Annotated in this window: 70 protein-coding genes, 2 rRNA genes and 2 other annotated features (2 of these 74 only partly in view); all 72 genes read right to left on the bottom strand. The window is 39.4% G+C overall.

The genetic code is table 11. The annotated features are described in order from the left end of the window. Positions 1-983, bottom strand: the 5' portion of a protein-coding gene (locus NHG49_RS00850) for an Mrp/NBP35 family ATP-binding protein (protein WP_064475105.1). It extends 85 nt beyond the left edge of the window; 983 of the gene's 1068 nt are visible here — the first part of the coding sequence; its start codon is at positions 981-983; the stop codon falls past the left edge of the window. Between the two features lie 143 nt (positions 984-1126). Continuing rightward, positions 1127-1840 carry an N-acetylmuramoyl-L-alanine amidase CwlD gene (gene cwlD, locus NHG49_RS00845; RefSeq protein ID WP_000822446.1) on the bottom strand — a complete coding sequence of 238 codons (714 nt, stop codon included), beginning with the start codon at positions 1838-1840 and terminating at the stop codon, positions 1127-1129. Positions 1841-1906: 66 nt separating this feature from the next. Then, complete coding sequence (locus NHG49_RS00840) at positions 1907-2335, bottom strand: YbaK family protein (RefSeq protein WP_001101006.1); 429 nt, start codon at positions 2333-2335, stop codon at positions 1907-1909. Between the two features lie 161 nt (positions 2336-2496). Further along, positions 2497-2889 (bottom strand): 30S ribosomal protein S9, encoded by a 393-nt coding sequence (gene rpsI / locus NHG49_RS00835; RefSeq protein ID WP_000079986.1) that lies wholly within the window; start codon positions 2887-2889, stop codon positions 2497-2499. A gap of 21 nt (positions 2890-2910) precedes the next feature. Further along, on the bottom strand, positions 2911-3348 hold the full coding sequence (rplM, locus tag NHG49_RS00830; protein ID WP_001260795.1) for a 50S ribosomal protein L13: 438 nt from the start codon (positions 3346-3348) through the stop codon (positions 2911-2913). Between the two features lie 152 nt (positions 3349-3500). Beyond that, complete coding sequence (gene truA, locus NHG49_RS00825) at positions 3501-4244, bottom strand: tRNA pseudouridine(38-40) synthase TruA (protein ID WP_002096935.1); 744 nt, start codon at positions 4242-4244, stop codon at positions 3501-3503. A 14-nt stretch (positions 4245-4258) separates the two neighbouring features. Further along, complete coding sequence (locus NHG49_RS00820; protein ID WP_064475104.1) at positions 4259-5053, bottom strand: energy-coupling factor transporter transmembrane component T family protein; 795 nt, start codon at positions 5051-5053, stop codon at positions 4259-4261. Further along, on the bottom strand, positions 5041-5922 hold the full coding sequence (locus NHG49_RS00815; protein ID WP_000406519.1) for an energy-coupling factor ABC transporter ATP-binding protein: 882 nt from the start codon (positions 5920-5922) through the stop codon (positions 5041-5043). Before NHG49_RS00815 ends, NHG49_RS00820 begins: the two co-directional genes overlap by 13 nt. Continuing rightward, on the bottom strand, positions 5898-6740 hold the full coding sequence (locus NHG49_RS00810; RefSeq protein WP_064475103.1) for an energy-coupling factor ABC transporter ATP-binding protein: 843 nt from the start codon (positions 6738-6740) through the stop codon (positions 5898-5900). Before NHG49_RS00810 ends, NHG49_RS00815 begins: the two co-directional genes overlap by 25 nt. Positions 6741-6843: 103 nt before the next feature. Then, a complete protein-coding gene (rplQ, locus tag NHG49_RS00805) occupies positions 6844-7206 on the bottom strand; it encodes a 50S ribosomal protein L17 (protein ID WP_000331490.1) in 363 nt (120 codons plus the stop codon). 35 nt (positions 7207-7241) lie between these two features. Beyond that, positions 7242-8186, bottom strand: a complete 945-nt coding sequence (locus NHG49_RS00800; protein ID WP_000569644.1) for a DNA-directed RNA polymerase subunit alpha — start codon at positions 8184-8186, stop codon at positions 7242-7244. 180 nt (positions 8187-8366) lie between these two features. Next, positions 8367-8756 (bottom strand): 30S ribosomal protein S11, encoded by a 390-nt coding sequence (gene rpsK / locus NHG49_RS00795; RefSeq protein WP_000101797.1) that lies wholly within the window; start codon positions 8754-8756, stop codon positions 8367-8369. 24 nt (positions 8757-8780) lie between these two features. Further along, complete coding sequence (rpsM, locus tag NHG49_RS00790; protein ID WP_000090790.1) at positions 8781-9146, bottom strand: 30S ribosomal protein S13; 366 nt, start codon at positions 9144-9146, stop codon at positions 8781-8783. A gap of 21 nt (positions 9147-9167) precedes the next feature. Beyond that, entirely contained in the window at positions 9168-9281 is a 114-nt protein-coding gene (gene rpmJ / locus NHG49_RS00785) for a 50S ribosomal protein L36 (RefSeq protein ID WP_000868344.1), read from the bottom strand. Between the two features lie 35 nt (positions 9282-9316). Then, positions 9317-9535: a translation initiation factor IF-1 gene (infA, locus tag NHG49_RS00780; protein WP_001029884.1), complete on the bottom strand. Its 219-nt coding sequence runs from the start codon at positions 9533-9535 to the stop codon at positions 9317-9319. A 68-nt stretch (positions 9536-9603) separates the two neighbouring features. Continuing rightward, positions 9604-10350 (bottom strand): type I methionyl aminopeptidase, encoded by a 747-nt coding sequence (map, locus tag NHG49_RS00775; protein ID WP_000582542.1) that lies wholly within the window; start codon positions 10348-10350, stop codon positions 9604-9606. After that, positions 10350-11000 carry an adenylate kinase gene (locus tag NHG49_RS00770; protein WP_258125446.1) on the bottom strand — a complete coding sequence of 217 codons (651 nt, stop codon included), beginning with the start codon at positions 10998-11000 and terminating at the stop codon, positions 10350-10352. The genes map and NHG49_RS00770 overlap by 1 nt, the downstream gene beginning before the upstream one ends. A gap of 56 nt (positions 11001-11056) precedes the next feature. Then, a complete protein-coding gene (gene secY, locus NHG49_RS00765) occupies positions 11057-12358 on the bottom strand; it encodes a preprotein translocase subunit SecY (protein ID WP_000490119.1) in 1302 nt (433 codons plus the stop codon). Further along, on the bottom strand, positions 12358-12798 hold the full coding sequence (gene rplO, locus NHG49_RS00760) for a 50S ribosomal protein L15 (protein WP_000766083.1): 441 nt from the start codon (positions 12796-12798) through the stop codon (positions 12358-12360). The genes secY and rplO overlap by 1 nt, the downstream gene beginning before the upstream one ends. Before the next feature lie 33 nt (positions 12799-12831). After that, positions 12832-13014 (bottom strand): 50S ribosomal protein L30, encoded by a 183-nt coding sequence (gene rpmD, locus NHG49_RS00755; protein ID WP_001085231.1) that lies wholly within the window; start codon positions 13012-13014, stop codon positions 12832-12834. Positions 13015-13027: 13 nt separating this feature from the next. Further along, positions 13028-13528 carry a 30S ribosomal protein S5 gene (gene rpsE / locus NHG49_RS00750; RefSeq protein WP_000554646.1) on the bottom strand — a complete coding sequence of 167 codons (501 nt, stop codon included), beginning with the start codon at positions 13526-13528 and terminating at the stop codon, positions 13028-13030. Between the two features lie 21 nt (positions 13529-13549). Further along, a complete protein-coding gene (gene rplR / locus NHG49_RS00745) occupies positions 13550-13912 on the bottom strand; it encodes a 50S ribosomal protein L18 (protein ID WP_000628818.1) in 363 nt (120 codons plus the stop codon). Between the two features lie 31 nt (positions 13913-13943). After that, positions 13944-14483, bottom strand: a complete 540-nt coding sequence (gene rplF / locus NHG49_RS00740) for a 50S ribosomal protein L6 (RefSeq protein WP_064475101.1) — start codon at positions 14481-14483, stop codon at positions 13944-13946. A gap of 32 nt (positions 14484-14515) precedes the next feature. After that, a complete protein-coding gene (rpsH, locus tag NHG49_RS00735) occupies positions 14516-14914 on the bottom strand; it encodes a 30S ribosomal protein S8 (protein ID WP_000245511.1) in 399 nt (132 codons plus the stop codon). 29 nt (positions 14915-14943) lie between these two features. Next, positions 14944-15129 carry a 30S ribosomal protein S14 gene (rpsN, locus tag NHG49_RS00730; protein ID WP_001085700.1) on the bottom strand — a complete coding sequence of 62 codons (186 nt, stop codon included), beginning with the start codon at positions 15127-15129 and terminating at the stop codon, positions 14944-14946. 33 nt (positions 15130-15162) lie between these two features. Next, the gene (rplE, locus tag NHG49_RS00725) at positions 15163-15702 is read right to left on the bottom strand and encodes a 50S ribosomal protein L5 (RefSeq protein ID WP_001080829.1); all 540 of its coding nucleotides are present in this window, start codon (positions 15700-15702) and stop codon (positions 15163-15165) included. 26 nt (positions 15703-15728) lie between these two features. After that, positions 15729-16040, bottom strand: coding sequence for a 50S ribosomal protein L24 (rplX, locus tag NHG49_RS00720; protein WP_000558201.1), 312 nt, complete (start codon positions 16038-16040; stop codon positions 15729-15731). Positions 16041-16078: 38 nt separating this feature from the next. Further along, positions 16079-16447: a 50S ribosomal protein L14 gene (gene rplN / locus NHG49_RS00715; RefSeq protein ID WP_000615912.1), complete on the bottom strand. Its 369-nt coding sequence runs from the start codon at positions 16445-16447 to the stop codon at positions 16079-16081. 43 nt (positions 16448-16490) lie between these two features. Then, on the bottom strand, positions 16491-16754 hold the full coding sequence (rpsQ, locus tag NHG49_RS00710) for a 30S ribosomal protein S17 (RefSeq protein WP_000004106.1): 264 nt from the start codon (positions 16752-16754) through the stop codon (positions 16491-16493). A 20-nt stretch (positions 16755-16774) separates the two neighbouring features. Beyond that, on the bottom strand, positions 16775-16975 hold the full coding sequence (gene rpmC, locus NHG49_RS00705; protein WP_000855718.1) for a 50S ribosomal protein L29: 201 nt from the start codon (positions 16973-16975) through the stop codon (positions 16775-16777). Continuing rightward, positions 16965-17399 carry a 50S ribosomal protein L16 gene (rplP, locus tag NHG49_RS00700; RefSeq protein ID WP_000928969.1) on the bottom strand — a complete coding sequence of 145 codons (435 nt, stop codon included), beginning with the start codon at positions 17397-17399 and terminating at the stop codon, positions 16965-16967. Before rplP ends, rpmC begins: the two co-directional genes overlap by 11 nt. A gap of 1 nt (position 17400) precedes the next feature. After that, on the bottom strand, positions 17401-18060 hold the full coding sequence (gene rpsC / locus NHG49_RS00695) for a 30S ribosomal protein S3 (protein ID WP_000529958.1): 660 nt from the start codon (positions 18058-18060) through the stop codon (positions 17401-17403). 3 nt (positions 18061-18063) lie between these two features. Next, on the bottom strand, positions 18064-18405 hold the full coding sequence (gene rplV, locus NHG49_RS00690) for a 50S ribosomal protein L22 (RefSeq protein WP_001148024.1): 342 nt from the start codon (positions 18403-18405) through the stop codon (positions 18064-18066). Between the two features lie 17 nt (positions 18406-18422). After that, positions 18423-18701, bottom strand: a complete 279-nt coding sequence (rpsS, locus tag NHG49_RS00685) for a 30S ribosomal protein S19 (RefSeq protein ID WP_000124454.1) — start codon at positions 18699-18701, stop codon at positions 18423-18425. Positions 18702-18761: 60 nt separating this feature from the next. Next, on the bottom strand, positions 18762-19592 hold the full coding sequence (rplB, locus tag NHG49_RS00680; RefSeq protein ID WP_000511583.1) for a 50S ribosomal protein L2: 831 nt from the start codon (positions 19590-19592) through the stop codon (positions 18762-18764). 28 nt (positions 19593-19620) lie between these two features. Continuing rightward, a complete protein-coding gene (gene rplW / locus NHG49_RS00675; protein ID WP_001205558.1) occupies positions 19621-19911 on the bottom strand; it encodes a 50S ribosomal protein L23 in 291 nt (96 codons plus the stop codon). Then, a complete protein-coding gene (rplD, locus tag NHG49_RS00670) occupies positions 19911-20534 on the bottom strand; it encodes a 50S ribosomal protein L4 (protein ID WP_001127258.1) in 624 nt (207 codons plus the stop codon). The genes rplW and rplD overlap by 1 nt, the downstream gene beginning before the upstream one ends. Before the next feature lie 25 nt (positions 20535-20559). Further along, on the bottom strand, positions 20560-21192 hold the full coding sequence (gene rplC, locus NHG49_RS00665) for a 50S ribosomal protein L3 (RefSeq protein WP_000160209.1): 633 nt from the start codon (positions 21190-21192) through the stop codon (positions 20560-20562). Between the two features lie 34 nt (positions 21193-21226). Then, positions 21227-21535, bottom strand: a complete 309-nt coding sequence (gene rpsJ, locus NHG49_RS00660; RefSeq protein ID WP_001040595.1) for a 30S ribosomal protein S10 — start codon at positions 21533-21535, stop codon at positions 21227-21229. Positions 21536-21937: 402 nt separating this feature from the next. Further along, positions 21938-23128 carry an elongation factor Tu gene (tuf, locus tag NHG49_RS00655; protein WP_001029616.1) on the bottom strand — a complete coding sequence of 397 codons (1191 nt, stop codon included), beginning with the start codon at positions 23126-23128 and terminating at the stop codon, positions 21938-21940. Positions 23129-23245: 117 nt separating this feature from the next. Beyond that, entirely contained in the window at positions 23246-25324 is a 2079-nt protein-coding gene (gene fusA, locus NHG49_RS00650) for an elongation factor G (RefSeq protein WP_000196381.1), read from the bottom strand. 208 nt (positions 25325-25532) lie between these two features. Continuing rightward, complete coding sequence (gene rpsG, locus NHG49_RS00645; RefSeq protein WP_001137489.1) at positions 25533-26003, bottom strand: 30S ribosomal protein S7; 471 nt, start codon at positions 26001-26003, stop codon at positions 25533-25535. 29 nt (positions 26004-26032) lie between these two features. Next, positions 26033-26455, bottom strand: a complete 423-nt coding sequence (gene rpsL / locus NHG49_RS00640) for a 30S ribosomal protein S12 (RefSeq protein ID WP_001142341.1) — start codon at positions 26453-26455, stop codon at positions 26033-26035. A gap of 114 nt (positions 26456-26569) precedes the next feature. Continuing rightward, positions 26570-26818, bottom strand: coding sequence for a 50S ribosomal protein L7ae-like protein (locus NHG49_RS00635; RefSeq protein WP_000121828.1), 249 nt, complete (start codon positions 26816-26818; stop codon positions 26570-26572). Between the two features lie 113 nt (positions 26819-26931). Beyond that, positions 26932-30543: a DNA-directed RNA polymerase subunit beta' gene (gene rpoC / locus NHG49_RS00630; protein WP_000567948.1), complete on the bottom strand. Its 3612-nt coding sequence runs from the start codon at positions 30541-30543 to the stop codon at positions 26932-26934. Positions 30544-30580: 37 nt separating this feature from the next. Continuing rightward, positions 30581-34114, bottom strand: a complete 3534-nt coding sequence (rpoB, locus tag NHG49_RS00625; RefSeq protein ID WP_064475100.1) for a DNA-directed RNA polymerase subunit beta — start codon at positions 34112-34114, stop codon at positions 30581-30583. Positions 34115-34405: 291 nt separating this feature from the next. Continuing rightward, positions 34406-35005 (bottom strand): class I SAM-dependent methyltransferase, encoded by a 600-nt coding sequence (locus NHG49_RS00620; RefSeq protein WP_064475099.1) that lies wholly within the window; start codon positions 35003-35005, stop codon positions 34406-34408. 75 nt (positions 35006-35080) lie between these two features. Then, complete coding sequence (rplL, locus tag NHG49_RS00615) at positions 35081-35440, bottom strand: 50S ribosomal protein L7/L12 (protein ID WP_000159737.1); 360 nt, start codon at positions 35438-35440, stop codon at positions 35081-35083. A gap of 67 nt (positions 35441-35507) precedes the next feature. Beyond that, the gene (rplJ, locus tag NHG49_RS00610) at positions 35508-36008 is read right to left on the bottom strand and encodes a 50S ribosomal protein L10 (RefSeq protein WP_000048721.1); all 501 of its coding nucleotides are present in this window, start codon (positions 36006-36008) and stop codon (positions 35508-35510) included. A 39-nt stretch (positions 36009-36047) separates the two neighbouring features. Next, positions 36048-36191 (bottom strand) — a sequence feature (ribosomal protein L10 leader region). A 49-nt stretch (positions 36192-36240) separates the two neighbouring features. Continuing rightward, positions 36241-36933, bottom strand: coding sequence for a 50S ribosomal protein L1 (gene rplA / locus NHG49_RS00605; protein ID WP_002096939.1), 693 nt, complete (start codon positions 36931-36933; stop codon positions 36241-36243). Positions 36934-37109: 176 nt separating this feature from the next. Then, positions 37110-37535 (bottom strand): 50S ribosomal protein L11, encoded by a 426-nt coding sequence (gene rplK / locus NHG49_RS00600; RefSeq protein WP_001085872.1) that lies wholly within the window; start codon positions 37533-37535, stop codon positions 37110-37112. A 167-nt stretch (positions 37536-37702) separates the two neighbouring features. Next, on the bottom strand, positions 37703-38236 hold the full coding sequence (nusG, locus tag NHG49_RS00595; protein ID WP_000415794.1) for a transcription termination/antitermination protein NusG: 534 nt from the start codon (positions 38234-38236) through the stop codon (positions 37703-37705). A gap of 131 nt (positions 38237-38367) precedes the next feature. After that, the gene (gene secE / locus NHG49_RS00590) at positions 38368-38547 is read right to left on the bottom strand and encodes a preprotein translocase subunit SecE (protein ID WP_001241321.1); all 180 of its coding nucleotides are present in this window, start codon (positions 38545-38547) and stop codon (positions 38368-38370) included. A 32-nt stretch (positions 38548-38579) separates the two neighbouring features. Then, entirely contained in the window at positions 38580-38726 is a 147-nt protein-coding gene (gene rpmG / locus NHG49_RS00585) for a 50S ribosomal protein L33 (RefSeq protein WP_002070160.1), read from the bottom strand. Positions 38727-38854: 128 nt separating this feature from the next. After that, positions 38855-39514 (bottom strand): RNA polymerase factor sigma-70, encoded by a 660-nt coding sequence (locus tag NHG49_RS00580; RefSeq protein ID WP_000387198.1) that lies wholly within the window; start codon positions 39512-39514, stop codon positions 38855-38857. A 67-nt stretch (positions 39515-39581) separates the two neighbouring features. Then, entirely contained in the window at positions 39582-40094 is a 513-nt protein-coding gene (locus tag NHG49_RS00575) for an NYN domain-containing protein (protein WP_000997888.1), read from the bottom strand. Between the two features lie 3 nt (positions 40095-40097). Continuing rightward, positions 40098-40841 carry a 23S rRNA (guanosine(2251)-2'-O)-methyltransferase RlmB gene (rlmB, locus tag NHG49_RS00570; protein WP_000093757.1) on the bottom strand — a complete coding sequence of 248 codons (744 nt, stop codon included), beginning with the start codon at positions 40839-40841 and terminating at the stop codon, positions 40098-40100. Further along, the gene (locus NHG49_RS00565; RefSeq protein WP_087979119.1) at positions 40838-41245 is read right to left on the bottom strand and encodes a Mini-ribonuclease 3; all 408 of its coding nucleotides are present in this window, start codon (positions 41243-41245) and stop codon (positions 40838-40840) included. Before NHG49_RS00565 ends, rlmB begins: the two co-directional genes overlap by 4 nt. Positions 41246-41247: 2 nt before the next feature. Next, a complete protein-coding gene (gene cysS, locus NHG49_RS00560; RefSeq protein ID WP_064475097.1) occupies positions 41248-42645 on the bottom strand; it encodes a cysteine--tRNA ligase in 1398 nt (465 codons plus the stop codon). Beyond that, the gene (gene cysE, locus NHG49_RS00555; RefSeq protein WP_098103321.1) at positions 42626-43291 is read right to left on the bottom strand and encodes a serine O-acetyltransferase; all 666 of its coding nucleotides are present in this window, start codon (positions 43289-43291) and stop codon (positions 42626-42628) included. Before cysE ends, cysS begins: the two co-directional genes overlap by 20 nt. Before the next feature lie 147 nt (positions 43292-43438). After that, positions 43439-43685, bottom strand: a binding site (T-box leader). A gap of 47 nt (positions 43686-43732) precedes the next feature. Continuing rightward, on the bottom strand, positions 43733-45190 hold the full coding sequence (gene gltX, locus NHG49_RS00550) for a glutamate--tRNA ligase (protein ID WP_064475095.1): 1458 nt from the start codon (positions 45188-45190) through the stop codon (positions 43733-43735). An 89-nt stretch (positions 45191-45279) separates the two neighbouring features. Further along, the gene (ispF, locus tag NHG49_RS00545) at positions 45280-45756 is read right to left on the bottom strand and encodes a 2-C-methyl-D-erythritol 2,4-cyclodiphosphate synthase (RefSeq protein ID WP_000488386.1); all 477 of its coding nucleotides are present in this window, start codon (positions 45754-45756) and stop codon (positions 45280-45282) included. A gap of 115 nt (positions 45757-45871) precedes the next feature. Further along, positions 45872-46552: a 2-C-methyl-D-erythritol 4-phosphate cytidylyltransferase gene (gene ispD, locus NHG49_RS00540; RefSeq protein ID WP_064475094.1), complete on the bottom strand. Its 681-nt coding sequence runs from the start codon at positions 46550-46552 to the stop codon at positions 45872-45874. Between the two features lie 16 nt (positions 46553-46568). Beyond that, entirely contained in the window at positions 46569-47672 is a 1104-nt protein-coding gene (locus tag NHG49_RS00535; RefSeq protein WP_000919687.1) for a PIN/TRAM domain-containing protein, read from the bottom strand. 160 nt (positions 47673-47832) lie between these two features. Continuing rightward, the gene (gene disA / locus NHG49_RS00530; protein ID WP_000392165.1) at positions 47833-48906 is read right to left on the bottom strand and encodes a DNA integrity scanning diadenylate cyclase DisA; all 1074 of its coding nucleotides are present in this window, start codon (positions 48904-48906) and stop codon (positions 47833-47835) included. Positions 48907-48909: 3 nt separating this feature from the next. Next, entirely contained in the window at positions 48910-50286 is a 1377-nt protein-coding gene (gene radA / locus NHG49_RS00525) for a DNA repair protein RadA (protein ID WP_001085204.1), read from the bottom strand. Positions 50287-50382: 96 nt separating this feature from the next. Continuing rightward, entirely contained in the window at positions 50383-52818 is a 2436-nt protein-coding gene (gene clpC, locus NHG49_RS00520) for an ATP-dependent protease ATP-binding subunit ClpC (protein WP_000971181.1), read from the bottom strand. 22 nt (positions 52819-52840) lie between these two features. Beyond that, complete coding sequence (mcsB, locus tag NHG49_RS00515; RefSeq protein WP_061672638.1) at positions 52841-53905, bottom strand: protein-arginine kinase McsB; 1065 nt, start codon at positions 53903-53905, stop codon at positions 52841-52843. Positions 53906-53909: 4 nt separating this feature from the next. Next, on the bottom strand, positions 53910-54458 hold the full coding sequence (gene mcsA, locus NHG49_RS00510; RefSeq protein ID WP_258125439.1) for a protein-arginine kinase activator protein McsA: 549 nt from the start codon (positions 54456-54458) through the stop codon (positions 53910-53912). 169 nt (positions 54459-54627) lie between these two features. After that, entirely contained in the window at positions 54628-55089 is a 462-nt protein-coding gene (gene ctsR / locus NHG49_RS00505) for a transcriptional regulator CtsR (protein WP_001244556.1), read from the bottom strand. 207 nt (positions 55090-55296) lie between these two features. Continuing rightward, positions 55297-55412: ribosomal RNA gene (rrf, locus tag NHG49_RS00500) — 5S ribosomal RNA — on the bottom strand. A gap of 49 nt (positions 55413-55461) precedes the next feature. Further along, positions 55462-56585: ribosomal RNA gene (locus NHG49_RS00495) — 23S ribosomal RNA — on the bottom strand (it continues 1798 nt past the right edge of the window).

The following is a 56585-nucleotide window of genomic DNA, read 5'->3' as shown; positions in this document are numbered from 1 at the left end:
ACTGACGGCGCAAAGTCTTCTTTATTCCAATCAGGTTGTTGAAGCGGGATTCGGCCAAGTACTTCTGTTTGAAGTTCTGCAGCCAATTTATCTCCTCCACCTCTTCCAAACACATATTCTTTTTCACCAGTTGTTTTACTTTCAAAATACGCCATATTTTCAACAACGCCAAGAATGCTATGTTCTGTACGTAAAGCCATAGCTCCAGCACGCGCTGCTACAAATGCCGCTGTTGGATGTGGCGTTGTTACAATAATCTCTTTACAAGCCGGCAACATCGAATGCAAGTCTAGCGCAACATCACCTGTGCCCGGTGGTAAATCTAAAACTAAATAGTCTAAATCGCCCCATTCTACTTCTGTGAAGAAGTGATTTAACATTTTCCCAAGCATAGGTCCTCTCCAAATAACCGGTGCGTTATCCTCTACAAAGAATCCCATTGAGATTACCTTTACACCTAGACGCTCCACTGGAATAATTTTATCCCCTCTTACAACAGGACGTTTTTCTATCCCCATCATATCCGGTACGCTAAAACCATAAATATCGGCATCAATGATACCGACCTTTTTACCTAGACGAGCTAGAGCAATAGCAAGGTTAACAGAAACTGTTGATTTTCCGACTCCACCTTTTCCACTCGCTACTGCTAAAAATGTCGTTTTTGAATTTGGCGACAATAAAGATTCAGTTTGCTCTTCTTCCTGTTCCGGTGCAAACTGAGCTAATTCCTCTTCTGTAAATTCCGCAAAGCGAAGCCCTACTGTTGCTGCCCCTAGTTCTTTTACTAACTTTACAATTCCAGATTGCAATTGCATTTGTTCCGCTGTACCGGTTTTTACAATTGCAATTTTAACACTTACATGTTCCTTCTCAGGCTTGACTGTTACCTCTTTAATTGCCCCTGTTTCTTTTAACGTTTTATGTAAAAACGGATCTACAATCCCTTCTAACGCTTCCACTACTTGCTCTTTCGTTACCATAGTTAGCCCAGCCCCCTGTATGAAAAATAACGTAATGTTAATTAAATTTATCTCTCTTTATTTTTGAAATAAATGCGTTTACATTTCCAGTATAACATATTTTCGGAAAACTTCGTTAACGAGAGAAACTCAAAAAATCCTCCTTATTCTGGAGGATTTCCTTTTTCCGTGAAATAACGTAATATACCACGATATACTGCAGCCGCTACCTTTTGCTGATATTTCTCCGAATTTAACATATACCTTTCGTTTACATTCGATAAAAAGCCAGCTTCAATTAGAGCACCTGGTGTTTTCGCATACTTTAATAAATACACATGAGAAATTGTTTTAGCAGAACGATTCGTATTCTCTAAACTTGTTCTCAATTCAGCTTGTATAAATTTCGCAGCACGTTCATTTTCAACCGAAGAACGGTAGTAGAACGTTTGTGCGCCTTTCGATCCACTGCTAGTTAAAGCATTTAAATGAATGCTCGCAAAAAAGTCTACATCAGGTTTATTAATAATCTCTACACGCTTTTTTAAATCCTCTGCTTTACGTCTACTATATGATTTTGTATCTTTCTGAGCTAAATCATAATCTCCCTCACGTGTTAAAATAACTAGTGCACCTTGTTCTTGTAAATAATCTTGTACCTTCTTTGTAATCTCAAGCGTAATATCTTTTTCTATAATATCTTTTCCACCAACAGCCCCTCCGTCTGGCCCACCATGCCCAGCATCTAATACAATCACTTTCCCTGATAAGGGTAAATTCCAAGCTCGCCACGATTTTGTAATTTGAAATTCTTGTTTGACTAAAAAAAACAAAACAACCGCAGCGAGTGCAAAAGAGATAATTCGAATTCTCTTCATACCTTTCCTCCTCCAGCTAGTCCCTCTAATTACTTATATGGGACAAGAGGAAAGTTTATGCTTGTCTTAATGAAGCTTTAATCGATATCTTCTTTCACCTTTTTCATATCCTTCTTGCCACCATAAGCCAATAAACTGCTGACAAGATTCAAAAAGTAATTCCTCATCTTGTAACTTAATTTCCCGCATAGTCATGCTCGTTAAAAATTGGAATAATGTTTCCGTTAATTGTTGCTCTTCTTCTAAGGCTCTATATTTCACATCAAAGAATGATTCACCATAATAACCAAACTTACTGTATCTCGCTCCTAATAAATACGACTCTATCCCTAATTCAATACAGTAATCTTCATACTGACGATGAAGTTCCTGCATCTGAAAGGCATCCCTAATATTTGAACGTAATGTTTTTAATGATAATTCTCGCAGCATCTTCCGTTCATATTTCAACTGCTTTTCTTTTTGTTTTTCTTGTAAGCTGACAATGACATTCATAGTACTTATAAACCTCCCTAATACGTATTAGTCTAAACTTCTAAAGAAGAAGCATACGCGAGAGAATAGCACTAAAATATTCCAAACTACAAAATTACAAAAGAGGAATAAAACATAAAAAAACCCCAACCAAAATGGTTGGGGTTTGTAGTTCGCAAAAATTAACGTTTTGAGAACTGAGGTGCACGACGTGCGCCTTTAAGACCGTATTTTTTACGCTCTTTCATACGTGCGTCACGAGTTAATAGACCTGCACGTTTTAGTGTTAGACGGTATTCTGGATCAGCTTTTAATAAAGCGCGAGAAATACCGTGACGAATAGCACCAGCTTGACCAGTGTATCCACCACCATTTACGTTTACAAGTACATCGTAGTTACCTAAAGTTTCTGTTGCAACTAGAGGTTGTTTCACTACTTCACGTAATGCAGCAAATGGGATATAGTTTTCAAAATCACGACCGTTAATGATAACGCGTCCTTCGCCTGGAACTAGGCGTACGCGCGCTACTGAACTCTTACGACGTCCAGTGCCATAGTATTGAACCTGTGCCAAAGTAAGCCCTCCTTTAATTGATTATCCGCGAAGTTCGTAAACTTCTGGTTTTTGTGCTTGGTGTGGATGCTCTGCTCCAGCATACACGTTTAATTTCTTAGATACTTGACGTCCTAAACGTCCTTTTGGAAGCATCCCTTTAATTGCAAGCTCTAACATTTGTACAGGGTAGTTTGTACGCATTTCTAGAGCTGTTCTTTGCTTAAGTCCACCTGGGTGGTTAGTGTGACGGTAGTAAATTTTATCGTTTAATTTATTACCTGTTAAATGAATTTTCTCAGCGTTAATAATAATTACATGATCACCCGTGTCAACGTGTGGTGTAAATGTAGGTTTGTTTTTACCGCGTAAAATAGATGCTACTTCAGTAGATAGGCGACCTAAAGTTTGACCTTCAGCATCAACCACATACCATTTACGCTCAACTTCGTTAGCTTTTGCCATAAAAGTCGTACGCATGTGTTTCCCTCCTCGTTATCTTTTCCATAGAAAAAATCTATTGTTTATCTTAAACACGATTTCCTTCCGGGGCTAATCGTGGTTTTAGAAACAATACCATATGTTATGATATACTTTTGAGTTTCTAATGTCAAGCAAATGTTACACCAGGATTAGTTGTTATAGTTTACCTGCCATAAGTAAAGTCCATGACCTGGAGCCATCTTTCCAGCAAACTGACGATTTTGTTTCGCTAAAATCTCTGGAATGCTATCAGGATCAAGCTTTCCTTGCCCTACGCTCAGTAACGTACCAACAATAATTCTGACCATATTATATAAAAATCCATTACCTACAAAACGAAAAATTAATTCATCGCCTTGCTCAATTAACTCAATTTCATAAATCGTTCGCACTTTATCTTTTTTGTCAGTTTTTGCCGAACAAAAAGAAGTGAAATCATGCGTTCCAATAAAATAAGGAATCGCTTTTCTTATAGAGCTTATTTCGAGCGGATATGGATATTGATATACGTAATTTCTACGGAATACATCCGCAGTCTTTGATAATAATACACGATAACGATATTCTTTTCTCTCGACACCGTAACGCGCATGAAATTCTTCTGTTTTTTTCTCTACCTGTCTGATAACAATATCATCTGGCAACATTGTGTTTAATGCATTACTCCATTGCCACTCTTCAAGAGACAACGGTGTATCAAAGTGTATGACTTGTCCTTTGGCGTGAACGGTAGAATCCGTTCTGCCCGATGCCTGAACACGAACAAGTTCTCCTTTATGCAATTTCTGCAAAGCTTTCTCAATCTCTTGTTGAACAGTACGATGCTGCGGCTGAATTTGATAACCACAAAAATGCATGCCATCATATGCAACCGTACATTTTATTCTATCCATTTCTCTATTCTCCATTACGATCGCACCCATGCCAAAATACAAGCTAAACAAAGTAAGCTTATAATCGTTACTGTATCGCTTGTTTTCCAGCGTAGTTGCCTAAATTTAGTACGTCCTTCGCCATTTTGATACCCACGTGCTTCCATAGCAATCGCTAAGTCCTCAGCACGCTTAAAAGCACTGATAAATAGAGGAACGAGTAGTGAGATAATAGCTTTCATCCTATCTTTTATCGGTCCTCCTGCGAAATCAATACCACGTGAAGCTTGTGCCTTCATTATTTTACTCGTTTCATCCATTAATGTCGGAATAAAACGAAGAGAAATTGACATCATTAATGCGATTTCATGAACAGGAACTTTTATACGTTTCAACGGCTTTAATAACGTCTCCAAACCATCTGTAATCTCAATAGGTGTCGTCGTTAACGTTAATAATGTCGTCATTAAAATAATAACGAAGAATCGTATAGAAATGTATATCCCTTGCTCTAATCCTTTTTCATGTATCGAAAACCAACCAAGCTGGAATAGTACTTCCCCTTCTTTATTTGTAAAAATATGCAGGAAAAATGTAAAAAGAAAAATCCATAGAATTGGTTTTAAGCCCGAAAGTACATAACGAATCGGCACTTTTGCAAAAAATAAAGCAATGAGTGCATATAAAAATAAAAATCCATATGAAATCGCATTATTTGCTAAGAAAACAACAAATACATATAAAAAGACAATCAGCAGCTTCGTACGTGGGTCGAGTTGATGAATAAGAGACTTCCCTGGAATATATCTTCCAATAATCAACTGCTGCATGATTCATGACCACCTTTTCGTAACACCTGCACAACTTCATGAGTAAGATCCTCTAAAGATAAGGTAGCCTTTGGGATTGAAATGCCAAACTTCTCTTCAATTGCACGTTTATACTTTAAAGACATAGGAAGATCCACGCCAATTTTCTCTAGTTCATCAGCATGTGAAAATACTTCCTCTGCACTTCCTTGCAAAAAGACCGTTCCTTTATGCATGACTACAATCTGCTCCGCATACTTAGCAGCATCCTCCATATTATGTGTTACTAGGATAACTGTAAGACCTTTTTCCTTATGCAGCTTATAAAACATCTCCATAAGTTCATTCTGCCCTTTTGGATCTAGTCCTGCTGTAGGTTCATCTAATACAAGCACTTCGGGTTCCATCGCCAATACACCCGCTATCGCAACACGCCTCATTTGCCCACCACTTAACTCAAACGGTGAACGTGTTAACAGTTCCGGCTCTAACCCTACAAGTTCAATTGCCTCTCTTGCCTTTTGCTTCGCTTCTTCTACAGATACCCCAAAATTAGTAGGGCCGAAACAAATATCTTTCTCCACAGTCTCTTCAAACAACTGATGTTCTGGGAATTGAAAGACAACCCCTACCTTTTTACGTAGTGGCTTTAGCTTTTTTTCTTTCTTTCCTGCCGAAATGAAATGTTCACCAATTTGAACTGTGCCATTCGTCGGCTGCAATAAACCATTTAAATGTTGAATCATCGTCGACTTACCTGAACCAGTATGACCGATAATGGCATAATAGCCCCCACTTGGAAACGACACGTCTACATCATAAAGTGCGCGTCTTTCAAATGGAGTTTTATATTGATAACGATGTTCTACTTTTTGGAATGTAATCTCCAAAGTTCGTTCACCAAGCTTTCCATTGTAAGATGCGTATTTTGCAAGAGAATTTCATTTCTTTTTAATAATTCTGCTATTTTCACTGAAAAGGGTACATCTAATCCAATTTCTTGGAGCATATGAGAGGACTTGAAGATTTGCTTTGGAGTCCCTTCCTCTAATATTTCTCCCTTATTTAAAATAATGACACGGTCTGATTGTGCCGCTTCTTCTAAATCGTGCGTAATTGATAACACGGTAATACCTTTTTGATTAACAAGTTGTCTAACCGTTTCTACTACTTCACGTCTCCCTTGAGGATCTAGCATTGACGTTGCTTCATCTAATATCAAAATAGATGGCTGAAGTGCTAAAACGCCTGCTATTGCCACTCGCTGCTTTTGCCCACCAGATAACGAATGAGGTTCATCATTAAGAAAATCTTCCATACGGACAAGTTTGAGGGCCTGATCTAATCTTTCTACCATTTTCTCTCTTGGCATTCCGATATTCTCTAAGCCAAAGACAACGTCGTCTTGCACTGTCGTTCCAACAAATTGATTATCTGGATTTTGAAATACCATACCAATTTGTTTTCGAACATCCCATACCGTTTCCTCAGATAAAACCATTGTATCATTTACTGTAATAGTCCCTGTTTCCGGCAAAAACAAACCATTCAATAATTTTGCAAGTGTAGACTTCCCTGAACCGTTTTGTCCAATAACAGATACCCATTCTCCCTCATACAAGGAAAATGAAACATCTTTTAATGCATAAGTGGCTGCCCCAGGATATTGAAATGATATATTTTCTGTCCGAAGTTTCTCTTTTTTCAATACAAGGCACCCTTTCCTTCGCCAAGTTAGCCTATTTTTATATTTAAAAAAAAGGGCCATGACCAGTTTCTTGAAAAGAACTGTCCTGCCCTTTTAATTATCATTATACTAACTCGATAATTACCATTGGTGCTGCGTCTCCGCGACGTGGACCAATTTTTGCAATACGAGTGTATCCGCCTTGGCGCTCAGCATAGCGTGGAGCTACATCAGCGAATAATTTTTGAAGTGCATCTTGACCAGTCTCAGCGTTAGCTACTTCATTGCGAATGAAAGCTGCTGCTTGACGACGAGCGTGAAGATCTCCGCGTTTACCTAAAGTGATCATTTTTTCCACTACAGAACGAAGTTCTTTTGCACGAGTTTCTGTCGTTTGGATGCGCTCGTTGATAATTAAATCAGTAGCTAAATCACGTAACATAGCTTTACGTTGCGCACTTGTACGGCCTAATTTTCTGTATGCCATTCGTAGTTCCCTCCTTTGTTGATGGGTTTAAATCCTCAGTCGTCTTTACGTAAACCTAAACCTAATTCCTCAAGTTTATGTTTAACTTCTTCTAAGGATTTACGTCCTAAGTTACGAACTTTCATCATATCTTCTTCTGTTTTGTTCGCAAGCTCTTGTACAGTATTAATTCCTGCACGTTTTAGGCAATTATAAGAACGAACAGAAAGATCTAGTTCTTCGATAGTCATCTCAAGAACTTTCTCTTTTTGATCTTCTTCCTTCTCGACCATAATCTCAGCATTTTGTGCTTCATCAGTTAAACCAACAAAGATATTTAAATGCTCAGTTAAGATTTTGGCACCTAAAGAGATAGCTTCTTTTGGCCCGATGCTTCCATCCGTCCATACATCAAGCGTAAGCTTATCATAATTAGCCACTTGTCCGACACGTGTCTTTTCCACTTGGTAAGTCACACGTGATACTGGAGTATAAATAGAATCAATAGGAATTACTCCTATTGGTTGATCTTCGCTTTTATTTGCATCAGCTGGCGTATACCCACGGCCACGCTTTGCAGTTAAACGCATGCGGAAATGCGCATTTTTTGCTAACGTTGCAATGTGTAAATCTGGATTTAAGATTTCTACATCACTATCATGAGTAATATCAGCAGCTGTGACAATACCTTCGCCCTGCACATCAATTTCCAACGTCTTCTCTTCTTCAGAGTAGATTTTAAGAGCTAACTTTTTCAAGTTTAAGATGATCGTCGTAACGTCTTCTACTACGCCCTCAACTGTTGAAAATTCATGTAATACGCCATCGATTTGGATAGCAGTAACAGCGGCACCAGGGAGTGAGGATAAAAGAATACGACGTAAGGAGTTACCCAAAGTAGTACCATATCCACGCTCAAGCGGTTCAATTACGAATTTACCATATTTAGCATCTTCGTTAAGTTCAACCGTTTCGATTTTCGGCTTTTCGATTTCAATCATTAACTAAACCCTCCTTCAAAACGTCGAAACCCCGGTTAAACAAAGGGATACCCCCTGTCTAACCGAAAGTCCCCCTTAGGCAGTTCCCGATTGTGCACAACAAGCGATGTTTCTGTACGAAATTTCTCGATAATGCATCATATCCATTATAGACAAAAGGGAAAATTCTATACAGAAAAATTACACACGACGACGTTTTGGTGGACGACATCCATTATGAGGAACTGGAGTAACATCTCTAATTGCTGTTACTTCTAGACCTGCAGCTTGAAGAGCACGAATTGCAGCTTCACGACCAGCACCAGGACCTTTAACAGTAACCTCTAAAGTTTTTAAACCGTGCTCCATTGCAACTTTAGCAGCAGCTTCAGCAGCCATTTGCGCAGCGAATGGAGTAGACTTACGAGATCCACGGAAACCAAGTGCACCAGCACTAGACCAAGAAAGTGCGTTACCATGAGTATCTGTAAGTGTTACGATTGTGTTGTTGAAAGTAGAACGAATATGAGCTATACCAGCTTCAATATTCTTTTTCACACGTTTTTTACGAGTGTTTGTTTTACGTGCCATTGTTAGTTCAACCTCCTTTACTTATTATTTCTTTTTATTTGCTACTGTACGACGTGGACCTTTACGTGTACGAGCATTGTTTTTAGAGTTTTGACCACGAACTGGTAAACCACGACGGTGACGAAGACCACGGTAAGAACCGATCTCCATTAGACGTTTAATGTTAAGAGATACTTCACGACGAAGGTCTCCCTCAACTTTAATACGATCGATGATATCACGGATACGTCCTAGTTCGTCTTCCGTTAAATCACGAACTCGTGTTTCTGAAGAAATACCAGCTTCAGTTAGAATTTTTTCAGCAGTTGTGCGACCAATGCCGAATACGTAAGTTAAAGAAATAACAACGCGTTTGTCTCGAGGAATATCTACACCTGCGATACGTGCCATTCTGAATGCACCTCCTTCTGATTAACCTTGTTTTTGTTTATGTTTAGGGTTTTCACAAATAACCATTACTTTTCCACGTCTACGAATAACTTTACATTTTTCGCAGATTGGTTTAACTGACGGTCTTACTTTCATGTCTCGAACCTCCTTAAAGATTACGGAGTGCTATATTATTTAAAACGGTACGTAATACGACCACGATTTAAATCGTACGGAGATAATTCTACCGTAACTTTGTCTCCTGGTAAAATACGAATGAAGTTCATACGGATTTTACCAGAAACGTGAGCCAATACGACATGCCCATTCTCTAATTCTACTTTGAACATAGCATTTGGCAACGTTTCAAGAACGGTACCTTCGACTTCAATTACATCATCTTTAGCCATTCAATAGTTCTCCCTTCTTCAAATCAGTAACATTTTACACTGCTCTGAAATCCCGGAGAGCCAGCTACTTATAAAGTGGTAAGGATTTCGTATCCTGCTTCTGTAAGAGCAATCGTGTGCTCAAAGTGTGCACACCATTTACCATCTACCGTTACCACTGTCCAGTCATCAGATAGTGTTTTTACATATCGTCTTCCTTGATTCACCATCGGCTCAACACAGATGACCATTCCCGGCTTTAATCTAGGGCCTCTATTTGGTGGACCATAGTGCGGGATTTGAGGGTCCTCATGTAAGTCTTGCCCGATTCCGTGACCAACATACTCCCTAACGATCGAGAACCCATTCTCTTCAGCATGGGTTTGAACCGCATGTGAGATATTTGATAATCTTTCGCCTGGTTTTACTTGTTCTAGACCAAGATACAACGATTTTTCTGTGACATCAAGTAGCTTTTGAACAGATTCAGAAATGTTTCCAACTGGATACGTCCATGCAGAATCTCCATGGTACCCATTGTATTTCGCACCAATATCGATACTGATGATATCGCCCTCTTCGAGCTTGCGCTTCCCTGGAATTCCGTGTACAAGCTCTTCATTTACAGAAGCACATATGCTCCCCGGAAATCCGTTGTATCCTTTAAAAGATGGCGTAGCACCATATTTTCGAATCGTCTTTTCCGCTATTTGATCGAGCTCTTTCGTTGTAATTCCTGGAGTAATATGCTGTTTCAACTCTTGATGAGTTAAAGCAACGATCCTGCCAGCTTCTCGCATGATTTCTATCTCGCGAGGAGTTTTGCAGATGATCATTACGCTAAGCCTCCGATGAGAACATCGATATCAGCAAATACTTTATTGATATTTTGCTCACCATTAATGCTTTGTAAGTAACCAAGCTCTTCGTAGAAATCAAGCAAAGGTTTTGTTTGCTTAATATTTACATCTAAACGATTTGCCACAGTTTCTTCATTGTCATCAGAGCGTTGATATAATTCGCCACCACATTTATCGCACACATCAGCTTTTGCTGGCGGATTGAATTCTAAGTGGTAAGTCGCACCGCACTCTTTACAAATGCGACGGCCTGTAAGGCGTGTTAATAACAACCCTGAATCCACATTAATGTTTAAAACATAGTCGATTTTTTTACCAAGATCTTTCATAATCTCTTCAAGAGCTGATGCTTGTGCAACAGTTCGTGGGAAACCGTCTAGTAAGAAACCTCTTACGCAGTCTTCCTGACTTAAACGTTCACGAACGATTCCGATTGTAACTTCATCTGGAACAAGTGCACCTTTATCAATAAAAGATTTTGCTTGTAGACCCATTTCAGTTTCAGCCTTCATAGCTGCACGGAACATATCTCCTGTTGAAATGTGAGGGATGTTATACTTGGCAACAATCTGTTCGGCTTGTGTACCTTTACCAGCACCAGGAAGCCCCATTAAAATTAAGTTCATCCTTGTTCCCCCTCAGAGTACATGAGCATGTAGGGAAGACGATTCTTCCCACTTACTCATTGCTTGATAAACCCTTTGTAATGGCGTTTTACCAGTTGGCTTTCTAGCTGCTTCATTGTTTCTAAAGCAACGCCGACAACGATTAACATACTCGTTCCACCAATCTGTGCAGATGGAGGAAGATTTCCCAATTTCGTAAAGATAACTGGTAAGATTGCAATCGCTGCTAGGAAAATTGATCCTACAAAGGTCAAACGATACAAGATTTTTGTTAGATATTGTTCCGTATTCTTACCCGGACGAATACCTGGAACATATCCACCTTGTTTGTTTAGATTCTCTGACATTTGCTCTGGATTAACCTGAACAAACGCATAGAAATATGTGAAGGCTACAATGAGCGCAACATATATGATCATTCCCACTGGGTGAGAATAGTTAAAGTTTGCAATGATCCACTGCGATACATCATGATTCGGGAAGAACTGTGCAATAGTTGGAGGCGTAATTAAGAATGAAACAGCAAAAATGACTGGAATAACACCCGCACTATTTACCTTAAGCGGTAAATGTGTGTTTTGTGCTCCAGCATGATTCCCATTCCCTCCTGTTACACGCTTCGCATATTGAATTGGGATCTTTCTAACAGCCTGTTGAATGAAAATAACACCAACAATAACCGCTAGCACAGCTAGTAAGATCAATGCAACTTTAACGATACTCATGAACAATTGATCTCCGATATTTTGAAACTGTTGTTGATACACTTGAGATATAACACTTGGGATCGCTGCGGCAATACCGCCAAAGATAAGGATGGAAATACCATTACCTACACCTTTAGCTGTAATCTGTTCACCTAACCACATTAAAAATGCAGTACCAGCAGTCAGTACCGTAGCAATGTATAAATAAGTGCTCCAACCAGGATTCAAAATTAATTGCCCACCTACCATACCGTTAAAACCGATTGACATACCAAACCCCTGAATAAACGCAAGAACAATTGTAAAATAACGCGTGAATTGCGTTAGTTTACGACGGCCCATTTCACCTTGCTTCGACCATTCCGAAAATTTAGGAACAACATCCATCTGCAATAATTGCACGATGATGGATGCTGTAATATACGGCATGATTCCCATCGCAAAGATGGAGAAGTTTTTCAAGGCGCCACCGCCAAATGTATTTAGGATACCTAAGGCATTTAATTGATCTTGTGCTTTCAGTACGTCTCCATTTGTAAATGGCACTGGGATAAACGTGCCAATCCTGAATACGATTAACATCGCTAAAGTGAATAATATTTTACGTCTTATCTCAGCAACGCGCATAAAGTTGGAGATTGTACGAAACATTAGATCACCTCAACTGATCCGCCAGCTGCTTCAATTGCTTCTTTAGCACTTGAAGAGAACTTGTGCGCTTTAACAGTTAATTTTTTCTCTACTGCGCCGCTTGCAAGAATTTTAACACCGTCGTTTAACTTGCTGATAACGCCAGTTTCCAGCAATAATTCAGGTGTTACTTCTGTACCATCTTCAAAACGATTTAACGTTGATAAGTTTACAATAGTAAACTCTTTACGGTTAATGTTTGTGAAGCCGCGTTTTGGTAAACGACGGAATAATGGAGTTTGACCACCTTCGAAGCCAAGACGAACACCGCCACCAGAACGTGCGTTTTGTCCTTTATGACCTTTACCAGCAGTTTTACCGTTACCAGAACCGATACCACGACCGACACGGTTACGTACTTTACGAGAACCTTCTGCAGGTTTTAATTCATGAAGTTTCATTCCCAGGCACCTCCTTATATTAATGAGTTATCCTTAAGCTTCTTTTACAGTTATAAGGTGAGAAACTTTGTTGATCATACCAAGAATAGCAGGAGTTTCTTCCTTAACTACAGTTGAATTCAACTTTTTAAGACCTAAAGCTTCTACCGTCGCACGTTGATCTTGTGGACGACCAATTACACTACGAGTGAGGGTAATTTCTAACTTTTTCGCCATTTGTTTTCCCTCCTTAACCTAGTAGCTCTTCTACAGATTTACCGCGTAATTTTGCAACATCTTCAGCGCGCTTAAGTTCGCTTAATCCGTTCACAGTAGCGCGAATCATGTTGATTGGTGTGTTAGAACCAAGAGATTTCGAAAGAATATCTTGTACACCAGCTAATTCAAGTACCGCACGAACAGGTCCACCAGCAATAACACCAGTACCTTCAGCAGCAGGTTTTAAGAATACTTCACCAGCTCCAAAATGACCGTTGATTGTGTGTGGAATTGTTGTACCAACTAATGGTACAGCGATTAAGTTTTTCTTAGCGTCTTCGATAGCTTTGCGGATTGCGTCTGGTACCTCTTGTGCTTTACCAGTACCGAATCCAACATGACCGTTTTTATCGCCAACTACAACTAGTGCAGCAAAGCGGAAACGACGACCACCCTTAACAACTTTCGCGACACGATTTATCGTAACTACACGTTCTTCAAGTTCTAATTTACTTGGGTCAATGCGATGCATCAATTTTCCCTCCTTTGACCATTAAAATTGTAATCCAGCCTCACGAGCAGCCTCAGCTAGAGCTTTAACACGGCCATGGTATAAGTAACCACCGCGATCGAATACTACTTCTTTAACGCCTTTCTCTACAGCACGCTTAGCAACTGATTCTCCTACTTTCGTAGCAGCTTCAGTATTGCTAGTACCGTTAAGAGCAAGGTCTTTATCAAGAGTAGATGCACTTACTAACGTTACACCATTTACATCATCAATAACTTGAGCGTAAATATGTTGGTTAGAACGGAACACGTTTAAACGTGGACGTTCTGCAGTACCAGTAAGTTTAGCACGTACACGTGCATGTCTTTTCTTACGAGTCGCATTTTTATCAGCTTTAGTGATCATTCTTGTCACTCCTTTCTCTCACCTAACGGGTTTACTTAGCAGTTTTACCTTCTTTACGACGAACAACTTCGCCTTCGTAACGAATACCTTTACCTTTATAAGGCTCAGGAGCACGTACAGCACGGATGTTAGCAGCAAATTCGCCAACACGTTGCTTGTCGATACCTTTGATTACGATTTTAGTTGGTACAGGTACTTCAACTTCAAGACCTGCTTCCGGAGTCATTTCTACTGGATGAGAATAACCTACGCTTAAAACAAGTTTATCTCCTTGTTTTTGAGCACGGTAACCAACACCGACTAATTCAAGTCCGCGTGCGAAACCTGCAGTTACACCTTCAACCATGTTTCCGATTAAAGCACGAGTTGTACCGTGTAATGCACGGTGTTCCTTCTGTTCAGATGGACGCTCAACTGTTAGTGTATTTTCTTCAATTTTGATAGACATATCAGCATTGAATTTACGAGTTAATTCACCTTTAGGGCCTTTTACTGTTACAGTATTGTCTTCTGCAATTGTAATAGTAACACCTGCAGGGATTTCAAGAATCTTTTTACCAATACGAGACATGTGGTCACACCTCCGTTCGTTTTAAATATATATTACCAAACGTATGCTACTACTTCTCCACCAGTTTGTAATTGACGAGCGTCTTTGTCTGTCATTACTCCCTTAGATGTAGAAACAAGAGCGATACCTAATCCGTTAAGTACACGTGGTACTTCATCAGCTTTAGCGTAAACGCGTAAGCCAGGTTTACTGATACGTTTTAATCCAGTGATTACACGTTCATTGTTTGCACCATATTTCAGGAAAATACGAAGGATACCTTGTTTGTTATCCTCGATGTATTCTACATCACGAATGAAACCTTCACGTTTTAAAAGTTCAGCGATCTCTTTTTTGATTTTAGAAGCAGGAACCTCTAATTTCTCATGACGTACCATGTTCGCATTACGGATGCGAGTAAGCATGTCTGCAATTGGATCTGTCATCACCATGTGTTTTACCTCCTTCCCATTTGTGGGTTTTACCAACTAGCTTTTTTAACACCAGGAATTTGACCTTTATATGCAAGTTCACGGAAACAAATACGGCAAAGCTTAAATTTGCGGTATACAGAATGCGGACGACCGCAGCGTTCGCAACGTGTATACTCTTGTACTTTAAACTTAGGAGTACGCTTTTGTTTCGCTATCATAGATTTTTTAGCCACGTTTTCGCCTCCTCTACTTAGCGTTGGCTTCCATTATTTTTGGAATGGCATACCGAATTGTGTTAAAAGTTCACGAGCTTCTTCATCAGTTTTCGCTGTAGTAACGATTACGATGTCCATACCGCGGACTTTGCTTACTTTATCATAATCGATCTCAGGGAAGATAAGTTGCTCTTTAACACCTAATGTGTAGTTCCCACGACCATCGAATGATTTCTTAGAAACACCACGGAAATCACGTACACGTGGTAAAGAAACTGATACTAATTTGTCGAAGAACTCATACATTTGCTCGCCGCGTAAAGTTACTTTCGCACCGATTGGCATACCTTCACGAAGACGGAAACCAGCGATTGATTTTTTAGCACGAGTTACAACAGGTTTTTGACCTGCGATTTGTGTTAATTCTTCTACTGCATTGTCTAAAGCTTTTGAGTTAGATACCGCGTCACCAACACCAGTGTTGATTACGATCTTTTCGATTTTCGGTACTTCCATCACAGATTTATAGTTAAACTTGCTCACTAGAGCAGGAGTAATTTCCTTTTGGAACTTCTCTTTAAGGCGATTCAATGAAGTGACCTCCTTTCTTAAGAAAATTATTTATCTAATAATTCACCAGATTTTTTTGCAATACGAACTTTTTTACCATCTTCTACTTTGAAGCCTACACGAGTAGGTTCACCTGTTTTCGGATCTAAAACCATAACGTTAGAAACGTGAATAGGTGCTTCTTTAGTAATAATTCCACCTTGTGGATTTAATTGAGATGGCTTAGAGTGTTTTTTAACGATGTTAACACCCTCAACGATAACACGGTTTTGCTTTGGGAAAGCCACAAGGATAACGCCTTGTTTTCCTTTGTCTTTTCCAGTGATTACCTGTACTTTATCACCTTTTTTTACATGCATCTTAATTCTGCACCTCCTTAGCAAGGCAATACCTTAAATTATAGAACTTCTGGAGCTAAAGAAACGATCTTCATGAAGTTGCTATCACGTAATTCACGAGCTACTGGTCCGAAGATACGAGTACCACGTGGGCTCTTATCGTCTTTGATGATAACCGCTGCGTTTTCATCAAATTTGATATAAGAACCGTCCGGACGACGAGCTCCGCTCTTCGTACGTACCACTACTGCTTTAACAACGTCACCTTTTTTAACAACGCCACCTGGTGTTGCTTGTTTTACCGTAGCAACGATAATGTCACCAATGTTAGCATATTTACGACCAGAGCCGCCTAATACTTTAATTGTTAAAAGTTCACGTGCACCAGAGTTGTCAGCAACTTTCAAACGAGATTCTTGTTGGATCATGTTATGAAACCTCCCTTCGGACTAAAAATTCCGATTCGTCTATTTAGATAATAACCGCTTCTTCAACGATTTCAACTAAACGGAAACGCTTAGTAGCAGAAAGCGGGCGAGTTTCCATGATTTTAACGATATCGCCAAGTTTCGCTTGGTTTTGCTCATCATGGGCTTTGTACTTCTTAGAATACTTAACACGTTTTCCGTACAAGGAATGAGTTTTGTAAGTTTCAACTAAAACTGTAATCGTTTTGTCCATTTTGTCAGACACAACACGACCAGTATAAACTTTGCGTTGGTTACGTTCGCTCACTATGCAAACCTCCCCTCAATTTATCGATTAATTCCGATCTCTCTTTCACGAACTACAGTTTTCATACGAGCAATTGCTTTACGCACTTCACGAATGCGAGTTGGATTCTCTAATTGTCCTGTAGCAAGTTGGAAGCGAAGATTGAACAATTCTTCCTTTAAAGCTTTAACTTTTGTTTCGATTTCGGCAGTGGTTAATTCACGAATATCATTAGTTTTCATTAGATTCACCACCATTTTCTTCACGTTTTACGAATTTACATTTCACAGGTAACTTGTGAGCTGCAAGACGTAATGCTTCGCGTGCTACCTCTTCAGATACACCCGCGATTTCGAACATAATTTTCCCAGGTTTTACTACTGCTACCCAGCCTTCTGGTGCCCCTTTACCGGAACCCATACGTACTTCTAGAGGTTTTGCAGTGTAAGGTTTAGAAGGGAAAATTTTAATCCATACTTTACCGCCACGTTTCATGTAACGAGTCATTGCACGACGAGCAGCTTCGATTTGACGGTTTGTAATCCATGAAGCAGCTTGTGCTTGTAAACCGAATTCACCGAAAGCAATTTCAGTTCCACCTTTTGCACGACCACGCATTTTACCACGATGCTCTCTACGATATTTTACGCGTTTTGGCATTAACATATTATTTTCCTCCTTCCTCAGAAGCTTTCTTTTTTGTAGGAAGGACTTCTCCACGGTAGATCCATACTTTTACGCCTAATTTACCGTATGTTGTATCAGCTTCAACTGCTGCATAGTCAATATCAGCGCGAAGTGTATGAAGTGGAACAGTTCCTTCACTGTAAGATTCTGCACGAGCGATATCAGCTCCGCCAAGACGACCAGAAACCTGTGTTTTAATACCTTTAGCACCTGCACGCATAGCACGTTGAATAACTTGCTTTTGTGCACGACGGAATGATACACGGTTTTCTAATTGACGAGCGATGTTTTCGCCTACTAATTTAGCGTTAAGATCAGCTCTCTTAACTTCTAAAATGTTGATGTGTACACGCTTGCCTGTTAATTGGTTAAGTGCTTTACGAAGTGCTTCAACTTCAGTACCACCTTTACCAATTACCATACCAGGTTTTGCAGTGTGAATTGTAACATTTACACGATTTGCTGCACGTTCGATTTCTACTTTAGCAACAGCAGAATCTTTTAAGCGTACAGTAATGTACTCACGGATTTTGATGTCTTCATGTAATAATGTAGCATAATCTTTCTCTGCGAACCAACGAGATTCCCAGTCACGGATAACGCCGACACGAAGACCAATTGGATTAACCTTTTGACCCATCGATTATCCCTCCTTCTTTTCTGATACCACAACTGTAATGTGGCTTGTGCGTTTGTTAATTTGGCTTGCACGACCCATTGCACGTGGACGGAAACGTTTCAACGTTGGACCTTCGTCAACGAAAACTTTTTCAACAACTAGGTTGTTAATATCCATCTCATAATTGTGCTCTGCATTTGCGATTGCAGATTTTAAAACTTTCTCTACAACTGGAGAAGCAGTTTTTGGTGTGTGGTTAAGGATAGCAATCGCTTCACCCACTTGCTTACCTCGGATTAAGTCTACTACTAAACGAACTTTACGAGGAGCAATACGAACTGTTCTCGCTACTGCTTTAGCTTGCATTGAAGTGCCTCCTCTCATTATCTTCTAGTTTTCTTATCGTCAGCAAGGTGACCTTTATACGTACGAGTTGGTGCGAATTCACCTAACTTATGGCCAACCATATCCTCAGTGATGTATACAGGTACGTGTTTACGACCATCATATACAGCGATTGTGTGTCCGATGAACTGAGGGAAGATTGTTGAACGGCGAGACCAAGTTTTAACAACTTGTTTTTGCTCAGATGCAACTAATTTTTCCATTTTGCTCATTAAGTGATCATCGACAAATGGTCCTTTTTTTAAGCTACGAGCCATTTTGGTGCCTCCCTTCGTGATTGGCGTACGGTTCTAGAAATGAACCGTACTACAATCCCATTATTTTTTACGACGACGAACGATGAATTTGTCAGACGCTTTGTTTTTCTTACGAGTCTTGAATCCAAGAGTTGGTTTACCCCATGGAGACATTGGAGACTTACGTCCGATTGGAGAACGTCCTTCACCACCACCGTGTGGGTGATCAACCGGGTTCATTACAGAACCACGAACTGTTGGGCGTTTACCTAACCAGCGAGAGCGACCTGCTTTACCGATTTTGATAAGTTCGTGTTGTTCGTTACCTACTTGACCGATTGAAGCGCGACAAGCAGATAATACAAGACGTACTTCACCAGAAGTTAAACGTACAAGTACGTATTTACCTTCTTTACCAAGTACTTGAGCAGATGTACCAGCAGAACGAACTAATTGTCCGCCACGACCAGGCTTAAGCTCGATATTATGAACAACAGTACCTACTGGAATGTTGATTAATGGTAATGCGTTACCGATTTTGATGTCAGCTTCTGGGCCAGACATAACTTCCATACCTACTTCTAAAGATTTAGGAGCAAGAATGTAACGTTTTTCACCGTCAACGTAGTTAATTAATGCGATATTCGCAGAGCGGTTTGGATCGTATTCGATCGTAGCAACGCGTCCTGGAATTCCATCTTTGTTACGCTTAAAGTCGATGATACGGTATTGACGCTTATGTCCGCCACCTTGATGACGTACAGTAATTTTACCTTGGTTATTACGACCAGCCTTCTTGCTTAAAGGAGCAAGTAATGACTTTTCTGGTCTGTCAGTCGTGATTTCAGCGAAATCATTCGTAGTCATATTACGACGACCGTTAGTAGTTGGATTATACTTTTTAATTCCCATCTCAATTTCCCTCCTTCTTTAGTAAGAATTAAACGCCTTGGAAGATTTCGATTTCTTTGCTGTCAGCAGTTAGCTTAACGATTGCTTTACGACGACGGCTAGTAAAACCAGCGTGACGACCAACGCGTTTTGCTTTCGGCTTGTAGTTCATGATGTTCACTTTTTCTACTTTAACACCAAAGATCGCTTCAAGAGCATCTTTAACTTCTGTTTTATTAGATTTAACGTCCACATCGAACGTGTATTTTTTTTCAGCCATCATTTCCATAGAACGTTCAGTGATAACTGGGCGCTTAATGATATCACGAGGATCTCTCATTATGCAAGCACCTCCTCTACTTTTTCCACTGCCGCTTTTGTCATGATTAGCTTATCATGATGAAGCACGTCTAAAACGTTTACGCCATCAGCAGTGATTACTGTTACTCCAGGGATATTGCGAGCAGATAACTCTACAGATTCGTTTGCATCAGCAGTTACGATAAGAGCTTTCTTCTCAACAGTTAATCCTTTAAGTACTGCTAGCATGTCTTTTGTTTTTGGTGCATTTAACACTAGGTCTTCAAGAACTACAATGTTGTTCTCAACTACTTTAGTAGCTAATGCAGATTTGATTGCTAAACGACGAACCTTCTTAGGAAGTTTGTACGCATAGCTTCTTGGTGTAGGTCCGAATACCGTACCACCACCACGCCATTGAGGAGAGCGGATAGACCCTTGACGAGCACGTCCAGTTCCTTTTTGACGCCATGGTTTACGACCACCACCACGAACTTCAGAACGAGTTTTTACTTTGTGTGTACCTTGACGTAAAGATGCACGTTGCATCATTACAGCTTCGAAAAGTACAGCTTCATTTGGTTCGATACCGAAAATAGCTTCAGCTAATTCGATTTCACCAACCTGTGAACCAGTTTGGTTATATACAGTAACTTTTGGCATTGGAATTCCTCCTTCCTATTGTGAATTATTTGCTAACCTTCACAGCGCCTTGAACAACTACAAGAGATTTCTTAGCACCTGGAACGTTACCTTTTACTAGTAATAAGTTGCGCTCAGTGTCAACTTGAACGATTTCTAAGTTTTGGATAGTAACTTGGTCTCCACCCATACGTCCAGCAAGTTTTTTGCCTTTGAATACACGGTTCGGAGCAACTGGGCCCATTGAACCTGGACGACGGTGATAGCGAGAACCATGAGACATAGGTCCGCGAGATTGTCCGTGGCGTTTGATAACACCTTGGAAACCTTTACCTTTAGAAATTCCTGTTACGTCAACGATTTCACCTGCAGCGAAAACTTCAACTTTTACCTCTTGACCAACCTCTAATCCGTCCACGTCTGCATCGCGGATTTCGCGAATGAAGCGCTTAGGAGTTGTAGATGCTTTAGCAGTGTGGCCTTGTTCAGGTTTGTTAGTTAACTTTTCACGTTTATCTTCAAATCCTAACTGGATTGCATTGTAGCCATCAGTTTCAGTTGTTTTCTTTTGAAGAACAACGTTTGGATTAGCAGCGATAACTGTTACTGGGATTAACTCACCGTTCTCAGCAAATACTTGAGTCATACCGATCTTTCTTCCTAAGATTCCTTTGGTCATGAGTTACACCTCCTACATTTTTAAGTTATATGAATTATAGTTTGATTTCGATATCTACACCAGACGGTAAGTCTAAACGCATTAATGAATCTACTGTTTGTGGAGTAGGACTCACGATATCGATTAAACGTTTGTGTGTGCGCATTTCGAATTGCTCACGAGAATCTTTGTACTTATGAACAGCACGAAGAATTGTGTAAATAGTCTTCTCAGTTGGTAATGGGATCGGACCAGAAACTGTTGCCCCAGAACGCTTAGCTGTTTCTACAATTTTCTCAGCTGATTGATCAAGAATACGGTGATCATAAGCTTTTAAACGGATACGAATTTTTTCTTTTGCCATTATTTTCCCTCCTTCGTTCGCCTATTTCTAAAATAGACCTTCTCCATGGAAATTTCCCCACACCATGCCATGGCAAAGCGGCCGGGTGTGTCAGCAACCTTCCACTTCATCGCAGTCAAAGACCAACATTGTTTATTATACAATGTTATTCGTCTAGATGCAAGCATCTTTTTGTTTGCATCTGCTTTTCTCTACTTTTGCTATTATACATGGCACTTTAAAGAATTTCAAGTTTTCATCTGCTCTTATTCAACTTACAGTTTATGGATGTTACTTCTTGTTTTATATACTATAGAAGAAACTCATTCAAAGATAGAAAACACACCTCTTCCTTCTATATTAATAAACAATAAAAAAACTCAAGGGAGAATCCCTTGAGTTTTTTAATAATCTATTTAAAGATTACTCAGCAACGATTGTAGCAACTACACCGTAACCTACTGTACGTCCACCTTCACGAATAGAGAATTTAGTTCCCTCTTCGATAGCGATTGGAGCGATAAGTTCGATAGTCATTTCGATGTTGTCACCAGGCATTACCATTTCAGTACCTTCTGGTAATTGGATGATACCAGTTACGTCAGTTGTACGGAAGTAGAACTGAGGACGGTAGTTAGCGAAGAATGGAGTGTGACGTCCACCTTCTTCTTTAGATAATACGAAAACTTCAGCTTTGAATTTAGCGTGAGCTTTTACAGAGCCAGTTTTAGCAAGAACTTGTCCACGTTGGATGTCTTCACGAGCAACCCCACGAAGTAAAGCACCGATGTTGTCTCCAGCTTGAGCTTGGTCAAGAAGTTTACGGAACATCTCTACACCAGTTACAGTTGTAGAAGCATTTTCTTCAGCAAGACCGATGATTTCTACTACGTCACCAACTTTAACGATTCCGCGCTCTACACGACCAGTTGCAACTGTACCACGACCTGTGATAGAGAATACATCCTCGATAGGCATTAAGAATGGTTTGTCAGTTTCACGTTCTGGAGTTGGGATGTAAGCATCAACTTCAGTCATTAATTCAATGATTTTTGCTTCCCAATCAGCTTCTCCTTGAAGAGCTTTAAGAGCAGAACCTTTGATTACAGGAATGTCGTCGCCTGGGAATCCGTATTCAGATAATAGGTCGCGAACTTCCATTTCTACTAATTCTAATAATTCTTCGTCGTCTACCATGTCGCATTTGTTTAAGAATACAACGATGTAAGGAACACCTACTTGACGAGAAAGAAGGATGTGCTCACGTGTTTGAGGCATTGGGCCATCAGCAGCAGATACTACTAAGATACCGCCGTCCATTTGAGCAGCACCAGTGATCATGTTTTTAACATAGTCAGCGTGACCTGGGCAGTCAACGTGTGCATAGTGACGAGTTTCAGTTTCGTACTCAACGTGTGCAGTTGAGATTGTGATTCCGCGCTCTCTTTCTTCTGGAGCAGCGTCGATTTGATCGTATCCGCGTGCTTCAGCACCACCAGCTTTTGCAAGAACTGTAGTGATCGCAGCAGTTAATGTAGTTTTACCATGGTCAACGTGGCCGATTGTACCGATGTTAACATGGGGTTTAGAACGTTCGAATTTAGCTTTAGCCATTCTAAATTCCTCCTTAGTTTATATAGGTTATTTTATATTTAGACTAGAAAGTGAAACTTACGTCCCACTTTCTAAGCTTACATAAGTAGTTATACTTGAACAATCGATAAAAATCAATTATTCACCTTTATTTTTTTTAATAATTTCTTCAGAAACAGACTTCGGTACTTCTTCATAATGATCAAATGTCATTGAGAATGTTCCGCGTCCTTGAGTGTTAGAACGTAATGCCGTTGCATAACCGAACATTTCAGAAAGTGGAACCATAGCGCGAACAACTTGTGCGTTACCGCGAGCTTCCATACCTTCTACACGTCCACGGCGAGATGTTACGTCGCCCATAATGTCACCCATGTACTCTTCAGGAATTACAACTTCAACTTTCATCATTGGCTCAAGAATTACTGGGCTACATTTAGAAACCGCAGCTTTAAGTGCCATAGATGCAGCGATTTTGAACGCCATCTCAGATGAATCGACATCATGGTAAGATCCGTCAACTAACGCAGCTTTGATGTCAACTAGTGGATAACCAGCTAGTACACCATTTTTAAGTGAGTCTTCAAGACCCGCTCCAACAGCTGGGATGTATTCACGTGGAACTACACCACCGACGATTTTGTTTTGGAATTCAAAACCTTTACCTTCTTCATTAGGTTCAAACTCAATCCAAACGTGACCGAATTGTCCACGACCACCAGATTGACGAGCGAACTTACCTTCAACTTTCGCAGCAGCGCGGAAAGTCTCACGGTATGCTACCTGAGGAGCACCAACGTTTGCTTCCACTTTGAATTCACGGCGCATACGGTCAACGATGATATCAAGGTGAAGTTCACCCATACCAGCGATGATTGTTTGGCCAGTTTCTTGGTCAGTGTGAGCACGGAATGTTGGATCTTCTTCAGAAAGCTTAGATAATGCTGTACCCATTTTATCTTGGTCAGCTTTAGATTTTGGTTCGATAGCTACAGAGATAACTGGCTCTGGGAATTCCATAGACTCAAGGATAACAAGACTCTTCTCATCACAAAGAGTATCACCAGTAGTAGTATCTTTTAAACCTACAGCAGCAGCGATATCACCAGCATAAACTGTTGAAATCTCTTCACGGCTGTTAGCGTGCATTTGTAGGATACGACCTACACGCTCACGCTTACCTTTAGTTGAGTTTTTCACGTATGATCCAGAGTTTAACACACCAGAATACACACGGAAGAACGTTAACTTACCAACATAAGGATCAGTCATGATTTTGAATGCTAAAGCTGCGAATGGTTCTTCATCGCTAGACTTACGTTCGATTTCTTCATCTGTATCCGGAAGAGTACCTTTAATAGCTGGTACATCTAATGGAGATGGTAGGTAGTCGATAACTGCGTCTAACAGAATTTGAACACCTTTATTTTTGAATGCAGAACCACAGATTACTGGGAAGAATTCTACAGAAGTTGTAGCCTTACGGATACCAGCTTTAAGCTCTTCTACAGTGATTTCTTCACCTTCTAGGTACTTCATCATCATTTCTTCATCAAGCTCAGCTACCGCTTCAATAAGCTTTCCACGGTATTCTGCAGCTAATTCTTTGTGCTCTTCAGGAATTTCAACACGCTCGATGTCTGTTCCTAAATCGTTACCGTACATGTAAGCACATTCTTCAACAAGGTCAATGATACCATTGAACTCATCTTCAGCACCGATTGGTAACTGAATTGGGTGTGCGTTTGCTTGTAAACGATCGTGGATTGTTCCTACAGAGTATAAGAAATCCGCACCAATCTTATCCATTTTGTTAACGAATACGATACGAGGTACACCGTAAGTAGTAGCCTGACGCCAAACAGTTTCTGTTTGTGGTTCTACACCAGATTGTGCATCAAGTACTGCTACCGCACCATCAAGTACGCGTAAAGAACGTTCTACTTCTACTGTGAAGTCTACGTGTCCTGGAGTGTCAATGATGTTTACACGGTGACCTTTCCATTGAGCTGTAGTTGCAGCAGAAGTAATTGTGATACCACGCTCTTGCTCTTGCTCCATCCAGTCCATCTGAGATGCACCTTCATGAGTTTCACCGATTTTATGAATACGTCCTGTATAATACAGAATACGCTCAGTTGCTGTTGTTTTACCAGCATCGATGTGAGCCATGATACCAATATTACGAGTGTTTTCTAAAGAGAACTCTCTTGTCATTTGGTGTCTTGCTCCTTCCATATATGGATTGGATTTTTTTATTTTAAGTAGCAAAAAAGCCACTTTATATTGTTACACATGTCAGTATGTCCAGTACCCTCATTATGTAAAACGAGCGCCCAACGAAAGGGAGAGGCATTCTCCCTCTCCACACTTCCATAAGCGACAAATAAAGCGGTTTATGCTTACATTTATTTTACGTTGAATCCTACCAACGGTAATGAGCAAATGCTTTGTTAGCTTCTGCCATTTTATGAGTGTCTTCACGTTTCTTAACAGATGCACCAGCGTTGTTAGCTGCATCTAAGATTTCGTAAGCTAGACGCTCTTCCATAGTTTTTTCACCACGAAGACGAGCATAGTTTACTAACCAGCGAAGACCTAAAGTTGTACGGCGTTCTGGACGAACCTCAACTGGAACTTGGTAGTTAGCACCACCAACACGACGAGCACGTACTTCAAGAACAGGCATGATGTTCTTAAGAGCTTGCTCGAATACTTCCATAGGGTCTTTATCTGAACGTTCACGAACGATATCGAAAGCGTTATAAAGAATTGTTTGAGATTTACCTTTTTTACCGTCAACCATCATTTTGTTGATAAGGCGTGTTACTAGCTTAGACTTGTACATTGGATCTGGTAACACGTCACGTTTCGCAACAGGTCCTTTACGAGGCATATTGAGTTCCTCCTTTCATTATAAATTTATTATTTTTTAGCAGGTTTTGGTCGCTTAGTACCATATTTAGAACGTCCTTGCATACGTTTGTCAACACCAGCTGTATCAAGCGCACCACGAACGATGTGGTAACGTACCCCTGGTAAATCCTTTACTCGACCACCGCGAATTAATACTACGCTATGCTCTTGTAGGTTATGACCGATACCTGGGATGTAAGCTGTAACCTCGATACCGTTTGTTAAACGTACACGAGCGTATTTACGTAACGCTGAGTTAGGTTTCTTTGGAGTCATTGTACCAACACGAGTACATACACCACGTTTTTGAGGTGCAGAGATATCAGTTGATTTTTTCTTTAAAGAGTTGAACCCTTTGTTTAACGCAGGTGATTTAGATTTCCATACTTTATCAGTACGACCATTTCTCACTAATTGGTTAATAGTAGGCATTTGATTATCCTCCCTTCGCATGTTTGTATGACCACATATCCAGGTGGTTCATTATTAGTTGAAAACAAAGTTTTTGCAAGGGAGAGCAAATGCTCTCTCCTCACAAAAACAGTTTTAACTTATTATTCCTATTGCTGAAGCTCCCACTTGAATCCCCGAAACTTTTCCAAGCTTACGAACTGATTCAACTTTGGTTATGGGTATGTTATGTTGCAAGGCGGTACGAATAATCATATGGGTTAACCGCATATCAGCATCTTCCGCAATAACAACTTCTTTAACTATACCATTTTTGATTGCCTCCAATGTGCGTTTATGACCAACGACTACATTTTCAGCATTTGACACTTTTTGATAAGACATATAAATATCCTCCAAAGCATCGTTCAGGAGCAACCTTGATTATAGTAACATTTTGACTCATACAATGTCAACTAGGATTAACTGTTTTTATACAAAATTTACGACGGAAAATTTTACTGTTCCACATAAACTTCATCGTTTTCTACATTCATGTCACCTTGTGTTGTTTTTACAAGATCCACTTTGCGATAACGATTCATACCTGTTCCAGCAGGAACAAGTTTACCGATAATAACATTTTCTTTCAATCCTAGAAGCTCATCGCGTTTACCCTTAATCGCTGCATCAGTTAAGACACGTGTCGTTTCTTGGAACGATGCTGCAGATAAGAATGAATCAGTTTCAAGTGAAGCTTTTGTAATACCAAGTAGAACAGGTCTAGCCGTTGCTGGTTGTTTACCTTTCAGTAACACCTTCGCATTTGCATCAGTAAACTGATGGATATCTAGTAGTGTTCCTGGTAATACATCTGTTTCACCCGCATCACTTACACGAACTTTACGTAACATTTGACGTACCATTACTTCTACGTGTTTGTCACCAATTTCTACCCCTTGCATACGGTATACTTTTTGAACTTCACGTAGTAAGTATTCTTGAACCGCCGTAATGTCCGTTACTTTTAGTAATTCTTTCGGATCAATAGAACCTTCTGTTAACTCTTTACCGTGGCTAATTGGCTGTCCTAGAGTTACTTTCAGACGCGCACCGTAAGGAATAGCATACGTACGAGCTTCAACTTCACCCTGTACAACTACTTCTTGGCGATCTTTAACATCGTTAATCGCTGCGATAACACCATCGATTTCACTGATAACTGCCTGACCTTTCGGGTTACGAGCTTCGAAGATCTCTTGGATACGAGGTAAACCTTGAGTGATATCATCTCCGGCAACCCCACCTGTATGGAACGTACGCATCGTTAACTGTGTACCTGGCTCACCGATAGATTGAGCTGCGATAATACCTACCGCTTCTCCTACTTCTACGTCTGTACCAGTTGCTAAGTTACGACCGTAACACTTCTTACATACACCGTGGCGAGTGTTACACGTGAACGCTGAACGAATGTTTACAGTTTCAACACCCGAATTTTCAACGATATGAGCAATATCTTCAGTAATTAGTTGGTTTTCACTAACTAATACTTCACCTGTTTCAGGATGTTTTACAGTTTTTCTTGCAAAACGTCCAACAAGACGATCATATAATGACTCAATTACTTCATTACCCTCTTTAATCGCACCAATTAATAGACCACGATCTGTTCCACAATCATCTTCACGGACAATTACATCTTGTGCAACGTCTACAAGACGACGTGTTAAGTAACCAGAATCGGCAGTTTTAAGTGCTGTATCGGCAAGACCTTTACGCGCACCATGCGTAGAGATGAAGTACTCAAGTACTGTTAAACCTTCACGGAAACTTGATTTAATTGGAAGTTCGATAATACGACCAGATGGATTGGCCATCAGACCACGCATACCAGCAAGCTGAGTAAAGTTCGATGCGTTACCACGGGCACCGGAATCACTCATCATGAAGATTGGGTTGCGTTTATTCAAGGATTTCATCAGTTTTCCTTGGATAACATCTTTTGCATTACTCCAAATAGAGATAACGCGATCGTAACGTTCTTCTTCCGTGATTAAACCGCGACGGAATTGTTTAATTACATTATCTACTTTTGCTTGTGCTTCATGGAGAATTTCATCTTTTTCGCCTAATACAAGAATGTCAGATACCCCAACTGTAATACCAGCTTTTGTAGAGTACTTAAATCCTAAGTTTTTCATGCGGTCAAGCATGCGAGATGTTTCCGTAATTTGGAAACGTTTGAATACTTCCGCAATGATGTTACCAAGGATCTTCTTGCTAAATGGCGCCACTTCTTCGCGACTAGCAATAATTTCTTTAATGTTCGCACCTTTTTCAACGAAATACTCCGCTGGTGTTTCTTTTTCAAGGTTTGAGTTTGTCGGTTCATTAATATAAGGGAACGACTCTGGTAAGATTTCGTTAAATATTAATTTACCAACTGTTGTTAATAGAAGCTTACCTTTTTGCTCTTCAGTAAATGTTACATTATTTACTGAACTTGCAGCAACTGCAACACGTGTGTGCAGATGTACATATCCATTTTGGTATGCAAGTATTGCTTCGTTTGCATCTTTGAAGACCATACCTTCACCGATTGCGCCTTCACGCTCAAGTGTTAAGTAGTAGTTACCTAATACCATATCCTGAGATGGAGTAACAACTGGTTTTCCGTCTTTTGGATTCAAGATGTTTTGTGCCGCTAACATAAGAATACGAGCTTCTGCTTGTGCCTCTGATGATAACGGTACGTGAACTGCCATTTGGTCACCGTCAAAGTCCGCGTTGTATGCAGTACATACAAGTGGGTGAAGACGAATTGCGCGACCTTCTACTAATGTAGGTTCAAACGCCTGGATACCAAGACGGTGAAGTGTTGGTGCGCGGTTTAGAAGTACTGGATGCTCTTTGATCACAGATTCTAAAACGTCCCAAACTTCAGGTTGTACACGCTCGATTTTACGTTTAGCACTCTTAATGTTGTGTGCTAAACCTTTTCCAACTAACTCTTTCATAACGAAAGGCTTAAACAATTCAAGCGCCATTTCTTTTGGTAATCCACATTGGTACATCTTTAAGTTCGGTCCTACAACGATTACAGAACGGCCAGAGTAGTCAACACGTTTACCTAATAAGTTTTGACGGAAACGTCCTTGTTTACCTTTAAGCATGTGAGATAGTGATTTTAATGGACGGTTACCTGGTCCAGTAACTGGACGGCCACGGCGACCATTATCGATTAATGCGTCTACAGCTTCTTGTAACATACGTTTTTCGTTTTGAACGATGATGCTTGGTGCACCTAAGTCCAATAGACGTTTTAAACGATTATTACGGTTAATTACACGACGGTATAAGTCGTTTAAGTCAGAAGTAGCAAAACGTCCACCATCCAACTGTACCATTGGGCGTAGTTCTGGTGGGATAACTGGAAGAACATCTAGGATCATCCAAGATGGGTGATTTCCAGAGTTACGGAATGCTTCTAATACTTCTAGACGTTTAATAGCACGAGTACGGCGTTGTCCTTGCGCTGTTTTTAATTCTTCTTTTAAGAAGTCTACTTCTTTATCTAAATCGATGTCTTGTAGTAGCTTTTTAATCGCTTCCGCACCCATAGCAGCTTGGAATGTGCTACCATATCGATCACGATATGCACGGTATTCTTTTTCAGAAAGTAATTGCTTCTTATCAAGTGGTGTATCTCCACTTTCTGTTACAACATAAGAAGCGAAATAAATTACTTCTTCAAGCGCGCGAGGGGACATGTCTAAGACAAGTCCCATGCGGCTCGGGATACCTTTGAAATACCAAATATGAGATACAGGAGCAGCTAATTCGATATGACCCATACGTTCACGACGAACTTTTGCACGCGTTACTTCAACGCCACATCGATCACAAACTACACCTTTATAACGTACACGTTTGTATTTTCCGCAATGACATTCCCAGTCCTTTTGTGGTCCGAAAATACGCTCACAGAACAAGCCATCTTTTTCAGGCTTTAACGTACGATAGTTAATTGTTTCTGGTTTCTTAACTTCACCGTATGACCAAGAACGAATCTTGTCAGGTGAAGCAAGTCCAATCTTCATATATTCAAAGTTATTTACATCTATCAAGGGGCCTACCTCCCTTTTAGTCTACAGGTTATCCCAATTATTCTTTAGTTGCCTCAACTTCGACATTCAATTTATCTGCTGATTGATGATCATCGTCATCTTCTGTATCACGCATTTCGATTTCTTTATCGTCGCTAGACATCATTTTAACGTCCATACCTAAACTTTGCAGCTCTTTAATCAATACTTTGAATGATTCAGGAACGCCTGGTTCTGGAACATTTTCGCCTTTAACAATTGCTTCATACGTCTTAACACGTCCAACAACATCATCAGACTTCACTGTTAAGATTTCTTGAAGAGTATAAGCAGCACCGTAAGCTTCAAGTGCCCAAACCTCCATCTCACCGAAACGCTGTCCACCGAACTGAGCTTTACCTCCAAGAGGCTGCTGCGTTACAAGTGAGTATGGTCCAGTAGAACGAGCATGAAGTTTATCGTCAACCATGTGCGCAAGTTTGATCATATACATGACACCAACAGATACGCGGTTATCGAATGGTTCACCAGTACGTCCGTCATACAGGATTGTTTTCGCGTCATTTGCCATACCAGCTTCTTCAATCGTGCCCCAAACATCTTCCTCACGAGCACCATCGAATACTGGTGTTGCAATGTGAATACCAAGGTATCTTGCTGCCATACCAAGATGAAGCTCTAATACCTGACCGATATTCATACGAGATGGTACCCCTAATGGGTTTAACATGATATCGATTGGCGTACCGTCTGGTAAGTAAGGCATATCTTCTTCTGGTAAAATACGAGAGATAACACCTTTGTTACCGTGACGTCCGGCCATCTTGTCACCTTCAGAGATTTTACGTTTTTGAACGATATATGCACGTACAAGTTGATTCACGCCTGGTGGCAATTCATCGCCATCTTCACGGTTGAATACTTTTACGTCTAAGATAATACCGCCACCACCGTGTGGTACACGTAGTGATGTATCACGTACTTCACGTGCTTTTTCTCCAAAGATAGCATGTAATAGACGTTCTTCAGCTGTTAATTCTGTTACACCTTTAGGTGTTACTTTACCAACAAGTAAATCTCCATCTTTTACTTCCGCACCAACGCGAATGATACCGCGCTCGTCAAGGTTGCGTAATGCATCTTCCCCAACGTTTGGAATGTCACGTGTAATTTCTTCTGGTCCAAGCTTCGTATCACGAGCTTCTGACTCATATTCTTCAATATGAATAGAAGTGTACACATCATCTTTTACAAGGCGCTCACTCATAATGATCGCATCCTCGTAGTTATAACCGTCCCAAGTCATGAAGCCAACAAGCACGTTACGTCCAAGTGCTAGTTCACCTAATTCCATAGAAGGACCATCCGCAAGAATCTCACCTTTTACAACTTCATTTCCAACACTTACGATTGGACGTTGGTTGTAGCAAGTTCCTTGGTTAGAACGAATGAATTTTTGCATTTTGTAGCGATCTAAGTCGCCTTTTACTGTTTGACCGTCAACTTCTACATAGCGACGTACCCAAACTTCACGTGCTTCTACGCGTTCAACAACACCAGGATGTTTACAGATTACTGCAGCACCTGAGTCTTTTGCTGATACGTACTCCATACCTGTACCTACAATCGGAGATTCCGGATTCATTAACGGAACCGCCTGACGTTGCATGTTCGCTCCCATAAGTGCGCGGTTAGAGTCATCGTTTTCTAAGAACGGAATACAAGCTGTCGCTGCCGACACTACTTGTTTTGGAGATACATCCATGTAGTCGATGCGTTCTTTATTTGTGACAATGTTTTCACCACGGAAACGAGCTACGATATCTTCGCTAAGGAATTCTCCTTCTTCAGATAATTTCATATTCGCTTGGGCTACAACATAATTATCTTCTTCATCTGCTGTTAAGTAATCAACCTGCCCTGTTACAAGACCAGATTCTGGATCAACACGACGGTATGGTGTTTCAATGAAACCAAACTCATTTACTTTCGCGAACGATGATAATGAGTTAATCAAACCGATGTTTGGTCCCTCTGGTGTTTCAATCGGACACATACGACCATAGTGAGAGTAGTGAACGTCACGCACTTCAAAGCCTGCGCGCTCACGCGTTAAACCACCGGGTCCTAATGCAGATAGTCTTCGTTTGTGAGTTAACTCTGCTAATGGGTTTGTTTGATCCATGAACTGAGATAACTGAGAACTTCCGAAGAACTCTTTAATAGATGCAATAACCGGGCGAATGTTAATTAACGCTTGTGGTGTAATTGCATTTGTATCTTGAATCGACATTCTCTCACGAACAACACGTTCCATACGAGAAAGACCGATACGGAATTGATTTTGTAATAGTTCTCCAACAGAACGCAGACGACGGTTTCCTAAATGGTCGATATCATCTGTATCCCCCACTTTGTATAGTAGGTTGAAGAAGTAACTGATAGAAGCAAGGATATCACCTGGTGTGATGTGTTTTACATCGCGAGTAATATTTGCATTACCAATTACATTAATTACGCGTTCGCCTTCTGACTCAGGAGCATAAATCTTAATAGATTGCAGCTCAACATCGCCTTCTACCACTCCACCCATTGGTTTCGCTGTTTTGAATCCAATGTTTTTCTCTAAGTAAGGTAAAATGCGATCAAGTGTACGACGATCTAAGATTGTTCCTTCTGCCGCTAAAATTTCACCAGTTTCTGGATCCACTAATGTTTCAGCTAAACGTTGATTAAACAATCTGTTTTTAATGTGTAGCTTTTTGTTGATCTTATAGCGACCTACATTTGCTAAATCATAGCGCTTCGGATCAAAGAAACGAGACACAAGTAAGCTCTTTGCATTTTCTACTGTTGGTGGTTCACCAGGGCGTAGACGCTCATAAATTTCAAGCAATGCTTTCTCTGTGCTATCTGTGTTGTCTTTTTCTAATGTGTTGCTTAAGTATTCGTTATCACCTAAAAGCTCGGTGATTTCTTGATCAGAGCCAAACCCTAATGCGCGTAACAAAACAGTTACAGGAAGTTTACGCGTACGGTCAATACGCACATATACAACATCCTTAGCATCTGTTTCATACTCTAACCAAGCTCCGCGGTTTGGAATTACAGTAGCAGTAAAACCACGTTTTCCGTTTTTATCCACTTTGCCACTATAGTATACGCTTGGAGAGCGAACTAACTGGGAAACGATAACACGTTCTGCACCGTTAATTACGAATGTTCCAGTCTCTGTCATGAGTGGGAAATCTCCCATGAACACATCTTGTTCTTTTACTTCACCAGTTTCCTTGTTGATTAGACGCACTTTTACACGAAGTGGTGCTGCATACGTCACATCACGCTCTTTGCATTCGTCTACAGAGTATTTAGGTTCACCTAAGCTGTAGTCGATAAATTCAAGCGATAGATTTCCCGTAAAGTCTTCGATCGGAGAAATGTCCTGGAACATTTCTCGCAAACCCTCATCAAGAAACCACTGATAAGAAGAGGTTTGAATTTCGATAAGATTTGGTAACTCTAATACTTCACTAATACGGGCATAACTTCTTCGTTGGCGGTGGCGTCCGTATTGAACTAGTTGACCTGTCAACTGCTTCACCCCTCAAATCATGAGTATTATAAATGCACAAAAAAATTTGTGCAAAATCACAAATAAATACAACTACTGCTATTAGCGTAGTTTTTTTCTCTTAAAGATAAATACGTTGAGTCTTTCTACCTGCTCAAAAAAGAAAAATGGCTTCTATAAGAAAACCATCATTCTGTTTCATAATCTGCTGATTTTACTATCTTTTCCAAGAGAAACAAAAATATACATCTTTCTCAACGCAGAAAATCATATATTGGCATTGTATAATGTTAACATAGCCAAAAATAACCGTCAACGTTTTTTTGATTTTATGATATAATATCCTTTTTTCTTTTCTACAACTTCGACTTCAGAAAATACTTCTTCTAGTTTCTTCAGTGCAGATGGTGCACCTTGCTTCTTTTGAATAACAATCCACAACTCTCCACCTGGAACTAAATACTCTACAGCCTTTTCTAAAATCTCATGCACGATATCTTTACCTGCACGAATTGGAGGATTAGATAGAATAGCAGCATACATACCATCTACATTTTCATAGACGCTACTTTGAAAAATGTGTACATTTCCAATTCTATTGTTAGCGGCATTTTCTTTCGCAAGCTCAAGCGCCCTTTCATTCACATCCACCATGTGAACTTTACGGTCTTGAAACTCTTTCGCCAACGATAAACCAATTGGTCCATATCCACAACCTACGTCTAATATATCACCTTTAATATCTGGCACTTGAAACGCTTCAATTAAAAGACGAGAACCAAAGTCCACTTCGTTTTTCGAGAACACCCCACGGTCAGATAAGAAAGTAAATCGAGATCCACGAAGCGGAAATTCCCATCGCTTACGATCACTTTTACTAGAAGGGTCGTTAGAAAAATAATGGTCTGCCATATGGCCACCTCTTTTCTTTACAGTTAAAAAAAAAGCTCGCATGAGAGCGAGCTTTTTTAAAGCATCAAAAGTTAATTACTTAACTTCTACAGCAGCGCCAACTTCTTCAAGTTTAGCTTTCATTTCTTCAGCTTCCTCTTTAGAAACGCCTTCTTTGATTGCTTTTGGAGTGTTGTCAACTAATTCTTTAGCTTCTTTTAAGCCAAGACCAGTGATTTCACGTACAGCTTTGATAACTTTGATTTTTTGAGCGCCAGCACTTGCAAGTACTACGTCAAATTCAGTTTTCTCAGCAGCAGCTTCACCAGCGCCACCAGCTACAGCTACAGGAGCAGCAGCAGTTACGCCGAATTCTTCCTCGATAGCTTTTACTAAGTCGTTAAGTTCTAATACAGTCATAGATTTAACTGCTTCAATGATTTGTTCTTTAGTCATTGTAAATATCCTCCCTTAAATAGGTTTGTATTGTTTTATAGATAACAAGTAATTATCTTTTAAAAAATTAAGCGCCTTGCTCTTCCTTTTGTTCTGCAACTGCTTTAGTAGCAAGTGCAAGGTTACGGATTGGAGCTTGAAGAACGCTAAGAAGCATAGAAAGTAAGCCTTCACGTGATGGAAGAGTAGCGATAGCTTTAACCTCATCAAGTGTTACAAGTTTACCTTCGATTACACCAGCTTTAATTTCTAAAGCTTCATGTTTTGTAGCGAAGTCGTTTAATACTTTCGCAGGAGCAACTACATCCTCGTTACTGAACGCGATTGCGTTTGGTCCTGTTAAGAATTCGTTTAACTCAGCCATTTCAGCAGATTCTGCAGCACGACGAGTTAAAGAGTTTTTGTAAACTTTGAACTCAACGCCAGCTTCACGTAAGTTTTTACGTAATTCTGTTACTTCAGAAACTGTTAAACCACGGTAGTCAACAACGATTGTAGATTTACTTTCGCGAAGTTTGTCCGCGATTTCAGTTACAACTTGTTGTTTAGTTTCGATTACTTTGCTCATGTTATTACACCTCCTGTAGATTATATAGAAGATGTACCGAAAGTGCACTAAAAACCTCCATGCCCAACTTGTAGACATGGAGGCATATAGTCACAGAAAAAATTTCCGTTTCGTATATTAACACCTAGGTAGGAAATTAAGTCTATTGACACCTACTGTCTACGGTACACTAATTAAATTCACAACATAAATGATTATATAAAAACTTCTTTATGAAGTCAACTTCCAAAATTTACGCTAATGTAGAAACGTCTACACGTACGCCAGGTCCCATTGTAGAAGCAACTGTTACGTTCTTCATGTAAGTACCTTTTGCAGCAGCTGGCTTAACTTTTTGTAAAGTGTCAGCAATTGTTCCGAAGTTTTCTACTAATTTAGCATCTTCGAAAGATACTTTACCGATTGGAACGTGGATGTTACCAGCTTTATCAACGCGGTATTCAACTTTACCAGCTTTGATTTCGTTAACAGCTTTAGTTACATCGAAAGTAACTGTTCCAGTTTTAGGGTTTGGCATTAAACCTTTAGGTCCTAATACGCGACCCAGTTTACCAACTTCACCCATCATGTCAGGAGTTGCTACTACTACATCGAAATCGAACCAACCTTGTTGGATTTTACCGATGTAATCAGCATCGCCTACGAAGTCAGCTCCAGCAGCTTCAGCTTCTTTAGCCTTTTCACCTTTAGCGAATACTAATACACGTTGTACTTTACCAGTACCGTGTGGAAGAACAACTGCACCACGGATTTGTTGGTCAGCTTTCTTAGGGTCAACACCTAAACGGAATGCAACTTCTACAGTCGCATCAAATTTAGCTGTGTTTGTTTTCTTTACTAATTCTACTGCTTCTGTTGCAGAGTAAGCAGTTGCACGATCAACAAGCTTTGCAGCTTCTACGTACTTTTTACCTCTTTTAGCCATTTTTATTTCCTCCTCGAATGTGGTTTTAGCGGAATAACCTCCCACGTTTACGCTTATTTTCAGGTATAACCTGAGGATGCGCGCCATCCATTTATTTAAAAACGATAATCATTTACGATAATAAAGGTTGCGAATTGGAATTCCAGACCCGCAACCTTTTTTAAAAACAAATCGAATTAGTCTTCGATAACGATGCCCATACTGCGTGCAGTACCTTCAACCATACGCATTGCAGCTTCTACACTAGCAGCGTTTAGGTCAGGCATTTTAGTTTCAGCGATTTCGCGTACTTTATCACGCTTAACAGTTGCCACTTTATTACGGTTTGGTTCACCAGAACCAGACTCAATACCAGCTACTTTCTTAAGAAGAACAGCAGCAGGAGGAGTTTTAGTAATAAAAGTGAATGAACGGTCCTCAAATACCGTAATTTCAACAGGGATGATAAGACCAGCTTGATCAGCTGTACGAGCGTTAAACTCTTTACAGAAGCCCATGATGTTAACACCTGCTTGTCCTAATGCTGGACCAACTGGTGGAGCTGGGTTAGCTTTACCTGCAGGAATTTGAAGCTTTACCATTTTAATTACCTTTTTAGCCACGAGACACACCTCCTTAAGTCCGTGATGTGGTCAATTGGACAGTGATTTGCCCTCCCACGTCATATTTTATCTGTAAGGATAAAATCTTTCAAAAAACGTCTCCGGTAACGAAGACGTACTGACTTAAAAGATATTATCACTTTTTACAATTCATTTCAAGTTTCATTTTATAATTTTTCAATTTGATGGAAGTCAAGCTCAACTGGAGTCTCGCGACCAAACATGTCCACAAGCACGCTAACCTTTTTCTTCTCCACATCAATTTCTTCAATAGCACCTGTATAATCTGCGAATGGCCCCTCATTTACACGCACTGTCTCATGAAGTTCAAAGTCGAAATCAACCACTTCGTTATCCATTCCCATATGCTTCATAATGGTAACAACTTCCTCTTCTAATAGAGGTGATGGTTTAGATCCAGAACCAGAAGAACCAACGAACCCAGTTACACCTGGCGTGTTACGTACAACATACCAAGAGTCATCAGTCATGATTAATTCTACTAATACATAACCTGGGAACACTTTTCTTTTCATTAATTTTTCTTTGCCGTTTTTCATTTCTACTTCTACTTCTTCCGGGACAACAACACGGAAAATTTTATCTTGCATACCCATTGATTCTACACGCTTCTCTAGGTTTGCTTTTACTTTATTTTCATATCCAGAATAAGTATGGACAACATACCAACTTTTTTCCATTCATTTAGGACGAGCGTCCTTCCCTCCCTGACGTACATTTTTTTGCGCAAATGAAAAAACCCGTTCACCGGGCTTTTACACAGTTCTTATAAATAACATTATATCATGGATAAGTGCTTCTTATTCAAGAATTAACCAAGAATTAACCGAATTAAAGAAGAAATGCCCATATCAACCACTGCGAAGAAAATCGCAAAGAAGACAACTGTAGCGATAACAGTCGCTGTTGAACGGAGTAATTCATCTTTTTTAGGCCAACTTACTTTTTTCATTTCGCGACCTACATCGCCGAAAAAGTTCGTTAAACGCATCTACGGGACCTCCAGTGTATTATTTCAATTATTTATTTTGTTTCCTTGTGAACTGTATGCTGATTGCATGTTTTACAAAACTTCTTTATTTCAAGTCGCTCTACTGAGCTCGTATCTTTCATCGTAGAGTAGTTTCGATTTTTACACTCTTCACATGAGAGTACAACTTTTTTCCTCATTAGTTACACCAACCTTGTAACATTATGTCCCTAAAAATGTATCATACAACAAAAGACAATGTCAATGACATGCCTTTTGTACTCTCTACAAAAAGAAAACAGGTGATTTTTTACACCTGTAGCATTTGTTATGAATTTAAAGTGGTACTCTCTCTCATTTCCATATATCGTTCCAATTTCCGCTTCACCCTCTGTAAAGCGTTATCAATAGATTTCACATGTCGATTTAACTGTTCCGAAATCTCTTGATAAGAACGACCATCTAGATATAAAGAAAGCACTTTTCTTTCTAAATCGCTTAATAATTCAGATATTTTAGATTCTATGTCTGTATATTCTTCCTGGCTTATAATCATTTCTTCAGGATCCGTTACCTTCGCTTCCGAAATAACATCTAATAATGTCCGATCAGATTCCTCATCATAAATCGGTTTATCTAGAGACACATACGAATTTAACGGAATATGTTTTTGCCTTGTTGCTGTTTTAATAGCGGTAATAATTTGCCGAGTGATACACAGTTCAGCAAATGCTTTGAATGAAGACAGCTTGTCCTCTTTATAATCACGAATCGCTTTAAACAATCCAATCATACCTTCTTGAACAATATCTTCTCGATCGGCACCCACTAAGAAATAAGATCTTGATTTCGCGCGAACAAAGTTCTTATATTTGTGAATCAAATATTCTAGAGCGTCAGTATTACCTTTTCGAACTAACTCAACGATTGCCTCATCCTCTAAATCACGAAATGTAACGTCGCCTACACTTACGAAGCCTGCTTCCACCTTGATCCCTCCGACCGCTATTTATTTAGCAATATTATACAGTAAAAAGATAAAGAGCGTCAATGCTTCAACGCTCTCCTCTTCTTAATTTTTCTAATTTTTCTGTAATATCTTTACTAAATATCTTTCGCATGGCGGGTTGCTTTTCTTTTGTGTCTTGTGTACGCCTTCTTACTTGTTGCTCCATCGCTTGTACTTCCAACTCTAATTCACGTGCAGATTTCCGAAGAGCACCTTGCGCAAATATAACCCATTGTTCCGTATAATCAGAAGTCGCAACATATATTTGCGTATTTATATTTCTAAGCTCAATCGCTAGTTGCTCTATCTTTTCATCTGCAGTTTGATTCTTTCTCGTGAATATGACTTCCACACGCGATTGTTTCATCTTTTTTTCAATACCTTGGACCGTATAAGCATCAAAAACTATCATTACCTTTGTACCTGTGTAACCTTGGTAATCCGCCATCTTATCAATCAGTGCATCCCTTGATGATTGCAAATCTACATCCCGTAGTTTCTTCAAGTCTCCCCAAGCTCCGATAATGTTGTAACCGTCAACGATTAAAATATCGTTCATTTTTTATTTACCAATTTCGTGACGCTTACGATATACCTCATACATTAACAAACTTGCGGCTACTGAAGCATTTAAGGATGTAACTTTACCGACCATCGGTAAAGTAATTAGGAAATCACATTTTTCACCAATAATACGACTCATACCTTTTCCTTCACTTCCAATTACTAATCCAATTGGCATTTTACCATCTAAATTGCGGTAATCCGTTTTCCCTTTTGCATCTGTACCAGCAATCCAAAGTCCACGTTCTTTTAATTCATCGATTGTACGAGATAAATTCGTTACACGTGCAACAGGAATATATTCAATCGCTCCAGTCGATGCTTTCGCAACTGATGCAGTAAGTCCCACAGCTCTTCTTTTCGGAATAATAATTCCATGAGCTCCCGTTGCATCCGCAGTACGCATAATAGAACCTAGGTTATGCGGGTCTTCAATTTCATCTAAAATTAAGAAGAACGGATCTTCGTTACGCTTCTCTGCTACTTTAAATAGATCTTCTAGCTCAGCGTATTGATATGCAGCCACTTGAGCAATTACACCTTGATGGTTCCCCTCAACTAATTGATCTAACTTCTTCTTTGGTGCATGTTGTAAAATAATCTTATTTTCTTTCGCTAGTGCTAGTACAATTTGTATTTGTCCTTTGGCAGCACCTTCCGCGATCCAAATTTTATTAATATCTCTTCCTGATCGTAACGCTTCAATTACAGGGTTACGTCCGATAATATATTCACTACTCATGATGATGTGCCCCCTTCCTTTTCTTCTAAAACATCAATTGCCTTATATACAATTTCGTCTAATCTTTCACGATTATTTAATAAGTGATGATAGCCAATTAGCGCTTCAAAGGCTGTACTATATCGATATGTTTGTACATCAGTATTCTTCGGAACAGTACCTGAATTTGCATTACGCCCTCTTCTTAGTACCGCCTCTTCTTCCTCTGTTAAAAATGCCGTCTCTAATAAATGATAAACAACTTTCGCCTGTGCTTTTGCCGAAACAAAGCTTGTCCCTAATCGATGCAATTGATTAGGACGAACTTTCCCTTTTTGAAGTAGGTGATAGCGGATATATTGTTCATATACCGCATCACCCATATATGCTAACGCTAAGCTGTTTAATTGCTTTGCATCAATCATTCTTATCCTCTTTTCCATCTTGTACCTTGAGCGGTATCTTCTAAAATAATATTACGGTCTTTTAAATCATCGCGAATTTGATCCGATAATGCAAAATCACGATTTTTACGAGCTTCAATGCGCTTTTGAATAAGTACCTCAATTTCTTCATCAAGCAACTCTTCTTGCGCTAATTCTAACCCTAAAATATCAAATAATGTTTCAAGTTGTTTTACGTATGCTTCAATTACAACTGTAGACGTATGTTCTTCCAGTAAATATTGATTTGCATGATTTGCTAAATTATATAACTCAGTGATTGCATTAGCAGTGTTGAAGTCATCATTCATTGCTTCTTCAAATGCAGTCTGGAATTTTTCCAGTTCCGCTAACCATTTCTCATTATGATCTGTTAAATCAGTACTACTTTCCATACGGTGTTTTAAATTACCGTAAGCCGTTTTAATTCTTTCCAGTCCGTTATTTGTACTTTGTAGTAAATCTTCACTGAAATTAATTGGGTGACGGTAATGTACCGATAGCATAAAGAATCTAATTAGCTGTGGATCATATTGCTTAATGATATCGTGAACTAAAATGAAGTTCCCCAGTGACTTAGACATCTTCTCATTATTAATATTAATATATCCATTGTGCATCCAATAACGTGCAAATGTTTTTCCTGTTAATGCCTCAGACTGCGCAATTTCATTCTCATGATGAGGAAATGCCAAGTCTTGACCACCAGCATGAATATCGATTGTATCTCCTAAGTATTTACGCGCCATTGCCGAGCATTCAATATGCCAGCCTGGACGACCTTTACCCCAAGGGCTTTCCCAGAAGATTTCTCCTTCTTTCGCAGCTTTCCATAAAGCAAAATCAAGAGGGTCTTGTTTCTTTTCTCCTACTTCAATGCGTGCACCGTGACGTAAGTCGGCGATTGGTTGATGCGATAATTTACCGTATCCTTCAAATTCCTTCGTTCTAAAGTACACATCACCTTCTGATTCATATGCATATCCTTTATTCACAAGTTCTTGAATAAATTCAATAATGATATCCATATTTTCCGTTACACGGGGATGAACTGTTGCATGTTTGCAACCTAGTGCCGTTACATCTTCAAAATACGCTTCAACGAAACGGTCAGCAATTGTCGGCACATCTTCACCTAATTCATTTGCTGCTTTAATTAATTTATCATCTACGTCAGTAAAGTTAGATACATACTGCACATCATACCCTTTATATTCTAAATAACGGCGTACCGTATCAAATACCATAGGTGGTCTTGCATTCCCAATGTGAATATAGTTATAAACTGTAGGTCCACACACATACATCTTTACCTTATTTTCTTCTAATGGAGTAAACTCTTCTTTTTGACGCGTTAACGTATTATAAATGTGAATAGTCATTTTTATCCTTCCTTTCTCCCTTTACTTCAAGTTGTTTTTTCAATTTATCAAGTTCTACTTCCATAATCTTTAACTTATCAAAAATTGGGTCTGGAAGGTCAGAATGATTTAATTCTTGACCGATCTTTACTCCATTTTGAACAACGACTCGGCCAGGTATACCTACAACTGTAGAATGTGCGGGCACTTCTTTTAATACGACAGACCCTGCTCCAATTTTAGAATTCTCTCCGACTGTAATAGAACCTAGTACTTTAGCACCTGTTGCAATTAATACATTATCCTGAATTGTAGGGTGCCTCTTCCCCTTTTCTTTACCCGTACCACCTAATGTAACACCTTGATAGATCGTTACATTATCACCAATTTCGCACGTTTCTCCAATTACAACCCCCATTCCATGGTCTATGAAAAAACGACGACCAATTGTTGCTCCTGGATGAATCTCAATACCAGTAAAGAAACGACTAACTTGCGAGATCCAACGTGCAATAAAGAAGAAATTCTTTTTATAAAAAGCATGTGCAATTCGATGGGCCCAAACTGCATGTAATCCAGAGTAAGTCAAAATGACTTCGAAATAACTTCTTGCCGCTGGATCCTGTTCAAAAATGACTTCAATATCTTCCCGAAGCCTCTTAAACATCGATGTTCCCTCCCCTTTATGGGCTGCTTTTTCGAGTGAACTAACTCCCTTTACTCCCTACTTATCCCCCTAAATCTTTATACACAGGGATAAAACTTATACTCATATCCACTTTTACGGTATAAAAAAAGACGCCTCTGTCATATTGACAGAGACGCCTTTTAAGCGCGGTTCCACTCTGTTTAGGCTAAAAAAAGCCTCAAACTCATCTCTGATAACGGTGTACACCGCTTCTGCTTACTTTACGCCCTAAAACGTTTCGCAAAACAATTCGCTGTTCAGCAGAAGACTCGAAGGGGCATTTCAAAAATCCGCTTATAAACCACTTCCAGCCTAAAGGTGGTTCTCTCTGTAAAAAGCCTGATTTTCTACTTCTCCTTCTCGTCGCTTTTCCTTATTAGGTTTTAAGTATACTTATTATATTTCTAAACCTAGAAAATGTTAACCAATTACTTTTTGAAGACGATTTAAAACTTTTTCTTTTCCAAGAAGTGCAATAGCATTAGGAAGCTCTGGACCATGTGTTTGACCAGTAGTTGCAACACGGATTGGCATAAATAAGTTTTTACCTTTATGACCTGTTTCCTTTTGCACCGCTTTAATAGCCGCCTTAATTGCTGCTGGTTCCATCGCTTCTAGCGCTTCTACTTGACCCGCAAATGCACGAAGTACTTCTGGTACTTGTTCACCTTTTAATACTTCTTGTCCTTCTTCTTCATGATCAACATGATCTTTGAAGAACATTTCAGAAAGCTCTACAATTTCAGCTCCAAAACTCATTTGTTCATGATATAACGCAATTACATCACGAATCCAAGCTTGCTCTTGTTCACTTAAAGTTTCACCTATACGTCCAGCTTTCACTAGATGCGGTAAGCTTAATTCTACCACCGTATCTAAATCTTGCTTTTTCATATATTGGTTGTTCATCCATTTTAATTTTTGAGAATCAAATAATGCAGGTGATTTTGATAAACGAGCTGCATCGAACATTTTGATAAACTCTTCTTGAGAGAAGATTTCTTCTTCTCCTACTGGCGACCAACCTAGTAGTGCAATAAAGTTAAAGATTGCTTCTGGAAGATATCCAAGCTCTTTATATTGCTCAATAAATTGAATAATAGATTCATCACGCTTACTTAATTTTTTACGGCTTTCGTTTACAATTAAAGTCATATGACCAAATTGCGGAATATCCCAACCGAAAGCTTCGTAAATCATCATTTGTTTTGGCGTATTTGAAATATGATCATCACCACGAAGTACATGTGTAATCTCCATTAAGTGATCATCTACTGCTACCGCAAAGTTATAAGTTGGTATTCCATCTTTTTTCACGATAACGAAATCACCGAAATCATTTGAATGGAATGCAACCTCATCTTTTACGATATCTTTAAACGTGTAGTCGCGATCAACTGGTACACGGAAACGAATACTTGGAATACGTCCCTCAGCTTCAAATTCTTTCACTTGTACTTCAGTTAAATCACGGTGGTTACCTGCATAACGAGGTGTTTCACCACGAGAGATTTGTCCTTCACGTTCTGCTTCTAGCTCTTCTTCTGTCATATAACATTTGTAAGCTAAACCACGCTCTAGTAAATCTTCATATAATTTTTTATAAATATCTAAACGCTCTGTTTGACGATATGGTCCAAATTCACCACCAACATCAACACCTTCATCCCAGTCCATACCGAGCCATTTCAAGTATTTTAATTGGCTTTCTTCTCCACCAGCAACATTACGTTTCACATCAGTATCTTCAATACGAATAATAAACTTACCATCTTGATGACGAGCAAATAAATAATTAAATAATGCCGTACGCGCATTTCCGATATGTAAGTGTCCTGTTGGACTTGGCGCATAGCGCACTCTCACTTGCTTTTCCATAATTGGTACACCTTCCATTCTTAATGTCAACACATTCTATAATTGTACACCAAAAAAATGTGATTATCCATCTTACGAATTAAAAACCATTATTTTTTCTGTAATAAAACAACTGCTTGAGAAGCAATTCCTTCTTCTCTACCTGTAAATCCTAATTTTTCTGTTGTTGTTGCCTTTACATTGATATTGTCAATAGACGTTTCTAATAGTTCACTAATACGTTTACGCATACTTTCAATATGTGGTGCCATCTTTGGCTTTTGAGCAATAATTGTACAATCTAGATTCCCTAACTCGTAACCTTGTTCACGTACAAATTCCCAAACCTTTTGCAGCAATACAGCTGAATCAGCATCTTTAAAGGCAGGATCTGTATCAGGGAAATGCTTTCCAATATCTCCAGCTGCAATCGCACCTAAACATGCATCCGCAATCGTATGTAACAATACGTCTGCATCTGAATGACCAATTAATCCTTTCTCATGAGGAATTGTAATTCCACCAATAATTAACGGTCTACCTTCCGCAAACTCATGCACATCAAAACCTTGTCCAATTCGAAACATTTTTTACATCCTCCTCAAGCTAAACTACAGAGCTTTATGATTCTATATTATATTGCTATCCTTATAAAGAAAAGCCCGGCTGTTGCCGAGCTTTTTTTCGCTATAATCATCACTGTCATTTCTTTTGAACATGAAGGAAACTTTCAGCAATTACTAAATCCTCTGGAGTCGTCACTTTAATATTATAGTAACTCCCCTCTACTACACCTACTTGCTTCCCGATACGTTCTACGAGGCTTGCATCATCTGTACCAAGGAAACAACCCTGTTTTGCACTTCTATGAGCTTCTAACAAAAGAGAAACAGCGAACCCTTGTGGTGTTTGTACAGCTTTAAGCTGAGATCTTTCTACCGTTTCGACAACGATACCCAGCTCTACTTTCTTAACTGTATCTTTCACTGGTACCGCACAAATGGACGCTCCATATTTTTCCGCTGCAGTTAATACATCTTGAATCACTTTATTCGTTACAAATGGACGCGCGCCGTCATGTACAAGAACATACTCAACATCACTAGTATGCTGAATAGCGTTATATACACTATCTTGTCTTTCGGCTCCGCCCTGAATAAATTGTACTGGCTTTTCAATTGGATACTTCTGCATTAATTCTTCAAAATACGGACGTTCTTCTTCGTTAATTGCCATAATAATACTTTTGCATGCTTTATCTTTTTCAAAAGCACGTAACGTATGCACAATAATCGGTACTTCATTAATAAGTAAGAACAACTTGTTTTTACCAGCACCCATCCGCTTACCTTGACCAGCTGCTGGAATAATTAATGTATACATATTAATAATCCTCTACTTATAATGCTTTTTCTAATAATTTACGTTTGGCGAAAATCATGCGCCCAGCCGATGTTTGTAACACACTAGTAACAAGCACATTGAGTTGTGAACCTACATATTCTCTACCATCTTCTACTACAATCATCGTACCATCATCTAAATATGCAACACCTTGATTTTGTTCTTTTCCATCTTTGACAACATAAACACTCAGTTCTTCACCTGGGAGTACAACAGGTTTAATTGCATTAGCTAAATCGTTAATATTTAACACCGTTACCCCTTGTAATTCAGAAACTTTGTTTAAGTTGAAATCATTCGTTACTACCGTTCCACCAGTGATTTTCGCCAACTTTACAAGTTTGCTATCCACTTCTTGAATATCATCGAAATCGCCTTCATAAATTTCTACCGGAATCGGCATCTCTTTTTGAATACGATTTAAAATATCTAATCCTCTGCGACCACGATTACGCTTTAAAGCATCAGAAGAATCGGCAATGTGCTGAAGTTCTTCTAACACGAATTGTGGAATCACAATTGTTCCTTCTAAAAACTTTGTTTGGCAAATATCAGCAATACGCCCATCGATAATTACACTCGTATCGAGAATTTTCCAATGAGTTGTAGATTCTTCTACCTCAGTTTCTTCATTCTCACTATTATTATTTTTCTTCTTCCCACGTTGTGGTAATGTAAATAATCCTAGCAATTCATTCCTCTTTTTAAACCCTACTTGGAATCCTAAATATCCAAGTAAAAGAGTAAAGAACACTTGCAACACTGTACTAATAACTGGAATTGTAAATTCACGAATTGGTATTAAAATTAAATATGCAACAATAAGACCAGAGATTAATCCTAATGTACCAAATAAAACATCCGCTACAGGCGCCTTTACAAGAGCCTCTTCAATATGCTTAATAAGTTGAACAATATAATCTACAAGCCAAAATGTTGTTAAAAATAAAATAATTGCACCAATAATTGCACGAACATACGATCCTTCCAATAAAGGAACAGCACCCATGTCTAATACATTAATAACTTTTGGGATTAAGTAAATCCCTAACGCTCCGCCAATTACTAGAAAGAAGAGCTGTACAATTCGTTTTAACATCCAACCACCTCCTACTCATTATTAACCATTGTTTCGCTAATCAAAACGCCGAATGCAAAAGCGGACGTGTTTTTTTATAAATAGTTTTATTTACCAATATACCATATCATATACCAAAAATGTTCTAGTGTCGTTATATTATAGAATCAATGTAATATTCTTAATTGTGTCTACTCATATAGAGATGCTCTTGGATTCTTTTTAGGCCTTCTCGTATTTTCTTCGCCCTGACTTCTCCAATTCCTTCCACATCATCCAATTCATTAATAGTTGCTCGACAAACACCTTGCAAGGTCTTAAATCGATTAATTAAATTTTCAATGATAAGTGGCGGAACGCGCGAAATTTTGCTTGTGATTCGGTATCCTCTCGGCGTCACACTTTCTTCTAAACTCATTTGTCCTGGGTAGCCAAGCAATTTAACTAAATCGCTATCCTCTAGAAGTTGTGTATTCGCAAGATCTTGTAACTTTTTCAAAATTTGATGATGGTCTTGTGTTTTTTCTTGATAATAATCTTTAATTAATAACGCTGCCTCTGCCTCTAAATCAGCTAGTAGTTCTGTAAGTTGTAAACGAATTAACCTACCTTCTGTTCCTAGCTCATGAATATAGCTCAATATTTCATTTTTAATCCGCAGTACCATTTCAACACTATGTAACACATGAACCACCTCGGACATTGTAACGACTTCTTCAAATTCTAGAATGCCCAAATTCGTAATACCATCATTCCATACAGCCTTATATTTTTCTAACGTTTGAATAGCTTGGTTTGCCTTTGTTAAAATAACACCTATATCCTTTAGTGTATAACGTAAATTCCCTTGATATAGTGTAATTACGTTACGTCTTTGTGAAATAGCCACAACGAGACTACCTGTCTGCTTTGCTACACGCTCTGCCGTCCGGTGGCGCATACCTGTTTCAATAGAATCAATAGATGCCTCTGGAACTAACTGTGCATTTGCAATTAAAATTTTACTTCCAGTTTCATTTAAAATAAGTGCCCCATCCATTTTTGCTAATTCGTATAAACTAGCAGGAGAGAATGCACAATTAATGTGAAATCCCCCATCAACAATACTTTTAATTTGTTCATTATATCCAAGAACAATTAGTCCCCCTGTTTGTGCGCGAAGCACATTATCTATCCCTTCGCGCAGTGGTGTTCCTGGGGCCACGAGCTGTAAAATATTAATCATACTTTTGACACGTTGCTTGTTTTCTTCCATAGCCTAGCCTCCTAATGTCAAACGAAGCGCTTCCCCTAAATTAGATACACCTACTACCTCAATCCCATCCGGAATTGTCCATCCCCCCAAATTTTTTCTAGGAATAATGGCACGTTGAAATCCTAATTTAGCTGCTTCTTGTACACGTTGTTCAATTCTTGATACTCTTCTTATTTCTCCAGTTAATCCCACTTCTCCTATTACTGCATCAGTTGGTGTCGTGGGTTTATCTCTAAAACTTGAAGCAATACTTAAAGCCACAGCTAAATCAATTGCTGGTTCATCTAATTTCAAACCACCTGCTACTTTTAAATATGCGTCTTGGTTTTGCAATAATAAACCTGTTCTTTTTTCTAGCACTGCCATAATAAGCGATACACGGTTATGATCAATTCCCGTCGCCATTCTTCGAGGGTTTCCAAAACTAGTAGGGGAGATTAATGCTTGTATTTCTACTAAAACCGGTCTTGTTCCTTCCATTGAGGCAACTACTGTTGATCCTGCGACTCCAACGGGTCTTTCCTCAAGAAAAATTTCAGAAGGGTTTAAGACTTCCGCAAGACCAAGCTCTTTCATTTCAAAAATACCCATTTCATTCGTGGAACCAAAACGATTCTTCACAGCTCGCAAGATACGATATGTATGATGACGATCTCCTTCAAAGTAAAGAACTGCATCGACCATATGTTCTAACATACGAGGTCCTGCAATTGCCCCCTCTTTTGTTACATGTCCGACGATAAAAATAGGAATTCCTTTCGTTTTTGCAAGTTTCATTAATTCCGCTGTACATTCACGTACTTGCGCTACACTTCCTGGGGCTGACGTCACTTCAGGTAAATGTATCGTTTGAATAGAGTCAATAACAACAAAAGCTGGATTCATCTCTTCAATGTGCGCTGCAATTCGCTGTAGATCCGTTTCTGCTACAACAAATAGATTACTACCCTTTACATGCAAACGATCTGCACGAAGTTTAATCTGCTTTGCTGACTCCTCACCTGATATGTATAGTACATCATATGAAGAATCTGCTAATTGCGATGAAATTTGTAATAACAATGTTGATTTCCCAATCCCAGGGTCTCCACCAATAAGTACTAAGGATCCATCTACAATCCCACCGCCAAGTACACGGTTAAACTCTTGGAATTTCGTTTCAATACGTGCCTCAGATTTTGTTTCTACTTCTGTTAGACGTCTTGGTTTTGTTACTTCCGATTGAATTGCATTGGCATAATTAAGGCGTCTTGATGATACAACCGGTTCCATCTCTTCAACAAGCGTATTCCATTGACCACAACCAGGGCATTTCCCCATATATTTTGGTGACTGATAACCACACTCTTGACATGTGAATTTTGTTTTCTTTTTAGCCATATCGTTTTATATTTCACTTCACTTTCATCTATAAACAATTTATCCTTCTCGTACAAGAAAGAGGGCTATCTCGTAGCCCTCTTAGTTTGTCTATACTTATTTTACCTTTTCAGCACTATGAATGACAAATGATTCCCCTTCAACATCAAAGATAACTTTTTGTCCTTTCTCAATAGCACCTTTTAAAAGTTCTTCCGATAGTCTATCTTCTACATGTTTCTGAATTGCTCTACGAAGCGGACGAGCACCGTATTCTCGGTCAAATCCTTTATCAGCAATGGCTGAAATCGCTCCTTCTGTTAAATGCAATTCAATCTCTTGCTCTTTTAAGCGCTTCACTAACTGATTCACCATAAGTGTTACAATCTCTTGAATATGTTTTTTCTCAAGCATATGGAACACGATAATTTCATCAATACGGTTTAAGAATTCTGGACGAAATGCCTTTTTCAGTTCATCCATTACTTTACCTTTCATATCTGAATAATCGCGGCTCTCATCTTGTACGTTAAATCCAAGATGTTTATTACGTTTTAACGCATCTGCACCAACGTTAGATGTCATAATAACAATTGTATTACGGAAATCAACTGTACGCCCTTTAGAATCCGTTAAGCGACCATCTTCTAATACTTGTAGTAAAATGTTAAACACATCAGGATGAGCTTTCTCTACTTCATCTAATAGAACAACTGAATATGGCTTACGGCGAACCTTTTCTGTTAATTGTCCACCTTCTTCATATCCAACATATCCTGGAGGAGATCCAACTAAACGAGAAGTCGAATGCTTCTCCATGTACTCAGACATATCGATGCGAATCATTGCATCCTCATCACCGAACATAGATTCTGCTAATGCTCTTGCTAGTTCCGTTTTACCTACACCTGTTGGTCCCAAGAAAATAAATGAACCAATCGGACGTTTCGGATCTTTCAATCCTGCTCTAGCACGACGAACAGCTTTTGCTACAGCTACTACCGCTTCATCTTGACCAATAACACGGTTGTGAAGAATGGATTCTAAGTTTAATAATTTATCAGTCTCTGTTTGTGCAAGTTTAGAAACAGGTATACGAGTCCACGTAGAAACGACATTTGCAATATCTTCTACTGTCACTTCTGAGTTTTCTTTTCCTTGTTGCTCTTTCCATTGACGCTTCGTATCTTCTAACTTCTCACGTAAACGTTGTTCCATATCACGTAAGGAAGCAGCTTTTTCAAATTCTTGACTTTGCACAGCTGCATCTTTTTCTTTTCTAATTTCCTCAAGCTTTACTTCAAGCTCTTTTAGATTTGGTGGTGTTGTATAAGAGCGTAAGCGAACCTTTGAAGCAGCTTCATCAATTAAATCAATTGCTTTATCTGGTAAGAAACGATCTGTAATATAGCGGTCTGAAAGCTTTACAGCTGCATCAATTGCATCATCTGTAATAGATACACGGTGATGCGCTTCGTAACGATCACGTAAACCTTTCAAGATTTGAGTTGATTCGTCTAAACTTGGCTCATCAACGTGAATTGGTTGGAAACGTCTTTCTAAAGCCGCGTCTTTTTCAATATATTTACGATATTCATCTAAGGTTGTCGCCCCGATACATTGTAACTCTCCGCGTGCTAAAGATGGTTTTAAAATGTTTGATGCATCAATTGCACCTTCTGCTCCACCTGCACCAATTAATGTATGAAGTTCATCAATAAATAGAATAATGTTTCCAGCTTGACGGATTTCATCCATAACTTTCTTTAAACGATCTTCAAATTCACCACGATATTTCGTTCCAGCTACAACTGTACCCATATCTAGTGTCATAACACGCTTATCTCTTAATGTTTCAGGAACTTCATTATTTACAATTTGTTGTGCTAATCCTTCTGCAATTGCCGTTTTACCTACACCAGGTTCTCCAATTAATACAGGATTGTTTTTTGTTCTACGGCTTAAAACTTCAATTACACGTTGAATTTCTTTACCACGACCGATAACAGGATCTAGACGATTTTCACGTGCAACAACTGTTAAATCACGTGCTAAGCTATCCAGTGTCGGTGTATTGGCATTCGTTGAAGAACCACCTTGGTGACCTGAACTTGCTTCATTACTTCCAAGAAGTTGCAATACTTGTTGTCTTGCCTTATTTAGGCTAACACCTAAGTTATTTAAAACACGTGCTGCTACACCTTCACCTTCACGGATTAAACCAAGTAAGATATGTTCTGTTCCAACGTAAGAATGACCTAATTTACGAGCTTCATCCATAGACAACTCAATAACCTTTTTAGCACGCGGTGTATAATGTACAGTTTGAGAAGCTTCTGTTCCGCGTCCAATTAACGCTTCTACCTCTTTTTGAACCTTCTCTGGACTTAATCCAAGAGCAATTAACGCTTTTGCTGCAATTCCTTCCCCTTCGCGTACAAGCCCAAGTAAAATGTGTTCTGTTCCAATATTATTATGCCCAATACGAATTGCTTCCTCTTGAGATAAAGCTAATACTTTCTGTGCTCTTTCTGTAAATCTTCCAAACATCATAGAAATCGCCTCCTACTTGCGCTTAGTTTTTTTCAATACGTAATCGCTCACGGATTAAGGTTGCTCTTCGATAATCTCTTTCTTCTGGTCCTAAAGGTCCACCTGCATATTGTTGTAAAATGCCTGGTTGTGTAAGAACCATTAGCTCAGTCAAAATATTTCTCGATACACCTTTTATATATCCTAAATCAATACCAAGTCGTACATCTGATAAGCAAGTGGCCGCTTCTGCAGATTGAATTAACCGACTGTTTGCTAGTATGCCATAAGAGCGATAAACTTTATCTTCAAGCTCAATACTTGAATTTTGTACAATTAATTCTCTAGCCATTTTTTCTTGCTGTATGATTTGTTGAATGACACTCTTTAAATCTGCAATAATATCTTCTTCAGATTTTCCTAGCGTCATTTGATTTGACACTTGAAATATATTACCTAACGCTTCGCTACCTTCACCGTATATTCCTCTTACTACTAACCCTAATTTTTGAATTACTTGTATAATGCGGCTAATTCTTTTCGTTAAAACGAGTCCCGGTAAGTGAAGCATTACGGAAGCCCTCAATCCTGTACCAACGTTAGTAGGGCAGCTCGTTATATATCCAAGTGATTCATCAAAAGCATACTCAACCTCTTCCTCTATCCAATTATCTATTTGATTGGCACTTTGAAGGGCCTCTGATAACTGCAACCCTGAAAATAAGCACTGTATCCTAATGTGGTCTTCTTCATTAAGCATAACACTAATATGTTCGCTTTCTGATAATAGACATGCTCCATATTCTGTGCCTGCAAGGTTAGGACTAATTAAATGCTTTTCAACTAATACTCTCCTTTGAAGAGGCGTTAATTCATTCATTTTTAATAGTTCAAACTCTCCAAAAGGTTCTACGGTTTTATTAATAAATTCCTTTTTAAATAATTCATGAATCTGTTTAGCTTCTTCTTCGTTTTGCATAGTAGAGAATTGATATTTTTTAAAATTACGAGCCAAACGAATTCGACTACTTAAAACAATATCCGAATCAGGGCCATCCCCCTTCATCCATGGACTAATCGCTTCATTCATAATTTTGTCCAGTGACATAGAACTATTCCCCCTCTCTATGCTCACTAAACTGATTTTCAAGACCTCGAATTTTATCCCTTACTTCAGCAGCTTTCTCAAACTCCTCTTTCTGTACGTATTGTTTCAGAATGAGTTTTAGTTCATCTAATTCTTTCTTTAAGTGAAGATTTCCTTCTATACGTTCCGGAATTTTTCCACAATGATCTGTATGTCCGCCATGCAGACGTTTTAATAATGGCTTTAAATGTCCCTTAAATGTATCGTAACAAGAAGCACATCCAAAGCGTCCCACCTTTGTAAATTGCTCAGATGTCATCTTACAATCTGGACACCTTAATATACTTGTATTCGAAAGCCCATTTTGTCCTTCTTCAAACATTGTTGATTCACCGTATAATAACCCAGCAAATAAATCATGGAATGAAAAGTTAGACTGCGGTGATTGAAAGAAAGACGTATAGCCACTTTGTTCTGCACATTGCTCACAAAGATGAACTTCCGCCTTCTGTTCGTTGATTACTTTTGTATAATGTAAAGTTGCTGGTCTTATATTACAGTTTTGACAAGTCATCACTATCCCCACCTTTACAATAGGAACGATCTATCTGATAGTACTTTTCATACATTACTAGATTGTTCACTTTCCTTTATTTAAATAAAAGTGCGTGTTCTTTTTTCAAAACCTCTACAATATTTAACTGCCTTATCTCTTAGTTATTATTCTTTTACAAAAGCTATATTTATTTATATTTCAGTGTTCTTAACATTGCGCATAATATTCGAGCCCTAAGTTCATCTCGAGAAGGAACATCCATTGATAATACAGAACGATCTAGTACACTTAACATAAGTTTAGCTTCACGATTTGTTATGATGCCCTCTTCTATTAAACGTATAATCATACTCTCTGCATTCCCTTGCGCAACGCTATGATCAATCATATGAAGCATTTGATCGATCATGTCTATATCGTCATGCAGTTTGACTTTTATAATGCGAATGTAACCTCCTCCACCACGTTTACTTTCTACAACAAATCCTCTTTCTATCGTAAAACGGGTATTGATTACATAATTGATTTGAGATGGTACGCACTCGAATCGATCCGCAATCTCATTTCTTTTGATTTCAATCACATTATTATTACTTAAGTCAATAACTTGCTTTAGATATTGCTCAATGATATCAGATATATTTCTCATTTATCCGCCACCCTTATTGACTTTGACTATCTTTGACTTTAATTATATACGTATTAATAAAATTTGCAACTCTTTTGCTTATTCACTATCCTAGCCACATTCCCCTGTATTTAATCAAAATAATAATTATTTAAACACATTTTTTAATTACTATGGATTATAAAAGAAAACACGAAAAAACACGAGTCATTTGACTCGTGTTTAATTGCTTGGCGACGTCCTACTCTCACAGGGACAAGGTCCCAACTACCATCGGCGCTAGAGAGCTTAACTTCCGTGTTCGGTATGGGAACGGGTGTGACCTCTCTGCCATCATCACCAAACTATGAAGGCATATTCCTTCAAAACTAGATAACATTTGCTACATATTATATGGTTAAGTCCTCGATCTATTAGTATTCGTCAGCTCCACATGTCACCATGCTTCCACCTCGAACCTATCAACCTGATCATCTTTCAGGGATCTTACTAGCTTACGCTATGGGAAATCTCATCTTGAGTGGGGCTTCATGCTTAGATGCTTTCAGCACTTATCCCTTCCGCACATAGCTACCCAGCTATGCCCTTGGCAGAACAACTGGTACACCAGCGGTGCGTCCATCCCGGTCCTCTCGTACTAAGGACAGCTCCTCTCAAATTTCCTACGCCCACGACGGATAGGGACCGAACTGTCTCACGACGTTCTGAACCCAGCTCGCGTACCGCTTTAATGGGCGAACAGCCCAACCCTTGGGACCGACTACAGCCCCAGGATGCGATGAGCCGACATCGAGGTGCCAAACCTCCCCGTCGATGTGGACTCTTGGGGGAGATAAGCCTGTTATCCCCGGGGTAGCTTTTATCCGTTGAGCGATGGCCCTTCCATGCGGAACCACCGGATCACTAAGCCCGACTTTCGTCCCTGCTCGACTTGTAGGTCTCGCAGTCAAGCTCCCTTATGCCTTTGCACTCTACGAATGATTTCCAACCATTCTGAGGGAACCTTTGGGCGCCTCCGTTACACTTTAGGAGGCGACCGCCCCAGTCAAACTGCCCACCTGACACTGTCTCCCGGGTCGATAAGACCCGTAGGTTAGAATTTCAATACATTCAGGGCGGTATCCCACCAGCGCCTCCACCGAAGCTAGCGCTCCGGTTTCAATGGCTCCCGCCTATCCTGTACAAAATGTACCAAAATTCAATATCAGGCTACAGTAAAGCTCCACGGGGTCTTTCCGTCCTGTCGCGGGTAACCTGCATCTTCACAGGTACTATAATTTCACCGAGTCTCTGGTTGAGACAGTGCCCAAATCGTTACACCTTTCGTGCGGGTCGGAACTTACCCGACAAGGAATTTCGCTACCTTAGGACCGTTATAGTTACGGCCGCCGTTTACTGGGGCTTCAGTTCAGAGCTTCGCTTACGCTAACCCCTCTCCTTAACCTTCCAGCACCGGGCAGGTGTCAGCCCCTATACTTCGCCTTACGGCTTCGCAGAGACCTGTGTTTTTGCTAAAC

It is taken from the genome of Bacillus sp. IBL03825 (genome assembly GCF_024712505.1).
Taxonomy (GTDB): Bacteria; Bacillota; Bacilli; order Bacillales; family Bacillaceae_G; genus Bacillus_A; species Bacillus_A wiedmannii.
The sequence above is the reverse complement of the archived record's forward strand: the minus strand, read 5'-3'. Positions and strand labels throughout refer to the sequence as shown.

Bases quoted from the DNA above. Each gene is read 5' to 3' on its own strand.
- cwlD (WP_000822446.1), bottom strand. From the start codon at position 1,840: ATGAAGAGAATTCGAATTATCTCTTTTGCACTCGCTGCGGTTGTTTTG.
- rpmD (WP_001085231.1), bottom strand. From the start codon at position 13,014: ATGGCGAAAAAGTTAGAAATTACCCTCACTCGTAGTGTAATTGGTCGT.
- infA (WP_001029884.1), bottom strand. From the start codon at position 9,535: ATGGCTAAAGATGATGTAATTGAAGTCGAAGGTACCGTTCTTGAAACG.
- rpsC (WP_000529958.1), bottom strand. From the start codon at position 18,060: ATGGGTCAAAAGGTTAATCCAATTGGTCTTCGTGTCGGCGTTATCCGT.
- clpC (WP_000971181.1), bottom strand. From the start codon at position 52,818: ATGATGTTTGGAAGATTTACAGAAAGAGCACAGAAAGTATTAGCTTTA.
- rplP (WP_000928969.1), bottom strand. From the start codon at position 17,399: ATGTTAATGCCAAAACGCGTAAAATATCGTAGAGAGCATCGTGGTAAA.
- cysE (WP_098103321.1), bottom strand. From the start codon at position 43,291: ATGTTTAAGAGGCTTCGGGAAGATATTGAAGTCATTTTTGAACAGGAT.
- radA (WP_001085204.1), bottom strand. From the start codon at position 50,286: ATGGCTAAAAAGAAAACAAAATTCACATGTCAAGAGTGTGGTTATCAG.
- rpsL (WP_001142341.1), bottom strand. From the start codon at position 26,455: ATGCCTACTATTAACCAATTAGTGAGAAATGGTCGTACTGATAAAGTA.
- rlmB (WP_000093757.1), bottom strand. From the start codon at position 40,841: ATGAGTAGTGAATATATTATCGGACGTAACCCTGTAATTGAAGCGTTA.
- rpsJ (WP_001040595.1), bottom strand. From the start codon at position 21,535: ATGGCAAAAGAAAAAATTCGTATCCGTTTAAAAGCTTATGATCACCGT.
- fusA (WP_000196381.1), bottom strand. From the start codon at position 25,324: ATGACAAGAGAGTTCTCTTTAGAAAACACTCGTAATATTGGTATCATG.
- rplF (WP_064475101.1), bottom strand. From the start codon at position 14,483: ATGTCTCGTATTGGTAAAAAGATTCTTGAAATCCCTGCAGGTGTTACT.
- rpsG (WP_001137489.1), bottom strand. From the start codon at position 26,003: ATGCCTCGTAAAGGACCTGTTGCGAAACGTGACGTGTTACCAGATCCA.
- nusG (WP_000415794.1), bottom strand. From the start codon at position 38,236: ATGGAAAAAAGTTGGTATGTTGTCCATACTTATTCTGGATATGAAAAT.
- rplX (WP_000558201.1), bottom strand. From the start codon at position 16,040: ATGCATGTAAAAAAAGGTGATAAAGTACAGGTAATCACTGGAAAAGAC.
- rplD (WP_001127258.1), bottom strand. From the start codon at position 20,534: ATGCCAAAAGTTACTGTATATAACCAAACTGGTTCACAGGTTGGTGAA.
- rplJ (WP_000048721.1), bottom strand. From the start codon at position 36,008: ATGAGCAAAGTAATCGAAACTAAACAACAAGTTGTAACTGAAATCGCG.
- NHG49_RS00535 (WP_000919687.1), bottom strand. From the start codon at position 47,672: ATGTTAAAACGAATTGTACAGCTCTTCTTTCTAGTAATTGGCGGAGCG.
- rpsH (WP_000245511.1), bottom strand. From the start codon at position 14,914: ATGGTGATGACAGATCCAATTGCAGACATGCTTACTCGCATCCGTAAT.
- rplM (WP_001260795.1), bottom strand. From the start codon at position 3,348: ATGCGTACGACTTTTATGGCAAAAGCTAACGAAGTTGAGCGTAAATGG.
- mcsA (WP_258125439.1), bottom strand. From the start codon at position 54,458: ATGACTTGTCAAAACTGTAATATAAGACCAGCAACTTTACATTATACA.
- ctsR (WP_001244556.1), bottom strand. From the start codon at position 55,089: ATGAGAAATATATCTGATATCATTGAGCAATATCTAAAGCAAGTTATT.
- secY (WP_000490119.1), bottom strand. From the start codon at position 12,358: ATGTTTCGTACAATCTCCAACTTTATGCGCGTTGCTGAGATAAGACGT.
- rpsS (WP_000124454.1), bottom strand. From the start codon at position 18,701: ATGGCTCGTAGCTTAAAAAAAGGACCATTTGTCGATGATCACTTAATG.
- NHG49_RS00635 (WP_000121828.1), bottom strand. From the start codon at position 26,818: ATGTCTTATCAAAAAGTGTCAAATGCTGAAAATGTAGTCGTTGGTCAT.
- tuf (WP_001029616.1), bottom strand. From the start codon at position 23,128: ATGGCTAAAGCTAAATTCGAACGTTCTAAACCCCATGTTAACATCGGT.
- rpsM (WP_000090790.1), bottom strand. From the start codon at position 9,146: ATGGCACGTATCGCAGGTGTAGATATTCCTCGAGACAAACGCGTTGTT.
- NHG49_RS00820 (WP_064475104.1), bottom strand. From the start codon at position 5,053: ATGCAGCAGTTGATTATTGGAAGATATATTCCAGGGAAGTCTCTTATT.
- rpsE (WP_000554646.1), bottom strand. From the start codon at position 13,528: ATGCATCGCATTGACCCAAGTAAATTAGAACTTGAAGAACGTGTAGTT.
- cysS (WP_064475097.1), bottom strand. From the start codon at position 42,645: ATGACTATTCACATTTATAATACGTTAACGCGTCAAAAAGAAGAGTTT.
- rplL (WP_000159737.1), bottom strand. From the start codon at position 35,440: ATGACTAAAGAACAAATCATTGAAGCAGTTAAATCTATGACTGTATTA.
- ispD (WP_064475094.1), bottom strand. From the start codon at position 46,552: ATGTATACATTAATTATTCCAGCAGCTGGTCAAGGTAAGCGGATGGGT.
- rplW (WP_001205558.1), bottom strand. From the start codon at position 19,911: ATGAGAGATCCTCGTGATATCATTAAGCGCCCAGTTATCACTGAACGT.
- gltX (WP_064475095.1), bottom strand. From the start codon at position 45,190: ATGGAAAAGCAAGTGAGAGTGCGCTATGCGCCAAGTCCAACAGGACAC.
- NHG49_RS00800 (WP_000569644.1), bottom strand. From the start codon at position 8,186: ATGATTGAAATCGAAAAGCCGAAAATCGAAACGGTTGAACTTAACGAA.
- secE (WP_001241321.1), bottom strand. From the start codon at position 38,547: ATGCGTTTAACGAACTTTTTCGGCGATGTAGGTCGCGAAATGAAAAAA.
- ispF (WP_000488386.1), bottom strand. From the start codon at position 45,756: ATGTTTCGAATTGGACAAGGTTTTGATGTGCATGAGTTTGCGGAAGGT.
- rplO (WP_000766083.1), bottom strand. From the start codon at position 12,798: ATGAAACTTCATGAATTAAAACCTGCAGAAGGTTCTCGTAAAGTACGT.
- NHG49_RS00770 (WP_258125446.1), bottom strand. From the start codon at position 11,000: ATGAACTTAATTTTAATGGGGCTTCCTGGTGCTGGTAAAGGTACACAA.
- NHG49_RS00565 (WP_087979119.1), bottom strand. From the start codon at position 41,245: ATGATTGATGCAAAGCAATTAAACAGCTTAGCGTTAGCATATATGGGT.
- disA (WP_000392165.1), bottom strand. From the start codon at position 48,906: ATGGAAGAAAACAAGCAACGTGTCAAAAGTATGATTAATATTTTACAG.
- rplV (WP_001148024.1), bottom strand. From the start codon at position 18,405: ATGCAAGCTAAAGCAGTAGCGAGAACAGTTCGTATTGCTCCTCGTAAA.
- rpmJ (WP_000868344.1), bottom strand. From the start codon at position 9,281: ATGAAAGTAAGACCGTCAGTTAAACCAATCTGCGAAAAATGTAAAGTT.
- rplC (WP_000160209.1), bottom strand. From the start codon at position 21,192: ATGACCAAAGGAATCTTAGGAAGAAAGATCGGTATGACTCAAGTATTT.
- rplA (WP_002096939.1), bottom strand. From the start codon at position 36,933: ATGGCTAAAAGAGGTAAAAAGTACGTAGAAGCTGCAAAGCTTGTTGAT.
- map (WP_000582542.1), bottom strand. From the start codon at position 10,350: ATGATCATCTGCAAAACTCCTCGCGAGATAGAAATCATGCGAGAAGCT.
- rplB (WP_000511583.1), bottom strand. From the start codon at position 19,592: ATGGGAATTAAAAAGTATAATCCAACTACTAACGGTCGTCGTAATATG.
- NHG49_RS00575 (WP_000997888.1), bottom strand. From the start codon at position 40,094: ATGAACGATATTTTAATCGTTGACGGTTACAACATTATCGGAGCTTGG.
- NHG49_RS00840 (WP_001101006.1), bottom strand. From the start codon at position 2,335: ATGAATGTCATTGTCAGCTTACAAGAAAAACAAAAAGAAAAGCAGTTG.
- rplN (WP_000615912.1), bottom strand. From the start codon at position 16,447: ATGATCCAACAAGAATCTCGTTTGAAAGTTGCTGACAACTCTGGTGCA.
- truA (WP_002096935.1), bottom strand. From the start codon at position 4,244: ATGGATAGAATAAAATGTACGGTTGCATATGATGGCATGCATTTTTGT.
- rplR (WP_000628818.1), bottom strand. From the start codon at position 13,912: ATGATCACTAAAGCTGATAAAAATGCGACTCGTAAGAAAAGACATGCA.
- NHG49_RS00620 (WP_064475099.1), bottom strand. From the start codon at position 35,005: ATGGCAGACCATTATTTTTCTAACGACCCTTCTAGTAAAAGTGATCGT.
- rplQ (WP_000331490.1), bottom strand. From the start codon at position 7,206: ATGGCATACAGAAAATTAGGCCGTACAAGTGCGCAACGTAAAGCTATG.
- rpmC (WP_000855718.1), bottom strand. From the start codon at position 16,975: ATGAAAACTAATGATATTCGTGAATTAACCACTGCCGAAATCGAAACA.
- rpmG (WP_002070160.1), bottom strand. From the start codon at position 38,726: ATGAGGAAAAAAGTTGTACTCTCATGTGAAGAGTGTAAAAATCGAAAC.
- mcsB (WP_061672638.1), bottom strand. From the start codon at position 53,905: ATGTCACTGGACAAAATTATGAATGAAGCGATTAGTCCATGGATGAAG.
- rpsK (WP_000101797.1), bottom strand. From the start codon at position 8,756: ATGGCACGTAAAACAAACACTCGTAAAAAACGTGTGAAAAAGAATATT.